Genomic DNA, 56,592 nt, shown 5'->3' with positions numbered 1-56,592 from the left:
GATCACCTGCAGTGACTCTTCGAACAGCGCCGCACGCTCCTCGAAATCCACTCCCAGAGCCGTGAATTCACGCTTCAGATAGCCGACTCCGACAGCCAGGGTGAAGCGGCCCCAGGACATCAGGTCCAGCGTCGCGCCCGCTTTGGCGACGACGAACGGGTTGCGGTACGGCAGCACGATGATGTTCGGGATCAGGCGCAACCGGGACGTGTGGGCCGCGGCGAAGCCCATCGCGACGAACGGGTCCAGGGCGTCGTGCCCACCTGCCTGCAGCCAGCGCTGCGTCGGCGCCGGGTGGTCGGTGAAGCCGAAGCCGTCGAAGCCGGCCCGTTCGGCTGCGGTGGCCACTGCGGCAATGCCGGGGCCGGTGACCAGTTCGGGGTTGTACGGGTGGCTGTGCATCGGATGGGTGATGGTGAACCTCATTGTGCAACGCTCCTATCCGCATGCCAGAACTGCCTTCTTCTCCGTAGAGAATGTCGTTACCATGCGGTGAGCGGAAAGTACAGCGCATCGGAAAGCACGGGGTCAGAAGTTGCAGCGACCGGAGATCGGGGTCTACGTCCCCCAGATGGGTTTCTCGTTCGAGGAGGTCGCGCACCGCGCGCACCGCTGCGAAGAACTCGGCATCGATTCGCTGTGGTTGTACGACCATCTCTACGGGCCGGGGATGCCCGAGATCGACTCGCTGGAGGCGTGGACGCTGGCGACCGCGCTGCTGTGTCGGACTCAGCGGCTGCGTGTCGGGCACATGGTGTTGTGCAACCAGTTCCGGCATCCGGTCACGCTGGCGAAGATGGCCACCACGCTCGACCAGATCTGCGCCGGCCGACTGTCCCTGGGGCTGGGCAGCGGGTCGATCGAAGACGAGCACCGCCGCGCCGGGCTGCCGTGGGGCACCTTCGCCGAACGCTCCGAACAGCTTGCCGAAACCCTCGAGATCCTGCGTCAGGCGTTCGACGACGAACGAATCGACTACGCCGGCAACCACTTCCGCGTGGCCGACATGCCGGTCAAGCCAGGGCCGGTGCAACGTCCCCGGCCGCCCATCGTGGTCGGCGGGGTCGGTGAGAAGTACACCCTGCCCCTGGTGGCCCGCTACGCGGACGTGTGGAACGTGCCGACCTACGCGCTCGACGTCATCGACGACAAGATCGCTGCGCTTCATGCCGCGTGTGAGCGCGCCGATCGCGACCCGGCGTCGATCGTGATGTCCATCGAGGCGGTGCTGGCTCTGGCTCCTGACGATGCCGCCCTGCCGCAGGTGCGGGGCCTGGCCGAAAAGCGCTTCGGCGGACCTGGATTCGGGCTACACGACACCGACCTGATCGGCACCCCGGGGCAGATCGTCGAGCGACTGGGCGCGCTGGTCGACAAAGGGTTCGGCCAGATCGTGCTGTTCACGCATGACCGCGCGTCGGACCAGACGCTGGAACTGCTGGCGCGCGAGGTGATACCGCACCTCTAGGGTCGTGGCGCTGCGTACGCCGGGCGGCCCAGCCCGAGCACCTGTTGGGCGATCATGTTGCGGAACACCTCCAGGGTGCCGCCGTAGATGCCGGTGGGTCCGGCCAGTCGGAACAGGTACTCGGCGCCCAGACCGTCCGGTACCGCCGAGGCCGGCCCGCAGATGTCCATGAGGTCGGGGGTGAGGTCACGCAACGTCTGGGCGATGGCCACCCGGCCGAACATCGCCGGGCTGCTCAAGGCCGCCTCCAGACGCGCGACGCCGCGCCCCAACCGGTAACCGACCGCGTCGTCGGCGAGTCGCCCGTCGGTCGCCACCTCCCCCGCGATCCGGTCCACCGCTTCGGCCAGCAGCAGCGCGTGTTCGGTCATCGTCGCGAGCTTCTGCAGGCCGCTGTCGTCACGGTCGACGGTGCCGTGCTCGACGGCAAGCGCGTCCCGCAGGACCGCCCACCCGCCGTTGACGGGGCCGACCCGGTAGCGGTCGTCGACGTGGACATCGCTGTAGTAGGTGATGTTGGTGCGGTCACCGTCGACGGTGCGCAACGGCTGGATCTCCACACCGTCCGCGTCGAGCGGCACCAGGAACATGGTCAGACTCTGGTGCTTGGGGGCGTGCGGATCGGTGTTGGTGATCAGGAAGACGAACTGCGCGTTGTGGGCGTTGGACGTGAACATCTTGGAACCGTTGACGATCCAGCCTGATCCATCGCGCACCGCCCGCGTCTTGCAGGTGGCCACGTCCGATCCGCCCTCGGGTTCGGTGTAGCCCAGGCACAGCCGGTAGTGCCCGGAGAGCACGTGCGGGATGATCTCGGCCTGCAGCTCTTCGGTGCCGAACCGCGTCACCGCGTGGGCCACCATCGCGGTGGTGCCCCAGTGGAACCACGGCGTGTGCGCTCGACCGACTTCCAACTCGAAGATGCGCCGTTGCACCGCGGTGAACCCGCCGTCGGCTTCGGACCGGAAATCCCGCTCGAGGTAACCCGCCGCCGCCAGTGCCAGGTGGACACCCTCGTCGAAGTTCTCGCCGGTCCGCCGGTCCCGCTCGAGGACCTCGTCGGTCACCACGTCGGCAAGGAATGCTCGCAGTTCGGCGGCGAAGGCGCGGTCGGTGTCCGACAGCTCGACGGCGGCGAAATCCATGTGCTGACCTTCCTGGCGCATTACACGGCGACACCCCGCAGCGTGACATCGGGACGCGTCTTTGTAAAGTGGGGCCCACGGCCGCGCAGTGGGCCTCCCGGACGAACGGAGCATCGTGGGAATCGTGACGACGACGTCGGAGACCGCGTTTCGGCAGTCACCCGAGGAGATCTACGATTTTGTGACCAACCCGGCGAACTGGCCGAAAACCTATCCGGGCAGTGCGCATGTCGGCACCGTCCCCGACAAGCTGCCGCTGCAGGTGGGTGACACCTGGACCGAGACGGGCCCCGACGGCAACCGGATCTTCACGTGGCACCTGGCGATCGCCATGCGGCCCCGGCTGTGGGTGTTCAACTCGGTCGGCAACCTCGGTCACGACGCCGACGGCACCGGCGGCATGCCGGGACGAATCACGGTGCGCTACAAGTTCACCCGGCCCGGACAGGACATCACGTTGTTCAGCCGCACGATGACGGTCGAGGCATACAAGGAATCGCCGCTTCCGGACAAGTTCTTCCGGATCGTCAACCCCGCCAACATCGATGCCTACCATCAGGCGATCGCGCGGGAACTCCAAGGTCAGGACAGCAGCGCCTGACGCAGCACCGCGGCCTGGAGATCGAACAGTCTGACGCTGGTGTCCCAATCGGGCAGCAGCGAGTCGAATCCGTGGCAGGTACCGGCGAAGACGTGCAGCGCCGTGGTGACTTCGGCCGCCAGCAGCCGCTGAGCGTAGAAGATCGCCTCGTCGCGCAGCGGGTCGAGCTCTGAGCAGGTGATCGTCGTGGGCGCCAGTCCACTGACGTCCTCGTGGCGCGCCGGTACCGATGCGCTTCCCGGTACCTGCCCGGCGAGGTAGTGCTTCCACATCCACTGTGCCGCTTCGGCGTCGAACCCCGGCGTGCTGGTGAACTCGCGCTTCGACGGGGTCTCGCGGTCGTCGAGAACCGGTTGATGCAGCAGCGTGCACACCACCGGCGGCGCCTGCCCGGCTGCGGCCCGCTGCGCCAGCCCGGCCGCCAGCGCGCCGCCCGCGCTGCTGCCGGCCACCGCGATCGCCGCGGGATCCAGACCCAGTTCGACGGCACAGCGGACCGCCCAGTCCAGCACGGTCGCCGCATCGTCGAGCGCGGCCGGGAACGGATGTTCCGGAGCGAGCCGGTAGTTCACCGACACGACGGTGCACCGCGCGCGTCGAGCCAGTTCGACGCATTGGCGGTGGTCGGTGTCCAGGTTGCCGATAACGAACGCCCCGGAGTGGCAATAGATCACCGCCGGCGAGGGCGCGGGTCCGCCGCGGTAGATGCGCACGGTGATCTCGTGTCCGTCGGGGGCGGCGACCTCGCGCTGTTCGACCTCGATGCCGATGGTGTCGATGTGGATCGCGGCCTCGGCGCGCCGCTGGTTGAGCCCGTCGCGCACCACACCGAGCACCGGCGGCGACAGGTCCGTGCGGGCGGCGACCAGGTGTCGCAGGGCCGGATCGAGACGGTCGACGAGGCTGCGGGTCATGTGCGTCTCACCGCCGTCCTGCCCCGTGTGCGCTCACCTCGACGTCGCGGCGCACGGCGGGCGGCGCGAAGGTGTAGTCGCCGGCCCGGAACCAGCGCGTCATGGCCCAGAACGCGCGGGCGCTGCGCGGCCACTGGGTCACCACGCGGCCGTTCGCGGCGCGGAAGTAGTTGCTGCACCGGGTCAGCCACACGGTGCCCTCCATCCATCGGTCGATCTTGGCGAGGTAGCGCGCCGTCACCTCTGAGCGCACCTCGATGAAGTCCTTGTCGGTGCGGCGCAGGTGTTTCAGCGCCCGCACGATGTAGCGAGCCTGCGCTTCCAGGATGAAGATGACGCTGTTGGAGCCGACGTTGGTGTTGGGGCCGTAGAGCATGAAGAAGTTCGGATAGCCGGGCACGGTCATCCCGAGGTAGGCGAACGCGCCGTCGCGCCAGGTGCGCCGCAGCGGCGTGCCTCCCGCGCCGAGGACCTCGATCTGACCGAGGTAGTCGGCCGCCGCGTAACCGGTCGCGCACAGCACCACGTCGACGTCGAGTTCGGTGCCGTCCTCGGTGATCAACGACCGCGACCGCAGTGCGCGCGCCGCGCTGGACACCACCTCGACGTGGGGTGCGGCCAGCGCCTGCAGGTAGTCGGTGGCGAAAACCAGGCGCTTGCACCCGAGCGGGTGCTCGGGGATCAGCCGCTCGCGCAACGAGTCCTCAGGGATGGTCTTCTCGAGGGTGTTCAGCGCGATGGCGCGGAATTCCTGGGTCTTGTCGCTGCCGTTCTCGATCACCGAGATGTTGGACTCGCTGCGCAGCCACAGCCGTGTGCGGTAGAACTTCTTGGCCAGCGGCACGTGGGCGAACACCCACTTCTCCCGATCGGTGTAGGGCCGGTCCGGTTTGGGCAGCACCCACGTCGGGGACCGTTGCACCGAATAGACCGTGTCGGCGACCTTTGCGACCTCGGGGACCAGTTGCGCTGCGGTGGAACCGGTGCCGAGCACCGCGACACGCTTGCCGCGCAGATCGACCGAGTGGTCCCAGCGCGCGGTGTGCATGACGGTGCCGGTGAACGGCTCCTCCTCGGTCAGAGTGGGCATCACCGGCTGGGTGAACATCCCGACGGCCGAGACGACGATGTCGAAGGTGTAGTGCTCGCCCGCGGAGGTGTCGAGCCGCCACGTCCGGGCCGTTTCGTCCCAGTGGGCCGACACCACCTCGGTGTTGAGTTTCAGGTGCGGGCCCAGTCGGTAACGCTGCGCGCAGCTTTCGAAGTAGTCGAGGATCTCGCGCTGGCCCGACCACAGCCGCGACCACGACGGGTTCAGCGCGAACGAGTACGAGTACAGATGGGATTTGACGTCACACGCCAGTCCCGGATAAGTGTTGATGCGCCAGGTCCCGCCGACGCCGTCCTCGCGGTCGAAGATCGTGAAATCGTCGAATCCGGCTCTGCGCAGGAAGATTCCGAGTGCCAGCCCGCCCGGTCCGGCGCCGATGATTCCGACCGACAGCCTCTTCGCCATGCGCTTTCTCATCCAATCTGCAGGGATTGTCCACCGTCGACGATCAGCTCGGACCCGGTGATGAAGGATGCCTGCTCGGACACCAGGAAGGCCACTGCGTCGGCGATTTCCGGGGGCGTGCCGATCCGGCCCAGTAGCGCCGTCTCGGCCAGGCGGTTCTGGGTGGCGTCATCGAGCATCGGCGTCTGCACCGGTCCGGGCAGCACCGCGTTGACGCGGATGCCGTCGGGGGCCAGTTCGACGGCGGCGACCTGGGTGAGTCCGCGCAGCGCCCACTTCGACGAGCCGTAGGCACTGTGTTTCGGGAACGGGCGAACTGCGCCGGTGCTGCAGGTGTTGACGATCGATGCCCCTGCCGCCTGCCGGAGCGCGGGCAGCGCGGCCTGGATGCCCAGGAACGGGCCGAGACAGTTGACGCGCCAACTGCCTTCGAATCCGGTCTCGGTCTCCTCGCTCAGCGACGCCCGGTGCAGCACACCGGCGTTGTTGACCAGCGTGGTCAGCGCGCCGAACCGCTCGAGCACTGCTGCCACCGCTGCCTGCCACTGCGTTGCCGACGTGACATCGAGGTCGAGGGCCACCACGTCGTCGGAACCCAGATCCCGCACCGCCGCATCGAGCTCGTCACCGAGGCGATCGCACGCGGCGACGTGAAATCCGTCGGCCAGCAGTCTTTTCGTGATGGCCGCGCCCTGCCCGCGGGCGGCGCCGGTGACCAGTGCGACGCGCGTGCTCATCGGTAGCCTCCCGGCGCGTCCACGGCTGCCGGCGGTGCGTCGCCGCGCGCTTCGTGGAGATGGGCGGTGGCGCCGCGGCGCAGCGCCTGCGACTCCGAGGCCAGGGTGATCATCTGAAACCCCTCCTGCCGCAAACTGCTTCCGTGAGCACCGGTGCCCGCGTGGATGCCGCTGATCAGACCTGCGGCCGCGGTGCGGCGGGCGATGTCGCGGATCGCATCGCGGACCTGCGGTTCGGTCAGCGCCCGCAGGGGTGGATGTCCCATCGAGATCGCCAGATCCGCGGGTCCGACGTAGGTGCCGGTCAATCCGGGCACCGCGCAGATCTCGTCGATCGCCGCCCACCCGGTGGTGGTCTCGATCATCGCGAACACCGCGGCCCGCGCCTGCAGTTCGGCGGGATCGAAACCCATGGTGGTGCGCAGCGGTCCGAAGCTGCGCACACCGCTCGGCGGGTAGCGCGTCGCGGCCACCGCTGCGGCAGCCTGCTCGGCGGTCTCCACCATGGCGACGATGACGCCGTCGGCTCCGGCGTCGAGCACCCGGCCGATCGGTGCCGCGTCGACGGCGGGCAGCCGGACCACGGTCGCGATGGGCACATGCTCGAGCCGGCGCAACATCTGGGCGACGTCGGCGTCGCTGAGGTAGCCGTGCTGGACGTCGAATCCCACGTAGTCGTAGCCGGCGGCGGCGAATTCCTCCGGACCCATCGCCGTGGGGCCCACCACCCATCCGCCCCACACGGGCTCTCCGGTGCTCAGCGCGTCGGGCAGCCTCCCGGTCGCCATCACGCCACGATCGCTATCTTGATGCGGTCGGTGACGGGGCGGCACGCGAGCTCGAAGGCGTTCTGCACCTGTGCAACCGGGAAGGTGTGGGACAGGTAGCGGTCGAGCAGGCCGGGGTGTGCGCGCGCGAACGCGTCGGCGTCGGCGAGGACTCTGCGGCGCTCCAGTGTGACCCCGGCCTTGAGGGTGAGGTTGTTGCGGAGCAGGGTGCGCATGCTGATCGGGTACGTATCGTCGTCCGGGACACCGAAATAGAAGACGGTGCCGCCGAACGCTGCGGCTTCTATCGCGTGGGCGAGCGTGGCGACCTGATGGCCGACGGCTTCGATGACGATCTCGGGGCGTTCGTCGCGGAGGTGGCTCACCCAGCGGTCACTGGTCGCGCGCACCACGGTGTCCACGCCGAAGGCCGGCCCGATCGACGTCCGCTCGATCGGGTCCACGCCGGTGACGTGCGCCGCGCCGCACGCCTTGGCGACGTAGGAGAACAACAGCCCGATCGATCCCTGTCCGATCACCGCGACACGCCGACCGGTGAGGTCGGGCAGTTGCTCGACGGCATAGAGCACACAGGCCAGCGGTTGCAGCGCGACGGCGTGCGCGGGATCCAGACCCGGATCGTAGGCGGCGAGCCCGTCGCCGTCAGAGACCACGTACTCCATCAGCCCGTCGAAGCCGGACGCCCAGCCGACGACGCGGTCACCGGCCCGGTGTGCGGGATGGCGGCTGGCGATGACCTCGCCGACGACTTCGTGGATCGGGAACCCGTCCTTGTCCGCGGCGCACGCACCGGTGTCGAACGCCAGCTTGCCTTTGGTACCGCGGAAGCCGGGCAGGTCGCTGCCGCAGATGCCAGCGGCCAGGAAGCGCAGCAATACTTGACCATCTTCCAGCGATTCCGGAAGTGGTTGCTCGGCAACGGTTTCGACGAAGGTGTACGGGGCAACGAGGCGGTGGGACCACACGTCAGGCGACCTCCACGGGGATACTGTTCCATCCCCACTGGAAACTCGACGGCGGCCGCTGCGCTGCGGCGGTGTCGACGGTGAACTCATCGACGCGTTTGAGCCATTCGGTGACCATGATGGTGATCTCCATGCGCGCCAAGTGGGCCCCCAGACAGAAGTGCTGGCCGCGACCGAAGGCCAGCAGCCGTTCGATCGGCCGGTTCCAGACGAACTGCTCCGGGTCGGGGTACTCCCGCTCGTCGCGGTTGGCCGAGGCCAGCAGCGTGATGACGCGTTGGCCCGGTTGCATCGTCGTCCCGTGAATGGTGAAGGGTCGACGCAGCGTTCGCGCGAACCACTGCGCCGGTGCGCAGTAGCGGATCATCTCTTCCCGCACGATCGCGACGTTGGTGTCGAGGTCGGCGCGCACGGCGGCGAGTTGCTCGGGGCGGGAGAACAATTCCCACAATCCGTGCGCCACGATCTTGGGCACCGTTTCGGTACCGCCGATGAACACACCCAGCATCTGTACGGCGGCTTCGGTGTCCGAGAACGCCGATCCGTCGGGCAGCCGGTGGTTGAGCAGGTTGTCGACGATCGGCACGGGCGGGTCCTCACCGGCGCGTCGACGCGCCACCACCGGGGTGAGGTACTCGAGGTAGCCGGGGCGCGCGTTGGCCACTTCCACCCCGCTGCCGGGCTGGGCGAGGCTGCCCGCGTTGACGGTGGCCAGCACGTCGGACGCCAGATCTGCGGGCAACCCGACGAGTTCGCACACCACCGACGCCGCGACGATGCCGCCGTAATCCTGGGTCAGGTCGAACCGGCCTCGGTCCAGCAGGTCGTCGAGACGGTCGTTGGCCAACACGCGGATGCGCTCGGCCAGCTTGTTGATGTTCTTCGGCCGGAACGGGGTTGCGGTACACCGCCGCACGTCTTCGTACAGCGGGGAACCGAAGTTGGCGTGGAACGGCATCGGGTGCAGCGGAGGGTCCGGCACCGGCCCGTCGTTGTGCTCGGCCAGCACGGCCGCCGACGGCAGGGTGCCCTCGGAGGCGACGAATGTTCCGTCGTTGTTCTCCAGCACCGTCCAGATGTCGTCGAAACGCGACAGGGCGTAGGTGTCCCACCTGGGCACGTAGTAGACCGGATGGCGGTCGCGCAGCACGCGGTAGAACGGGAACGGATCGGCCATCACGGCCGGGTCGAACGGATCATAGGTGAACGTGTCGTCGACCGAATGTGTGTGCGTCATCGTCTGTTCCGGGTCACTGCAGCGGTGACGGCGGCAGCGCCGCCAGGATCGAGTCTTCCCAGCCGTCACGCAGAGCCGGGGCCACGCTCATCCACGTCACGATCTCCGCCGGCGGGTGGTCCTTCCACGAGGGGTAGTGGTTCTCGAAGCAGTCCCACTCCCCCTCCAGCGCCCAGTAGTGGATCACTTCGTTGAACCGGAAGGTGGTGATGAACGATCCGAGCCAGCGCTTGCCGGTGGATTCCGACCACGGCACGTAGAGACGCTCGAGTTCGCGGATGTAGTCGTCCTGACGGCCGGGTTTGGTCTGCATGATCTCCTGGATCACCAGTCCCGCCTTGAATTCCGCTTCCCGCAGCTGGGCCAGTGTCTTGTTGCTGCGGCCGGCGTACATGATGCGGCCTTCACCGCGGGCGCCCGTCTCGCGCAGGAACCGCGTCCACTGTCCGGCCGCGGCTTCATGACTGCCGCCGCGCGCCTGGGCTCGGCCGATCCGCGCATAGTCGGCGAACGCGTCGATCTCCCAGATCAGCGTGACCTGCGGCCAGTGACCGTTGTAGGGCGTGGTCTCCCAGATCGCGAACAGACGGGCACCCAGCTCCGTCATCATCGGGTGGTAGGTGGTGTCGAACTCGGTGAGGAACTGCGCACTGCCCGTCGCCCCGAGATCGATCGTCTCGTGCAGGTAGAGCAGCGTGTGGCTGTGATACTTCTTCATGTTCACGTCGGGACCCCGATCCGGCACGGGCCGCAGGTGGTTGACAGCTGCACCCAGCGAGCGTGACACTTGTCGCGTGTTTTGTAAAGTCTGGTCGAGTTCGGGTTCACCGCGCCGGGTTGCCCGCCAATGACGTTGACGCCGTTGGCCGGTGGCTTCTGCTTCGGTGAGGGCCCGCGGTGGTTCGAGGAGCTGCTGTGGTTCTCCGACATGCTGGGCGAGGCCGTGCACACGGTGACCCTCGACGGCCAGATGAGCACCCTCGAGCTGCCCGGCCATGCCCCGTCAGGACTGGGGTTCTGCCCGGACGGTGCCCTGCTGATCGTGTCCACCGAGCGGCGGCAGGTGCTGCGCTATGACGGCGAATCCGTCGACGTCTACGCCGACCTGTCCGACGTGATCCCCGCCGCTCTGGGCGACATGGTGATCGACTCGGCCGGTACCGCTTACGTCGGCTCGCAGGCGCGCGAAGGCGGCGTGATCGTGCGCCTGGAACCGGGCGGGGCCCGCGCTTCCGACGTCAGCGTGGTCGCCCGCGATCTGGACTTCCCGAACGGCATGGCGCTCACCCCCGACGGCGCCGGGCTGATCGTCGCCGAATCGGTTGCCCGCCGGCTGACCTCGTTCGCCATCGATGCTGACGGAAAGCTCTCGCGGCGAACGGTTCTCGCCGACGGTCTGGATGGTCCGCCCGACGGCATCTGTCTCGACGCCGAAGGCGGGGTCTGGGTGGCGATGACGCTGGCCCACCAGTTCGAGCGCATCGTGTCCGTCGACGACGGCGCCGCCGTCACCGACCGCATCCCCATCGGGGACCGCGCCGCGATCGCCTGCGCCCTGGGCGGTCCGGAGGGCCGGACCCTGTTCCTGGTGTCGGCGGCCGACGCGTACCCCGAACGTCTGCGCGGCACGGCGCTCAGCCGCGTGGACGCCACGACCGTCGACGTTCCCGCCGCTGCCCTGCCCTGAAATCCCGGAGAGGCTCTGATGTCCGACTCGTATTACGTCCTGCTCGACTCCGACGACGAGCGCGGCGAGCGGTTCCGCGCGACCGACTATGTGCGCAGTACGTGGTCGGCGGCCATCCAGCACGCCGCGCCCGTGTCGGCACTGTTGGTGCGGGCGCTGCAGCGCTGCGAGGCCCGCGACGACACCCGGCTGAGCCGGGTGTTGATCGACCTCCTCGGCCCGGTTCCCGCCGAAGGCGATCTGTGGGTGCAGGCCCGGCGGGAACGCTCGGGCAAGCAGATCGAGTTGATCAGCGCCGAGATGTCGGCACCGGGACCGGACGGGAGACTGCGAGCCGTCGCCCGGGCCAGCGGCTGGCGGCTCCAGACGCTCGACACCTCCCCGATCGCCCATGCGGCGGCAGCACCGCTGCCTCCCGTGGATGCGGCCCGGCCCAGCGACATGAAGAAGGACTGGGATCCCAACTACGTGCACAGCCTGGACTGGCGGTGGCTCACCAAGCCGCTGGCCGCCGGCGGCGGCGAATCCTGGCTGCGCACCGAGGTCGACCTGGTCAAGGGCGAGACGATGACCTCGATGGAACGGTTGTTCGCCGTCGCCGATTGCGCCAACGGCATCGGCACCAAGCTCAATCCGCGCGAATACACGTTCCTCAACACCGATCTGGTGGTGCACACCCACCGCGCCCCCGAGGGCGAGTGGATCGGCATTCGCGCCGAGACCAACTACGGGCCCGACGGTATCGGCACGACGATCGGGACGCTGTTCGACACCCACGGCGCCGTCGGCGCGATCCAGCAGTCGGTCCTCGTCCGCCCCCGGCCTCCGAAACCCTCTCCCGCGGAATAGGATTCCGCGGGTCAGTCGGTCAGGTCGGTCAGTCGGTCAGACGCAACGCAGCGACGGGGCACTGGGTGACGGCCTGCTGCATCCGTTCGCGATCGTCCTCGGGTCGGTCGGGTTCGTGGATCAGCACGGTGCCTTCGTCGAGCACCTCGAACACGTCCTCGGCGATGGTCTCGCAGACTCCGTGGCCGGTGCACCGGCTCAGGTCGACGGACACTTTCATGGGGCTGCTCCGATCTGCCGGTTACCGGACGTGGGCGGGTAGCCGTTTCACGCCGTGCACGAAGGTGCTGTAAAGCCAGTCCGGCTCGCCGAGCTCGACGGTTTTCAGACGGGTCAGCAGTTCCCGGAACAGGTGCCGCAACTCGGTGCGCGCGAGCTGGTTGCCCAGACAGAAGTGCGGCCCTCCGCCACCGAAGCCCAGATGCGGATTGGGCGAGCGGGACAGATCGAAAGCGCCGGGGGCGTCGAACACCGACTCGTCGCGGTTGGCCGAACAGTAGAACAATCCGACCTTGTCCCCCGCGGCGACGGGGTGACCGTTGATCTCGGTGTCGCACACCGCAAACCGCGCGAACTGCAGCACCGGCGTCGCCCAGCGGATGAACTCCTCGACCGCGGTGCCGATGCGGTCGTCGAAATCGGCGGTCAGCCAGTCCCGTTGCTCGGGGTGCTCGACGAGCGCCATCATGGCGTGCGTCGTGGTCTGCTTGGTGGTGTCGTTGCCGGCAGAGGCCAGCAGGATCAGCAATGCCCCGATCTCCTCGTCGGTGAGACGGTGACCGTCCACCTCGGCGTTGACGATGCTGGTCATCAGGTCGTCACCGGGATTGTTGCGCCGGAACTTCGCCAGCTCGGCTCCGGTGGTCGACAACAGCATGATCTCGTTGATCGTGTTGGCGGCGCGCTCCTCCAACGAGCTGTATTCGTCGTCGCTCATCGAGAACAGCTTCTCGGCGGCCTGGGCCACGGCCGGTTGGTCGGCCGCTGGCACGCCGAGCATCTCCATGATCGTCAACATCGGCAGTCGCGCTGCGCAGTCGGCGACGAGATCGATGTCGCCCGCGCCGACGAGGTCATCGACGATCGCCACCGCGGCGTCATGGATCTGCTCCTCAATGCGGCGCACGTTGCGCGGCGTGAACGCCGAACTGATCAGCCGACGGTAGGTGGTGTGCTGCGGCGGATCCATGGTCAGGAAGAACGACGCGAAGCGCTGCACCTCGGCGGGCATGGGGTCCAGCGACACTCCCCGCTCCGAGGTGAACAGCTCGGGATGCTGGCTGACGTGGGCGATGTCGGCGCGGCGGGTCAGCGCCCAGAAGCCTGGCTCCTCGACATCGAAGAGCGACGGCAGCGGCCGGTGCCAGCTGAGTCCGTCGGCCGCCCGCAGGCGGGCGAAGGACTCGTCACGCACCGCGAACGGTTGCTCCCAGAAGCGGTGGGAGGTGAGATCGACGGCGCTGTACCCGCGCTCGTGCACCGAGGAGACTGTCACAAACCGTAGCGTGACATTCACTGGAGTTTTTGTAAAGCTATGTGCATGCCGCAGTCGTTGCCGGGCGCGCGTCACGGGACACCGGACGCAGACAGCACGGACAACCCGACCCCTGCCCGGATCCTTGCGGCGACAGCGGAAGTGCTGGGCCGCAACGGGACCGCAAAACTCTCGCTGTCAGAGGTGGCCGCACAGGCCGGGGTGTCCAGACCGACGCTGTATCGCTACTTTGCCGACAAGCGCGAACTTCTCGACGCGTTCGTCGTGTGGGAACGCCAATTCTATGAACGCGCCGTCGCCGAAGCCACCGCCGGGCTTCCGGCCGACGAACGACTCGATGCGGCGCTGCGGGTCATCGTGGAGTATCAGCTGTCCTACCCGGGTCTGCGCATGGTCGACGTCGAGCCCGAGCAGGTGATCAGGCGGTTGTCCCGGGTGCTGCCGCTGATGCGGGACCGCTTGCAGCGCCTGTGCACCGGCCCGGATGCGGAGCTCTCGGCGGCCACCGCGGTCCGCGTCGCAGTGTCGCAGTATCTGGTGCGCAGTGATGACAGCGCCGACTTCCTGGCCCAACTGCGCCACGCCGCGCGCGTCAAACCCCAGACGCCCTAGCTTGCCTACAGCGAGCGTTGTGTGCGTCCAGCGAGTTCGGCCAGCACCTCGTCGGTGTGTTGCCCCAGGGTCGGGGCCACCCACCGCATCCGGGTCGGCGTGCCGTGGAAGTCGGCCGGGGTGGCGACCATCGGCACGCTGCCTCCGTCGGGCTCGGGCACGTAGACCACACCCCCGGCCGCGTGGAACTGGTCGTCACCGACGACGTCTTCGAGGGTGTTGATCGGCGACCAGAACAGATCCGGTTGTGAGGCAAAGACTTCGGCCCACTCGTCGAGGGACCTACCGGCGAAGATCGCGTCGAGCTCGGCGATGAGGACCGCGGCGTTGGCCGCGCGGGCGCGACCGGTGGCGAAGCGTTCGTCGGTCAGCCAGCTCAGCCGCTGGACGGCGGCACACAGCGCCGGCCAGTGCCGCTCGCCCTGCAGGCCGACAAGCCAGAACCGCCGACCGTCACCGGCGGTGTAGTTGTTCATGCACGGGTTGGCCATGGTCTCGCGCTGCCCGATCGCGACCGAATGTCCGGTCAGCAGAAAGGTGTTCAGGTCGAAGCTGACGGTGTAGGCGCCCTGACGGTACAGCGACGTCGTCACCAGCTGCCCTTTCCCGGTGAGTCCCCGCGCCACCAGCGCCGCGCACACCGCTCCGGCCAGCGTCATGCCCGCCATGTGGTCGCCCATGCCGCCTCGTTGAAAAGGCGGGACGTCGTCGGGGCGGGTCAGCAGGTGCGCCAAACCCGAGCGCGCCCAGAACGCGGCGACGTCGTAGGCGGGCCGGTCGGCGTCCGGGCCGGCCTCGCCGTAGCCGGTGATCAGCCCGTAGACCAGCCCCGGGTTGGTGGCGGCGACGACGTCGAAGTCCAGTCCGATGCGCCGCAGCGCGCCGGTGCGGACGTTGGTCAGAAAGACGTCGGCGTCGGCGATCAGTTCGCGCGCGTGTGCGCGGCCCTCCTCGCCGGTCAGGTCCAGCACGATGCCGCGCTTGCCGCGGTTGTCCATCTCGAACGGCGGGCACGCGCTCGGCCCGTCGGTGTCGGAGAGGCCGAGCATTCGACCGAACGTGCGGGCGGGGTCGCCGGTGGGCGGCTCGATCTTGACGACGTCGGCGCCCCAGTCGGCGAGGATCCCGCCGGCGGCCGGACCGGCCACCCATACGCCGAGCTCAACGACACGAATACCGTCCAGCGGACCGGCCATCGGCGATCACCCTCCTCGCGCTTTACAAAACGACGGCAATTTGTAAGCCTGTTGTGGCTACCGGTCAAGCCTAGGAGGCACGGGTGTCAGTGTTCGCCGAACGGACTGCGCGCGCCGCGGGCCTGGCTACGCATCTCGGCCGTGCCGGTCGGCGGATCGGCACCGACGCTCTCGTCGGCCGGTGGCGTTCGCTGCCGCGCACCGTCTCCGACCTGGACCCCGCGTCCCTGTCCGCGCTGATCGGTCGTCGCGTGACGTCGGTGTCGGTGCTCGACGCCGACGCCGGCACGTCCACGCGCGCCCGGCTCGCGCTGACGGGCGACAACCTGCCCCCCACGGTTTTCGTCAAGACCGCGGCCTCCTCGGTGGCGTTGCGCCTGATGGGCGAGCTGGGCAACCTCGGCTCCACCGAGACGCGCTTCTACCGGCAATTGGCTCCGGAACTGACCGGGGTGCCGCTGCTGCACGGCGCGGGGTTCGACTCGTCGACCGGCCGGTACGTCATCGTCCTGGAGGATCTGGCGGCCGCCGGCGCCACATTCCCCGACACGCTGCACCCGATCAGCGCGGACGAGGCAGCCCTGGTGGTCGAGCGGCTGGCCGCGTTGCACGCGACGTTCTGGGACCGCCTGCCCGCGCGCCGCGGAAGCGGCCCGTACGGCTGGCTCTACACGGCGTCCGAGGACAGCGCGTCGGTGCTGACGGCGTCACTGCTGCGCTCCTCGACGCGGCGCCTGGCCGAACGCAGCGATCTGCCGTTGGACCGCGGCCGGTTCATCAACGAGCACTACCGCGCGGTGGCGATGTTGATCGACACGCCTCCGCACACCGTCATGCACGGCGACGCCCACCCGGGCAACCTGTACTTCCAGGACGGCCGGGCCGGGCTGCTGGACTGGCAGGCGGTCCGTCGCGGGCATCCCAGCCGCGAACTGGCCTACACACTGGTGACCAGCATGGCCGCACCGGAGCGCATCACCCATCAGCGTGACCTCCTCGACGTGTATCGGCGCGCTCTGGCGGCCTCCGGCGGGCCGGAACTCGACCGCGAAGACCTGTGGGACCGGTACCGCCAAGGCGCGCTGTACCCGTACGTCGCGGCGCTGATCACAGCCGGGATGGGCGGGATGCAAGCCGAGGACATCGCGCTGCGGGGACTGGACAGCGCGCTGACCGCGCTGGAGGATCTCGACACCGTCGCGCTGCTGGAGAAAGCGGTGTGACGGACCTCGCCCGGCGACTCGGCGGTCCGCGGCGCCCGCGCGATTACGATCGACACCGACCCGACAGCAAAGGCCCGCGCTGTGAACCATCCCGCACCTGAGTCCCCCGAAGGCTCCGAGGACACCTCGACCCGCCATCGGATCCTGCAGGCGACCGCCGAGGTGCTGGCACGCAGCGGACAGACCAAGCTCAGCCTCTCCGAGGTGGCGCTGCAGGCCGGAGTCTCGCGACCCACGCTGTACCGCTGGTTCGCCGACAAGCAGGCCCTGCTCGAGGCGTTCGGCGTGTACGAGCGCGACATGTTCCAGACCGGGATCGCCCGCGCCACGGCCGGGTTGCGCGGGTCCGAGCGCGTCGACGCGGCGATGCGGTTCATCGTCGCCTACCAGCAGTCCTACTCCGGCGTGCGGCTGGTCGACATCGAACCCGAGGTCGTCATCGCCCAGTTGGGCCGGATCCTGCCCGTCATGCGCGCCCAGCTGGAGAAGCTGCTGCCCGGAGCCAATGGCGCGGTCAAGGCGGCCACCGCGGTCCGGGTGGCGGTGTCGCACTACATCGTTCGCAGCGACGATGACGACCAATTCCTGGACCAGTTGCGCCACGCGGTCGGAATCAAGCCGGGCTAAACGAAACACGTGACAGTCGACTGAAAGTTTGTAAAGCTGGTCGTCATGACGACTGCGCAGACAGAAACAGGCGTGCTGGCCGGCGACGAGCGGATGCTCATCGATGGTGAATTGCAGACCACCGGCAGCGGTGCGACGTTCGACGTGATCCATCCGGCCAGCGAGCAGGTCGCCGGCGTGGCCACCGACGGCACGGTCGAGGACATGGGTCGCGCGGTCGCTGCGGCGCGGCGGGCATTCGACGAGACCGACTGGTCCCGGGATCTCGAGTTCCGTTACCACTGCCTGACGCAGTTGCACGAGGCCCTGGAGCGCAACAAGGAACGGTTGCGCCGCATTCTGATCACCGAGGTCGGCTGCCCCATCTCGGTCACCGGCAGCCAGATCGAAAGCCCCATCGAGGAAGTCAAGCACTGGGCCGAGCACGGCAAGAACTTCGACTACCTGGTGGACAACGGTGTACACGACACACCGCTGGGGCCGGCCCGCCGCAAGATCCACTACGAGGCCGTCGGCGTGGTCGGCGCGATCACCCCGTGGAACGTGCCGTTCTACCTCAACATCGCCGAAACGGTGCCGGCGTTGATGGCGGGCAACACCGTGGTGCTCAAGCCCGCCCAGCTGACCCCGTGGTCGGGTAGTGAGTACGGCCGCATCGTGGCCGAGGAGACCGACATTCCCGCCGGCGTGTTCAACGTGGTGGTGTCCAATGCCAACGAGGTCGGGGCGGCGCTGTCAGCGGATCCCCGCGTCGACATGATCACCTTCACCGGGTCGACGGCCACCGGTCGCGCGATCCTGGCCGCCGGTGCTCCGACGGTGAAGAAGACGCTGCTGGAACTTGGCGGCAAGTCGGCACACATCGTGCTCGACGACGCCGATTTCAACGCGGCGTTGCCGATGGCGGCGATGATGGCGTGCGTGATGAGTGGCCAGTCCTGCATCCTACCCAGCCGGATCCTGTTGCCGCGCAGCCGTTATGACGAGGGCATCGAGACGCTCAAGAACATGATGGAGAACTTCCCGGTCGGCGATCCCTGGACACAGGGCAACATGCAGGGCCCGCAGATCAGCGAGACCCAGCGGCAGAAGGTGCTCGGGCTGATCAAGTCCGGCATCGATTCCGGAGCGCGGCTGGTCACCGGCGGCGGCATCCCGGAGAACCTGCCGGTCGGCTACTACACCCAGCCCACGCTGCTGGCCGACGTCGACCCGAATTCACAGGTGGCGCAGGAGGAGATCTTCGGTCCGGTGCTGACCGTCACCGGTTACGACACCGACGACGAGGCCATCGCGATCGCCAACAACACCATCTACGGGCTGTCCGGCGAGGTGTCCAGCGGCGACGTCGACCGCGCATTCGCCGTGGCCACCCGGATGCGTACCGGCAACGTGACCATCAACGGCAAGAGCCACTTCGGCATCGGCAGCCCGTTCGGCGGCACCAAGCAGTCCGGGCTGGGCTACCGCAACGGCGAGGAAGGCTACAAGGAATACCTCGAAGCCAAGACGATCGGCATGCCCGACCAGTGATCTCGCCGCTCGACGGGGACACCCTCGAGATCGAGAACCTGCTGACGCGGTACTGCCGGGCGGTGGACTCCAAAGACTGGCCGCTGTACCGGTCGCTGTTCACCGACGATGCGCGGGTGGACTATTCGGCCGCCGGCCTGTTCACCGGCACCTGCGACGACGCCGTCGCCTACCTCGAGCGACACCAGGCGGCGATCAGCGTCGGCATGCACTACGTCACCAACGTCGAGAGCCGCGTCGACGGCGGCACCGCACACGTCGTGGCGATGTGGTTCAACGCCGTTGCGCTGCCGCACAAGCCGGACATCACGTTCTTCGGCGGACGGTGGCACAACGAGATGACGCGGACGCCGCAGGGGTGGCGGATCCGCACACTGCGACTGGAGGTGGTCTGATGGACGCGTCGCGAATTGCCGACGAGCTGGAGATCCGTGCGCTGCTGAGCCGCTACGCCCGCGCCGTCGACACCAAGGACTGGGAGCTGTACCGCTCGGTGTTCACCGACGACGCACATGTCGACTACTCGTCGGCGGGCATCCCGCCGGGATCGCGCGACGAGATCGCCGACCTGTTCAGCGCGGCGTTCGAGGCGATTCCGTGGACGATGCACTACATCACGAACATCGAGGCCGACATCGACGGTGACACCGCCTCGGTGCGGGCGATGTTCTACAACCCGATGCAGCTGCCGGGCATGGCCGAGCAGAGCTCCTGCGGCGGGTACTACTTCCACGATCTGGTCCGCACGGCCGACGGCTGGCGCAGCCGTCACCTGCGCGAGGACAACGTGTGGTTCGTCAACAAACCCGGGCAGACGCCATAGCCCGGGCTCAGTGGCTCAGCCCTGCGCGGCCAACTGTCCGCAGGCGGCCGCGATCTCGCGGCCGCGGGTGTCGCGCACGGTGCACGAGACGCCTTTGGCGCGCACGCGCCGGACGAACTCGCGTTCCACGGGTTTGGGACTGGCGTCCCATTCGCTGCCCGGGGTCGGATTGAGCGGGATCAGGTTGACGTGCACCAGCGGCCCGAGCTTGGCGTGCAGCCGCTTGCCGAGCAGGTCGGCCCGCCACGGCTGGTCGTTGACGTCGCGGATCAATGCGTACTCGATCGACACCCGGCGCCCGGTCACGTCGGCGTAGTACCGCGCGGCATCGAGGACTTCGTCGACGTTCCAGCGGTTGTTCACCGGCACCAGGGTGTCGCGCAGCTCGTCGTCGGGCGTGTGCAGCGACAGCGCCAGCGTCACGTTGAGCTTCTCGTCGGCGAGCTTGCGGATGGCCGGTGCCAGGCCGACCGTGGACACCGTCACCGAGCGCGCCGAGATGCCGAAGCCGTTCGGCGACGGCGCCGTGATCCGTCGGACCGCCGCCACCACCCGGTTGTAGTTGGCCAGCGGTTCGCCCATGCCCATGAAGACGATGTTCGAGAGCCGGGCCCCGCGGGCGGAGCCCGCAATCCGGCCACCGCGGGCGGAGCCCGCAATCGGATCGGAGTCGCGGTTGCGCAGCTCGGCGGCGGCGAAGCGCACCTGCTCGAGAATCTCCGCGGTGGACAGGTTGCGCTTCAGGCCGCCCTGGCCGGTCGCGCAGAACGGGCACGCCATCCCACAGCCGGCCTGTGACGAGATACACACGGTGTTGCGGTCGGGATAGCGCATCAGCACGGACTCGAACGTCGTCTTGTCGATCGCGCGCCACAGCACTTTGCGGGTCTCGCCGGCGTCGCACTCGATCTCGCGGGCCGCGTCCAGCAGCGTCGGGAACAGCGTCGCGGCGACCTGGTCGCGCACCGCGGCGGGCAGGTCGGTCATCTGCTGCGGGTCGGCGATCAGCCGGCCGAAGTACTGGTTGGCCAGCTGCTTTCCGCGGAAGGCCGGCAAGCCGAGATCCGCCAGTGCCGCGGCGCGGTCGGCGTCACCGAGGTCGGCGAAGTGCCGCGGCGGCAGCGCGCGGCGCGGAGCATCGAAGACCAGGGGAAGGGGATTCGGCATGACTGCCGTCCAGTATCCCCTGCCCGCGGCCGATCAAGCCAACAGCGTCAGCACGATCCAGGTCGCCACGGCCGAGGGCAGCATCGCGTCGATGCGGTCCATCATGCCGCCGTGGCCGGGCAGCAGATTGCTCATGTCCTTGATGCCGAGGTCCCGCTTGAACTGCGATTCGACAAGATCACCGAGCGTGCCGGTGATGACCAGCATCAGGCCCAGCGCGACGCCGGCCCACCAGGGCTTGTCGAGCAGGAACACCACGGCCAGCACCGACGCGGTCACCCCGAACAGCAGCGACCCGCCCAACCCCTCCCACGACTTCTTCGGGCTGATCGCCGGGGCCATGGTGTGCTTGCCGAACAGGACGCCGGCGACATAGCCGCCGATGTCGGAGAACACGACGCCGAGCATCAGGGCGAACACCCGGTTGGCGCCGTCGTCGGGGTAGATCAGCAGTGCGCCGAAGCTCGCGGACAGCGGGATCCACGTCGCGAGGAACACCGTCGCACCGATGTCGCGCGAGTAGTTCTGCGGGGTGTGGTTCAGGCCCTGCCCGACCAGGCGCCAGATCATGCACACCACCACTGTGGCGGCGAACCCGCCAAGCGCGCCGGCAGGTCCGAACGGCCAGGTCAGCCACAGCGTGGCCTGTCCTCCGACGAGCAGCGGCAGCATCGGGACCCGGTAGCCGGCTTCGCGCAGCCGGCTGCTCACCTCGTAGGTACTGATGGCCACGGCGGCGGCGACCAGCACCAGCCACAGGTAGGGCGCGAACAGCAGGATGGCGATCAGTCCCCCGCCGAGTGCGACACCGACGGCGATGGCGGCGGGCAGGTTGCGTCCCGCGCGCCCGGGCTTCGTGGCGGGCTTGCTGGTCGGCGGTTCGTTGACCGGCTGATTCATTACGAAGTCGATTGCTGTGGGCCTCAGACCTCCAGCAGCTCGCCTTCCTTGACCTTGACCAGCTCGTCGATCTGGGCGGTGTACTGGTGGGTGGTCTTGTCGAGGTCCTTCTCGGCGCGGGTCACCTCGTCCTCGCCGGCGTCGCCGTCCTTCTTGATGCGGGCCAGCTCCTCCATCGCCTTGCGACGGATGTTGCGCACCGACACCTTGGCGTCCTCGCCTTTGCCCTTGGCCTGCTTGACCAGGTCGCGGCGCCGCTCCTCGGTCAGCTGCGGGATGGCGACCCGGATGACGTTGCCGTCGTTGCTCGGGTTGACGCCCAGATCGGAGTTGCGGATCGCGTCCTCGATGGCGCGCAGCTGGTTGGCTTCGTAGGGCTTGATCACCACCAGCCGCGCCTCGGGCACGTTGATGCTCGACAGCTGGGTGATCGGGGTGGCTGCGCCGTAGTAGTCGACGTGGATCCGGTTGAACATGCCGGGGTTGGCCCGTCCGGTGCGGATCGACGCGAGGTCGTCCCGTGCCACCGCCACGGCCTTTTCCATCTTCTCCTCGGCGTCGAAGAGGGTTTCTTCGATCACAGTCGCATTCTCCCGTCGCTGTCGCGCGCCTTGCGCGTCGTCACGTGGTGACCAGTGTTCCGATCTTCTCACCCGCGACGGCACGGGCGATATTGCCGTCGACGAGCAGGTTGAACACCAGGATCGGCATGCCATTGTCCATGCACAGACTGAACGCGGTGGCATCGGCGACCTTGAGGCCGCGGTCGATGACCTCGCGGTGGCTGATCGCGGTGAGCAGTTGGGCGTCCGGGTCGACCCGCGGATCCGCGGTGAACACGCCGTCGACCGCCTTGGCCATCAGCACCACGTCGGCCCCGATCTCCAGTGCGCGCTGGGCGGCAGTGGTGTCGGTGGAGAAGTACGGCAGGCCCATGCCGGCGCCGAAGATCACCACGCGGCCTTTCTCGAGGTGACGCACCGCGCGCAGCGGGATGTAAGGCTCGGCCACCTGGCCCATGGTGATGGCCGTCTGCACCCGGGTGTCGATGCCTTCCTTCTGCAGGAAATCCTGCAGCGCAAGGCTGTTCATCACGGTGCCGAGCATGCCCATGTAGTCGCTGCGAGTGCGCTCCATGCCACGCTGCTGCAACTGGGCGCCGCGGAAGAAGTTGCCACCGCCGATGACGACGGCGACCTGCGCGCCGCTGCGGACGACGTCGGCGATCTGGCGGGCGACCAGCGCGACGACGTCGGGGTCGAGGCCGACCGCGCCGCCCCCGAACATCTCACCGCCGAGCTTGAGCAGCACTCGCGAATAGGCGGGCCTGAGGGGCGACGACATCCGACTCCTTTGCGGTCCTGGCATGCGGCGCCGTCCCCGCGGCCGCGGACGGCACCCTCATCCTGCCTCATTTCGGACCCGACACGGAGACGGGGTGCGACGGCGCGCCACCCCTTCCGAACGCAACGGTCCCGCCGGCGCGGGTCAGGACTCCATCGCGCGTTCGGCGACCGGGGCGCCTCCGTTGCTCTGGTGGCATGCCTTCGGCGCGGACGGCGGCAGGTCGAGCGCCGGGTTGCCGTCGAAGAAGCCGATCGGTTTGAGCTTGAAGCCGGTGTAGTGGCACGGCATCACCGGCCAGTCCTCCGGACACACCACGTGGTGGGCGCCGACCGTGTACCAGAGCACGATGTCGGTGTCCTCCAGCGGCGCGTCGTCGGCGATGTACTGCGGCAGCCCCTGCGCCTCGGCGCACTGGTACATGTAGTCGCCCGCGGCGTAGAGCTCCCTGGCGTCGTACTTGGTGACCCACAGATTGTGCTGGACGAAGCGGGCGCGGTCGTAGATGACCGACCCCTCCTGCACCATCACGGGCACGACGTCCTTGGGCATCAGCTTGTAGCCCACGGGCGCGCCGAACTCGTTGAGCTTGGCGGGGTTGACCACCTTCCAGTACCGGCCCGTCGAGTACTCCCAGTCCCGTGCCCCGTCTGCTTCGGAGGCCACCAGCGTGTCGCGGGTGATCCAGGCGTTGTGGTGCGGGTTGAGCGCGGGATCGGGCTCGGGGATCGAGTCGACCTCGTAGACGCTGTTGTGGGGTCCGTCGACGCTCATGTCCATGCGGAAGTTGAAGAAGTGCTGGTGGTTGGGCCCGTACATGCCGGGGGCGACCATCTTTCCCCAGCGCGGCGTGTCGCCGTCGGCGATGGCTCCGGTGGTGAGCACACCGGTGAGCTTGACCTCCATCTCGATGGACGCGTCGTTGTAGAGGTACCAGAAGAAGCCGTATTCGTAGTTGCCGACGGTGCAGATCATCGAGATCACCAGGCGCCGCGAGCGACGTACCTCCACTTCTCCGGTGCGGAAGTCGGTGTGCTTCCAGGAGATGCCGTAGTCCTCCTCGTGCATGCAGATCGCGTTGGGGATGGTGACCGCGTTGCCGTCGGAGTCGTTGACCGTGCCGTCGAAGTAGTGGATCTCGCCGAGGCAGTCGCAGCCCAGGGTCAGCGGGTTGGCCGAGAAGCCCATCCCGACCTCACCCATGTCGAAGACGTTCTTGTTCCAGTGTGTCGGCGAGGAGTCGCCGTAGGGCACCACCATCTCCGACAGCGCCGCGCGGTACATGACGGGGCGCACGGTGCCGCGGTCGTTGTAGGTGACCTCGTGCAGGGTGAGGCCCTCGCGGGGATTGAATCCGATGCGCAGCGACCATTTCTGCCACTGCACGTTCCAGCCGTCGACGGTGAAACTCGGTCCGTCGGGTTGGGTGATCTCGATGGGTTTGACGTCGTCGCGGAACTGCGTGAAGGCCGGCCGGTTGTCGGTGCCGAACATGAACTTCTCGCTGTAGTTGCCGGCCTTGGGTGGCAGCGGCACCACGCCGTGGTCCTCGATGTCGAGGACGGTCATGGTGTCGAGGTTGAAGGTGACGATCAGTCCCTCGACCGGGCGGGCGTAACCGTTCTCTGACGGCGCGGCGCGCACGAACGTCAACGGGCGGCAGATCAACGGCGAATTGTCGTAGTGGTCCTGGGTGCCGTAATAGCCGGCGGGCCACGGATCGATCATCGCCAGACCCAGGTCGGTGACCCCGCGTCTGCGCATCGCGTCCTGCCACCGCGGGTCTTCGCGCACCTTCTCCTCGACCCCGGTCATGTGCTCGACGAGGTAGGACGGGAACCGGCCCGGTATCGGTGTCCAGGAGTCGATCGTGCGGGCACCGAGGTCCACGACCGCCTCGAAGATCAGCTTCGCCGCGGCGTCGTACATCGTCACGAACGCCTGGCGCGGGACGTCCGAGGCGCCGGCGAAGGTGAGTGCGTCGTTCTTGACCGGTTCGGCAAGCTGGATCATGACGAACTTCAATGTCGCTGTCGCATGGTCGGATTCGCGGATCACGGCTGCGGCGGCCTCGATCTCGGCACCGCTGAGCGGGTCCAAGGGATATCGGTGTGCCTCGCCGAGCGGCTCGGCACCGACGACTGTGTGCTCCAATGTCATTTGGCGGTTTCCTCTGCTTCCTTGTGGAGGTCGAAGACTGCGAGGTGGGCCAGCGCGTCCTCCTGAGAGACCTTGTGAGCCGAACGCCGGCCGAAGACGTAGACCAGCAGACCCAGGGCGAACATGCCGAGGCTGATGCCCCCGACCCAGGTCATCCAGGTGCCGCCGGGCACGTCGAGCCACGGTGTGACGAACGAGTAGTACACGCCGCCGATGGTGGCCAGGGTGCCGACCACCACGGTGATCCAAACTCCCACCATGCCGCCGGGGATCCGCCAGAATTGTTCTGTCGCATACCGATCCGCGTACTTCTTGCGCGCGATGACGACCGGGATCAGGAAGAAGAACCCGGACAGCAGCCAGACGGTGGACAGCCCGCCCTGCAGGTACACCGTGACGTTGGCCATGCTGCTCTGCGAATACAGCCCGACCAGGATCAGCGACGAGATGACGCCCTGGATCAGGATGGCTGTCACCGGGTTACGGGTGCGCGGGTTGAGGTGGGTGAAGATCCGCGGTAGATGCCGCTCGAGTCCGGAGACGAAGATCAGGCGCGAATACGCCACCTGGTAGGTCATCAGCGCGACGATCACGATGCCGGCCAGGACGACCGCGCAGATCTCCATCAGGCCGGGAAACCCTGCGACGTCGAGCATTCCGATGATCCCGGTGACCGGGTCGATTTCGTCGCCCGGGAGAACCATGATGGTGCCGAGCGTCGTCATCAGGTAGATCGCGACCAGCGCGACCGAACCCCACAGGATCATGCGGGGGCCGCTGCGGCGCACCGACAGGAACTCCGCGCCCATGTTGTACGGCGTTTCCACGCCGAGCAGATACAACAGCACCGTGCCGTACAGGAAGCCCGCGACGGCGAAGTTCGGGATCGTCGCCTCCTGCCAGCTGAACGGGGTGGCTGAACCGTTTTTCGCGGCGTAGAGCAGCCCGCACAGGAAGATCGTCAGCGTCAGTACGCCGTAGACCACGAAGACGACGTTCATGATGCGTTGATTGGCAGCCAATTTGGCCAGCGCAAGACCGATCACCGTCCACAGGATGAGCAGCTGCACGACGATGCTCGTGGTCAGACCGAGCTCGGCATGGAAGGCCAGCAGCAGCAACTGCAGCACGATGGCCGGGGACGATGCGGCGTTGAGGATCACCGGCACCCAGGACAGGTAGCCGCCGATGAATCCCCAGGTCTCCCCCATGGTTCGGTACGCCCAGATGTACACACCGCCTTGGCCGGGCCACAGGTTGCCGAGCTCGACGACGGCCATGCCCGCGGGGATCAGAAAGGTCAGGATGCCCAGGATCCACATCGGGATGGCGGTCCAGCCGCCACCGGCCATCACCGAGGACCCGGTGACCCAGCAGATGATGAACACGTAGGCGGCCGTCAGTCCGAACGTGCTCATCACCTTCGGCAGGATCTGCTCAGGGACGAGCTCGGTGGTCATCAGAGCGTCGCGGCCGCTCGGCGGGCGCGCTTCGGTGTGTGTCATGTGATTGTCTCCAGGAGTTCCTCAGTTGACGATCTGTCCGTCTTTCATCCGGACGACACGGCTCGCTTCGTCGGCCACCGTGGGGTCGTGGGTGCTGGCGACCACGGTGACCCCGAGGGTCGAACACAGGTCGCGCAACATGCGCACCACCGTCTCCCCCGTGCGGTGGTCGAGGTTGGCTGTGGGTTCGTCGGCCAGCACCAGCGTCGGATTGCTGATCAGTGACCTCGCGATCGCGGTGCGTTGCTGCTCACCGCCCGACATCTTGGTGGGATGGTGGTTGATCCGGTGGCCGAGGCCGACGAGCTCGAGCAGTTCGGTCGCGCGTCGGCGCAGCGCCTTGCGGTCGTAGGGCTCGAAAATCAGTGGCAGCTCGACGTTCTCGACCGCGGACAGGAACGGGATCAGGTTGTAGCTCTGGAAGATGAAGCCGATGCTGTCGTGGCGCAGGGCGGCGTACTGGCTTTCGGTCAGCGTCGCGGTGTCGGCGCCCGCGATCTTGACCGATCCCTTGGTGGGGCGGTCCAGCCCTCCGATGATGTTGAGCAGCGTGGACTTCCCGCTGCCGCTGGGTCCCATGAGGCAGACGAATTCCCCAGCCATCACGGTCAGTTCGACGGCCTTGAGCGCCTTGACGACTTCGTCGCCGAGCTTGTGGAGTTTCCACACGTCGGCGATCTCGATCACCGGGGTGGCTCTGTCGATCGGTTCTGCGGTGCCGGTGGTCTCGTCGAGGGCGGTCATGGTCAGCCTCCTGCGGTCAGCGAGCGGATCGGGGGCCGCGATGCGGCCTTGTAGGTCGGGACGATGCTGGTGGCGAGGGAGGCCACGATGCTCACAGCGACCGCGACCCCGGCCCCGACGGCCAGACCGGACCAGGACAGTCCGGTGGCGACGAGACCCATGGCGGCCAGGGCGGCTCCGGTCGGCGCCGCCACCAGCACGCCCGCCAGGGCACCCAGCACAGCGGAGACGACGGGCTCGACCAGCAGTGCGGCCACCACCGGGCCGCGAGGCACCCCGTTGGCGGCCAGGACGCCCAGTTCGCGGGTGCGTTGAGCGACGGTGCGGGTGGTGGCGACCGCGACCTCGGCCACGCCCACCAGCAGCACTGTCACGGCGATGAGAACCACCGCGCGCCCGATCTCGTCGGCGTGCCCGAGTGGGGCCGACTGGGTGCGGATGCCGTCGGACATCCCGAAAACGAGCACCACCAGGAACGCGCCGGTCGCGGTGGTCAGTGCCGGCAGCACCATGTCGCGGGCGCGCCGCCGCGCAGCCAGCCACCCGTAGGCCAGTCCCCACCGCATGCTCAGTGCCCTCCGAGGAGGGTGACCGGGCGCTGCTGCAACAGTCGGTGGACCGGGACGAGCGCACCCACGATGGCCATCGCCGGCAGGAACATCGCGGTCAACGCGGCGGCCTGCAGCCATGCCGTCACGCTCGCCATACCCGGGACGACAAGTGCGACAACGATTCCCGCGGTACCGATGCCCAGGACGCAGGCGACCAGGAACACGATCGCCGATTCGACGAGGAAGAAGTACAGCACTTCGTCGGCCAGCCCGATGCTGGACATGATGCCGAACTCGCGGCGTCGTTCGGTGACCGCGGCCAAAAACGACGACACCGCGATCACGAACCCCAGCGCCAGCCCGATCGTGGAGATCAGCCCCAGCGCGGAGCCGGTCACCTTCCCGGAGAACAACGCCGAGTACTTCTGTTCGAAGTTCAGCGGGCCCGAACCGCCGACGGTGTCGTAGATCAGTCCCGCACCATCGGGTTCCGGCCGCACCGCCGGGTCCGCGGTGGCCGGGAGACCCACTGCCGCGCTGAAGTTCTGCGCCAGCGCACGGCTGTTCTCCTGGTTCGGCGGGGCCGTGACCACCCACCAACCGTGGTCTCCCACCGCGGCCTCGGCCACGGCTGTCGGCACCGTCACGGACTCGCCGGAGCCGTCGATCCGGGCCTGCATCCGGTGACCGGCCAGGACGATGTCGTCACCCTCGTGCACGTCGAGCCGGGCGGCCAGGTCTGAGCCGACAACCGCGGTGTCACTGGCTGTTTCGGTGATGCCGCGCAGCGAGACCGGCTGGCCGTTGACCTCGGCGATCCCGGACAGCACACGGCGGGCAGTCCACCCGGCGGGGACGGTGAGCGCCGGGGCCGGGCCGTCGGCGATCAGTGCCCGGGTGTCGGCGTCGTAGTGCACACCCGCGGCCGGGACCACCCACAGCTGCGCACCGTCCAGCACGTCGACGATCGAGTCGGCCCCGGTCGTGGCGAACCCCGCCGAGATGGTCCGCACGATCGTCACGCACGCGATCGCCAAAGCGATTCCCACCACGGACAGTACGAATCGTTCCGGGCGACGGCCGATGTTGGCCAGCGCGAACCGCACCAGGTACACGAACGTGTTGCCGGAACCTGTTGGGATCTGCGGCGATCGACCGACGGTTGCGCTGTCGACCTGACTGGTCTCCACGAGAAGGGATCGTGGAAGCGAAAGATTTCGGTCAGCGCCGCCTGTGGTGTCGGCGCTGTTAACAGCGCCGGTGCCCCGTTACGTCGGCGTGTCCGCGATCTGCGGCCACGGCCGCGCCTGTTCGAGTTCGTAGGCCAGTTCCAGCAGCCGGGCGTCGGCGCCCAGCGGTGCGGAGAACATCATGCCGACCGGCAGTCCCGACGCTGATCGCGCCAACGGCAGCGAGATCGCGGGTTCGCCGGTCGCGTTCTGCAGCGGGGTGAACGCGACCCAGTCGGTGAGCCGCTCGATGACCTGTTCGTAGGGCGCGGTCGGGTCGAGGTGGCCGATGCGCGGGGTGACGTCGGCCAGCGTGGGCATCAGCACGACGTCGAAGTCCTCGTGCAGCCGTGAGGTGATGCGCCGGATCCGCGCCAATCGCGCGATCGCCCCGGGTAGCCGGTGCAGGCGGCGCGCGGCGTGGGACTCCAGGCCGCGGGTCAGGTTGTCCAGCCGGTCCCGGTCGAAGCTGGGCCCGAAGCTGCGACGCCCGCCGCGCACGAGCGCGAACGCGAGAAACGCCCAGTAGAGCAGGAAATCGTCGACGAAGTGCTGCGGCACCGGGTTGTCGATGATCTCGATCGGATGACCGAGGCTCTCGAGGAGTTTCGCCGTGTCCAGGGTCAGGGCGCTGATCTCCGGACTGGCTTGGCGCTCAATGGATTCGGTGCACACCGCGATGCGTAGGCGCTGTGCGCCGGGACCGGTGACGTCGCCGACCGACGGCAGCTTGGGGTTGGCCATGACGCGTTCTGCCTCGCGGTAGAACGCCGCGGTGTCGCGCACCGTGCGGGTCACCACGCCGTTGTGCACGATGCGTAGCGGCATCTGCCGCATGTCCTGGTCCAACGGAAGTCGACCGCGCGACGGTTTGAGCCCGACCAGACCGTTGCAGGCGGCGGGGATTCGGATGGAACCGCCGCCGTCGTTGGCGTGGGCGATCGGGACCGCACCGGCCGCGACGAACGCCCCCGACCCGGACGAGGAGGCGCCCGCGGTGAATTCGGGGTTCCACGGATTGCGCACCGGCCCCAGGCGGGGGTGTTCGGCCGAGGCGCTGAAACCGAATTCCGACAGGGCCGTCTTTCCCAGCGGGACCAGTCCGGTCGCCAGGTAGGTGCGCGCGAAGTCACCGTTGTCGGCGGCCGGACGCGGTTCCCAGGCATCAGTGCCGCTCATCGTCGGCATGCCCGCGACGGCGACGTTGTCTTTGACGAAGCTGGGCACGCCGTCGAAGAAGCCGCCGAACGGGTGTCGCTGGGCCGCCCGGGCGCGGGCGCGGTCGAACGCCTGGAAAGCCAGTCCGTTGAGGGTCGGGTTCACCGCCTCGACGCGGGCGATGGCCGCGTCGATGACCTCCGGGGCCGACACGTCTCCGCGCCGCAGCGCCTCGACGACACCGACGGCGTCGTGGTCCCCGAGCGCGTCGTCGGCGAACGCCGAAACTCGATCCATGCGCCTGACGGTACCAAAGCGTACCGGCGCTGCGGGGTGCGTCGGCGCAGGTAAGGTCCGACGGTCACTCCGCGCGGCGCAGGACCGCGCCGACCGTCATGGCCAGGATCTTCATGTCCAGCCACAGCGACCAGTTCTCGATGTAGAAGTTGTCCCACTCGGCCCTGTCGGCGATCGATGTCTGACCCCGCAGGCCGTGCACCTGCGCCCAACCGGTGATGCCGGCCTTCACGCGGTGCCGGTCGCCGTAGCGTGCGATCTGCGCGTTGAACAGGTCGACGTATTCGGGTCGTTCCGGCCGCGGTCCGACCAGGCTCATCTCACCCCGGATGACGTTGATCAGTTGCGGCAGTTCGTCCAGTGAGGTGGCCCGCAGGATCTTGCCGATCCTGGTACGACGATCCTCGCCTTCCACCCCACCCGGCGCTGAGTCGGCGTCCAGCGTGAAGGTCGCGTCGGATGCTGCGGGCGGACGCATCGATCGGAACTTGAGGCAGCGGAACACCCGCCCGTCGCGCCCGATCCGCGGCTGGCCGAAGAAGATCGGACCGGGCGAACTCAACCGCACGAGCAGCATCAGGGTCAGGAAAATGGGTGCGATCGCCAGCAGGCCCACGCAGGCGACTATGCGGTCGGAGATGTGCTTGGCCGTGAACTGCCATCCGCGCGGATCGGTCCGGGTGGCGGCAATCAACGGCAGACCGCCGATGTGGTCGATGCGGGCGTGCACGCCGATGGTGTCGAAGATGCGAGGCACGATCCACACCGCCACCCCGCGGTTCTGCGCAGTCCTGACCGCCGCGGACATCGCATCGTCGCGGGTGCGGGAGAACGCGACGATCATGCACTCGGCGCCCGTGAGGGTGATCAAGTCGTCGAGCTGATCCAGTGTGCCCAAATGCTGGATGGTCGAGAACGAGTCGTCACCGGCACCCCGCCACGGCAACTCGTCGTCGACCAACCCGACGGGGCGTAGTCCGTACTCCGGCTTGATCGCCAGGCGATCGACGACCTTGGCGGCGATACGACCGTTGCCGACGATCAACGTCGGCGCTGTCAGGACATCTCGTCGAAGCAGGCGCCGCTTGACCCAGAACCACAGCAGGCGGCCGAGCGGGACGAGGACCGCCGCACACATCCACATGCGGGCCACGGCGTCGTCAGCCGATTCAGACACGACGGGGTTCGACACGAGGCCGGACAGCAACAGAACGGCCGCCAACGCCGTGACCGCCTGAATGGTCGGGAATTCGTCGAGAAACGTGCGTTGAAGCGACCGCCGGTAGAGGCCCCGAAGCGCCATCATCGTCACGATGGTCGGCGCGAAGAACCACAGCATCCACATCGGCGGCAGGTCGTAACCGAGTCGCGTCGCCCAGCTCAAACCCAGCGCCACCGCCACCGAGGCGGTCGTCAGATCCACGAGCGGACCGACAACCCGTTCCCAAGCCCTGGATTTCCGTAGCTGGCCGAGATCAGCTGCAACCTCAGTTCCGGACTCTCCGCCAACAGCCGCGTTTGCCGGCGGGCGAATATCAACTGTGTCTGTCACCAGAACCACGGTGATTTCTAGCCAGGGGCATACGGCCAGATTAACTGGGTACCTACCGAATTCCGTAACGTTCAGGCGGTTTCAGCTTCACGAGTTGGTAATCGAGTTAGCCATGAAATTTGCTGGATACTGCCGTGCCGCTTTCCTGCAAAGGATGCGGTGAGACGTCGGTCACCCGAGTGGTCGCTCACCAGCATCGGCACGCGAATCCAGCAACCACGACCGAACCAGGTGAGAGGTTCCTGTCTCCACGCGCCGACCTGCGGAATCCGTCGCCCGTCGCCGATCGGAGAAAGAACAGGGCCCCCGAGACGATGTCTCGGGGGCCCTGCAGGGGTTCAGCGACTCAGGCTTGACCGACCTCGAAGCGGACGAACCGCGTCACGGTCACGCCGGCCTCGTCGAGCAGCGCCTTCACGGTCTTCTTGTTGTCGGACACCGACGGCTGGTCCAGCAGCACGACGTCCTTGTAGAAACCGGTCACGCGGCCCTCGACGATCTTGGGCAGGGCCTGCTCGGGCTTGCCCTCGTTGCGGGCGGTCTCCTCGGCGATACGCCGCTCGTTGGCGACGATGTCCTCGGGGACGTCCTCACGGCTGAGGTACTTGGCCTTCAGCGCGGCGATCTGCAGCGCGACCGCGTGCGCGGCCGCGGTGCCCTTGTCGGCGTCGCCGGCCTGGTACTCGACCAACACACCCACCGCGGGCGGCAGGTCCGCAGCGCGCTTGTGCAGGTAGGTCTCGACCGTGCCGTCGAAGTAGATGGCGCGACGCAGCTCGAGCTTCTCGCCGATCTTCGCCGACAGGTCGGCGATGGCCTGCTCGACCGTGGAGTCGCCGAGCTTGACGGCCTTGAGCGAGTCGACATCGCCGGCCTTGGCCTCGGCGGCCGCGGCGACGATCTGATCGGCCAGCGCCTGGAACTCGCCGTTCTTGGCGACGAAGTCGGTCTCGGAGTTCAGCTCGATCAGAGCGCCGCCCTTGGCGGCGACCAGACCCTCGGCGGTGGCGCGCTCAGCGCGCTTGCCGACGTCCTTGGCGCCCTTGATGCGCAGCAGTTCGATCGCCTTGTCGAAGTCACCCTCGGCCTCCACCAGAGCGTTCTTCGAGTCCAGCATTCCGGCACCGGTCAGCTCACGAAGACGCTTGACGTCAGCAGCGGTGTAGTTAGCCATATGAGCCTTCCCTACGGGTTCGGGGTGGTCGTGGGTTCGGTGTGGATCTCGGCCTCGGGCGTGCCGGGCGCGGCCGCGGTGGCGCCGGCCAGCAGTTCCTGCTCCCACTCGGGCAGCGGCTCGGCACCGGCGTCCTCGGCCTGGGCCTTGCCGGCACCGGCGCGGGCCTGCAGACCCTCGGCGACCGCGGAGGCGATCACCTTCGTCAGCAGCGCGGCGGAGCGGATGGCATCGTCGTTGCCCGGGATCGGGTAGTCGACCAGGTCGGGATCGCAGTTGGTGTCGAGGATCGCGATGATCGGGATGTTGAGCTTCCGCGCTTCGGCGACCGCGAGGTGCTCCTTGTTGGTGTCGACGACCCAGATCGCCGAAGGCACCTTCTGCATGTCGCGGATACCGCCGAGCGAACGCTCCAGCTTGTTCTTCTCGCGGGTCAGCATCAGGATTTCCTTCTTGGTGCGACCCTCGAACCCACCGGTCTGCTCCATGGCCTCGAGTTCCTTGAGGCGCTGGAGGCGCTTGTGCACGGTGGAGAAGTTGGTGAGCATGCCGCCCAGCCAGCGCTGGTTCACGTACGGCATGCCGACGCGGGTCGCCTCTTCGGCGATGGATTCCTGCGCCTGCTTCTTGGTGCCGACGAACATGATCGAACCGCCGTGCGCGACCGTCTCCTTGACGAACTCGTACGCCTTGTCGATGTAGGTCAGCGTCTGCTGCAGGTCGATGATGTAGATGCCGTTGCGGTCGGTGAAGATGAACCGCTTCATCTTCGGGTTCCAGCGTCGAGTCTGGTGCCCGAAGTGGGCGCCGCTGTCAAGCAGCTGCTTCATGGTTACGACAGCCATGGTGGACATACCTCTTGTGTTGTCGGTTGTCGTCCGGCATCGGGTGAGCCGGACCCTGGCGACTGCTTCGGTGCCGGACCCCCGAAGGGGACCACCCGACACACAGGTATTGCAGACGCGCGAAGTCAACCCGCAAAGCGAGTTGCGGTAAGCAGTTTACACGCTGAACAGGGTGGTTCTGACCATCGTCGACGCCGTCCACAGGTGCCGCGATCGCGGCTGGTGTCAGCGTATCGGGATCCGCTGAACTGCGATGATGCGGACTTTCGGGGTGGTGTTGGCGTGCGCGTTGCTGTGGGCTGCGCCGGCGGGGGCCGACGACACCCGGTTCGGTTGGCCGCTGCGGCCGCGCCCGACGGTGGTGCGTGTCTTCGACGCCCCCGACCCCAACTGGCAGCGCGGGCACCGTGGCGTCGACCTGGCCGCCCACGCCGGCCAGCCGGTGTACTCGGCCGCAGCGGGCGTGGTCGTCTACGCCGGCGAGCTGGCCGGCCGGCCGTTGGTGTCGATCGCGCATCCGGGTGGGTTGCGCAGCAGCTACGAGCCGGTGCGCCCGTCGGTGCGGGCCGGGCAGACGGTCGCGGCGGGCACTGCGATCGGAGAGCTCGTGGCCGGCCATGCCGGCTGTGCTGCTGCGGCGGCGTGCCTGCACTGGGGTGCGATGTGGGGTCCCGCCGCGCGGGCGGACTACGTCGATCCTCTGGGCCTGTTGGCGAGCACACCCATTCGACTCAAACCCCTGGGTGGCAGCGGCGATTAACGTCAAATCATGACCACCGAAGCTCACCGCAGCCGCCGTCCGCGTTTCGGCATGACCACGGCGCTGCCCCGGCAGGGTGCCGCCTGGCGTGCCTTCGCGCAGTCGGTGGAGGCGGCCGGGGTCGACGTCCTGACCTTCGCCGACCATCTGGCCCCGGCGCTGGCGCCGTTCACCGGTGCCGCGGCGGCGGCTCTGACGACCGAACGTCTGCGGGTCGGCACGTTGGTGCTCAACAACGACTTCCATCATCCGGTGCTGATCGCGCGGGAGGCCGCGACGTTGTCGGAGGTCAGCGGCGGTCGGTTCGAGCTGGGCCTGGGTGCCGGACACATGAAGAGCGAGTACGACGCCGCCGGTCTGCGCTTCGACAGCGGTGCCGGCCGGGTGGACCGGCTGATCGAGTCGGTCGCGGTGGTGCGGGCGCTGCTGGCCGGCGCGGAGGTGCACGTCGACGGTGAGCACTACCGGGTGCACGCGGAAGCGGCGACGTTGACTCCGGCGCCGGGCGCGCCGGTGCCGCTGCTGATCGGCGGGAACGGCACCCGGGTGCTACAGCTGGCCGGGCGCGTCGCCGACATCGTCGGTCTGGCCGGGATCAGTCACAACCGTGACGCCACCGAGGTGCGGTTCTCCCACTTCTCCAGCGCCGGGCTGGCCGACCGCATCGCGGTGGTGCGCGCCGCGGCCGGCGACCGGTTCGAGCAGATCGAGTTGAACGCGCTCATCCAGGTGGTGGTGTGTACCAAGGATCGGGCGGCCACGGCCGACGCGCTGGCGGCCCAGCTCGGTGTTCCGGCGGAGTTGCTGCTGGACTCGCCGTTCGTGCTGTTGGGCACCCACGAGCAGATGGCCGAGACGCTGTCCGAGCGGCAACGCCGCTTGGGGATCAGTTACTGGACGGTGTTCGACGAGTGGGCGGGTCGGCCGTCGGCTCTCCCCGATCTCGCCGAGGTCATCGCCTTGCTGCGGTGATTCAGGCCCGCGGGTGGGCCTGGTCGTGCACGGCGCGCAGCCGCGCGACGCTGACGTGGGTGTAGAGCTGCGTGGTCGCCAGCGACGAGTGCCCCAGCAACTCCTGAACCACCCGAAGATCGGCGCCCCCCTCGAGCAGATGCGTGGCGGCGCTGTGCCGCAGCCCGTGCGGGCCGATGTCCGGCGCGCCGTCGACGGCCGACACCGTCTGGTGCACGACGGTGCGGGCCTGCCTCGGGTCCAGCCGTCCGCCGCGCGCGCCGAGCAGCAGCGCGGGACCGGACCGGCTGGTCACCAGGTGGGGCCGTCCGTCGGTCAGCCACGCCGTCAGCGCGGCGTCGGCGGGTTCGCCGTAGGGCACGGTGCGCTGCTTGTTGCCCTTGCCGAGTACCCGCAGCAGCCGTCGCGGGGTGTCGACGTCGTCGATGTCCAGTCCGCACAGCTCGCTGACCCGGATACCGGTGGCGTAGAGCATCTCGACGATCAGACGATCTCGCAGTGCGAGCGGATCATTCTGTTGGGCACCGGATTTCGCGGCGTCGAGGGCATCGAGCGCCTGGTCCTGGCGCAGCACCGCGGGCAGGGTCCGGCGCGCCTTGGGCATCTGCAGCCGGGTGGCGGGATCCTCGCTGAGCAGGCCCCGTCGCACCGCCCAGGTGGTGAAGGTCTTCACCGCGGAGGTGCGTCGGGCCAGTGTCGAGCGTGCGGCGCCGGCGGCGGCCTGGGTGGCCAGCCAGGACCGCAGCAGCGGGAGGGTGAGACCGTGCAGCCCGGCGCCGGGGTTGCGTTCGTCGACGAAGTCGAGCAGTGCGCGCAGATCGCCGCGGTAGGCGCGGCGGGTGTGCTCCGAGCGACCTCGCTGCAGCGCCAGGTACTGGTCGAATTCGTCGAGCACGGCGTCCACCGCCCTACCGTGGCAGACGCTCCGGCGGTGGGTCAGCCGACGCGCCGCAGCACGTCGGGGGTGAGTTCGGCGAGGCTGCGGTAGCCGTCGACGGCCATGATCAGATCGGCCTCGGCCAGCAGCGACCGCAGCACGTGCACCACGCCGTCCTCACCACCGATGGCCAGGCCGTAGGTGTAGGGGCGACCCACCCCGACCGCCGTGGCGCCCAGCGCCAGCGCCTTGACGATGTCGGCGCCGCTGCGGATGCCCGAGTCGAACAGCACGGGCAGCCCGTCGGCGGCTTCGACCACGCCCGGTAGGCAGTCCAGCGCGGGCAGCCCGCCGTTGGCCTGGCGCCCGCCGTGCGTGGAGCAGTAGATGCCGTCGACACCGCCGTCTTTGGCGCGGCGGACGTCGTCGGGGTGGCAGATGCCCTTCAGGATCAGGGGCAGGTCGGTCAGCGACCGCAGCCAAGGCAGGTCGTCCCAGGTCAGCGGGTCGCCGAACTGCTGGACCCACTGCAACACGGTGCCCTGGGGGTTCTCTTCGGGCGGCTGGGCCAGCGCGGCGCGGAAGACGGGGTCGCTGGTGTAGTTGGCCAGGCACCGTCCGCGCAGCTGTGGGAAGTTCGAGGTGGCCAGGTCGCGGGGCCGCCAGCCCGGGATCCAGGTGTCGAGGGTGACGACGATCGCCTTGTAGCCGGCGGCTTCGGCGCGGTGGACGAAGCTGGCCGCGAGATCACGGTCGGCCGGGGTGTAGAGCTGGAAGAACCCGGGGGTGTCGCCGAATTCGGCGGCGACGTCTTCGAGCGGATCCTCGGTCAGGGTGGACACCATCATCGGTACGCCGGTGCGGGCCGCCGCGCGCGCGGTGACCAGGTCGCCGTGCCCGTTCTGGGCGCAGATGCCGATGACCCCGACGGGCGCCATGAACAGCGGCGAGGGCAACGTCAGGCCGAACAGCTCGACGGTCAGGTCGCGTTCGGTGGCGCCGACGAGCATGCGCGGCATCAGCCCCCAGCGGTCGAACGCGGTGCGGTTGACGCGCTGGGTGTGCTCGTCACCGGCGCCGCCGGCGACGTAGGACCAGATCGACGGCGGCATCGCGACCTCGGCCTTGGCTTCCCAACCGGCGTAGTCCATCGGCAGCGTCGGCATGATGCCGGACAGGCCCTGCAGGTAGATCTCGAGCTGGTAGTTACCGAAGGTCATGGCGTCAGCCTGCCATCGACACCCGCGCGGGCACGGCTAATTGGCTTCGGCCTGGGCCAGTTCGCGCTTCCACTGCCGGAAGGTCTCTTCGGTGCGCCCGCGGCGCCAGTATCCCGAGATCGAGGATGCCCACTTGGCGTCGATGCCGCGTTCCTTGCGCACATAGGGCCGCAGGTTGTGCATCACGGCCTGCGCTTCACCGTGGATGAACACCTGCGCCTGCCCGGGCAGCCACGGCGTCTCCTTGACCGCGGCGATCAACGGGGCGTGATCACCGGCGATTTCCTCACCGACCAGGTCGGCACGGCCGCCGCGGTAGATCCACCGCACCTCGACCCCTTCGGGTGCGGTCAGCTCGATTTCGTCTTCCGGTCCGGCGACCTCGATGAACACGCGACCAATCGCATTGTCGGGCAACGCTTCCAGAGCTGCGCCGATCGCCGGTAGGGCGGCCTCGTCACCGGCGAACAGATACCAGTCGGCGGCCGGGTCGGGCGCGAACGCGCCGCTGGGTCCCATGACGAAGAGCCGCCGGCCGGGAGTCGCGTTGGCCGCCCACGGCCCGGCGACCCCGTGTTCGCCGTGGACGACGAAGTCGATGGTCAGTTCGCGGCGCTCGGTGTCGGCGCGGCGCACGGTGTACGTCCGCACCACCGGCCGTTTCGGCTCGGGAAGGGCGTTGAAGCTGTCGAGGGTCAGCGGTTGTTCGAGGCCGCTGACATCCAGGTCGTCGTCGACGAAGACCAGCTTGACGTAGGCGTCGGTGTATTCGTTCGGAGTGAAGGTGTCAAACCCTGTGCCGCCGAGCACCACTCGCATCATGTGCGGTGCGATCTGTTCGGTGCGCACCACTTGGAAAGTGTGCACGGGACGGCCTGCCACTTGAATCAACCTCCACTGCTGACGGCTTTGCCTGCGACTATACGAGCGCCGCGGCCGCGGCAGGGTCGGCCCTGCCGGCTCAGCCTCGCGTCGTCAGCTTCCAGTTGCCCTCCTCCTGCCGGATCAAACCGCGCACGTCGAGCATGGCCAGCGCGCCCAGGACCTCGGCCATCGGCAGGCCGGCCAGGATCGCGATCTCACCGACGGTGCGCGCGCCGCGGCGCGGCAGCGCCTCGTACACAGTCAATTCGGTGTCATCGAGCCCGTCCAGATCGGTGGTCGGCCGCTCGGGATCGGGCGCCAGCTCCCCCATGCGGCCGACGGCTTCGACCACCTCGGCAGCGCGGGTCACCAGCGTGGCCGCACCGCCGGCGATCAGGTTGTGGCATCCGGCCGACGTGGCCGAAGTCACCGGCCCCGGTACCGCGCACACCTGCCGGCCGAGCGCGCGCGCCCATGCCGCGGTGTTGGCCGCTCCGCTGCGCACGCCGGCCTCGACGACGACGGTTGCTCCGCTCAGTGCGGCGACCAGGCGGTTGCGGGCCAGGAACTGCCGCCGCGTGGGTCGCAGGCCCGGCGGATACTCGGTGAGCACCAGACCGCTGCGCCCGATGCGATGCAGTAGGGCCGAGTGTCCCGACGGGTAGGGCACGTCGATGCCGGCGGCCAGCACCGCGACGGTCTCTCCTTCGCAGGCCAGCGCGGTGCGGTGGGCCACTCCGTCGATGCCGTAGGCGCCGCCGGAGATCACCGCGACGTCCTTCTCGACCAGGCCGGAGGTGAACTCGGCGGTCACGTGCTCGCCGTACGCGCTGGCCGCGCGCGTGCCGACCAGCGCCGCCGAGCGTGCCGCGACGTCGGCCAGATGCGACGGCCCCACCGCCCACAGCACCAGCGGAGGATGACCCCACTGCCTGTCCGCGAGCGCCGGGAGCGCGAATGAGGCGAACGCCAGATGCGGCCATTCGTCGTCCTGCGCGGTGATCAAACGCCCACCCAGCCGGTCGAGCACCTCCAAATCGGTGTCTTCCGAGCTGATTTCGTGGCGTGCCTCGGTGGCTCGCAAGAGCTCGTCGGACACGTCGCGCGCACGGATGTGCCCCGCTGCCTCGACCGGCCCCGCGGCGCGTACGAGTTCGGCGAGCAACGGCTGGGGCGGCTCGCACACCCGCGAGAGGTAGGCCCACGCGCGTCGTTCAGCGGTGTCCATCAGTGCGTCCCCTGCCGGAAGCTCAGCGCCGCGGCCACGTCCTGCCGCGTCGGTGACGTCCGCCCGCCCAGATCGGCCAGCGTCCACGCGACCCGAAGCGTGCGGTCCATGCCGCGGATACTCAACGCGCCGCGGTCGACGGCGGTCCGTACCGGCGCCATGGCGTCGGTACTCAACCGGAACTTGCGACGCAGCAGTGTGCCGCCTGCTTCGGCGTTGGTCACGATGCCATAGGGTCGCCACCGCTCCGCCGCGGCCTGGCGGGCATTCCAGACCCGTTCCCGCACAGCTGAAGTGGTCTCCCCCGCTTCGTCGACGAACGGGCCGGCCTTCAAGGTGTGCATCTCGGTGCGCAGATCGACGCGGTCGAGCAGCGGTCCCGACAGCCTGCTGCGGTAGCGCCGGCGTTCTGCCGCACCGCATTGGCAGTCGCGTGGATCCGGCGGTGCGCACGGACACAGATTGGCCGCGAGCACCAATTGGAAACGGCAGGGGTAGACGGCCACACCGTCGCGGCGCGCCAACCGGATCTGTCCGTCCTCCAAGGGGGTTCGCAGCGCCTCGAGTGCACTGGTGTTGATCTCGGCGAATTCGTCGAGGAACAGCACGCCGCGGTGGGCCCGGCTGACCGCGCCGGGGCGCGCCATCCCGGCGCCGCCGCCGACGAGGGCGGCGACGCTGGAGGTGTGGTGGGGTGCGACGAACGGCGGACGGGTGATCAGCGGGGCATCTTCACTGAGCAGCCCGGCGACCGAGTGGATGGCGGTGACCTCGAGCGCCTCGGTGTGCGACAGCGGCGGCAGAAGCCCCGGGAGACGTTGGGCCAGCATGGTTTTCCCGATGCCCGGCGGTCCGGTCATCATCAGGTTGTGCGCGCCGGCGGCGGCCACCTCGACGGCGAAGCGGGCCTCCGGTTGGCCCACCACGTCGGCCAGATCCGCCGCGGCGTCCGTGCTCTGCGCCGGTCTGTCGATGCGTGCATCGAGGTCGCCCTTGCCGAGCAGCCAGGTGTGCACCTGCGGGAGGCTGCGCGCACCCCATACCTCGATACCGTCGACCAGGCTCGCCTCGGCCAAATTGTCGATGGGCACCACCACCGCCGGCCAACCGTGCTTGCGGGCAGCCAGCACCGCCGGTAGGACCCCGTGGATCGCGCGCACCCGCCCGTCGAGGGCGAGCTCACCCAGCAGCACCGTCTTCTCCAGGCGCGGCCACGATTTCTTGCCCTGGGCGGCCAGCACGACGGTGGCCAGCGCCAGGTCATAGCCCGAACCGACCTTGGGCAGCGTCGCCGGGGACAACGCCAGCGTCAACCGGGTCTGCGGCCACTCGAACTTGCAATAAGAAATGGCCGCCCGCACCCGATCTCGCGACTCCCGCAGCGCGGTGTCGCCCAAACCCACCAGATAAACGCCCGGAAGGCCGCCGGCAATGTGGGCCTCGATCTCGACGATCACCCCGTCCACACCGCGCACCCCGACCGAGAACGCCCGTCCCAGCGCCATCACGCCACCGCCTGCAGATGGGTGATCTCCGGTTCGCGACGCCGACCCACCCGGATACCGATCACATCGATACGCACCTGCGCCCAGCTGCGCTCCTGAGCGGCCAGCCACAAACCCGCCAGCCGACGCAACCGCCGCACCTTCGCCGGGGTGACCGCGGTGACCGCCTCCCCGAACTGATTCCCCGTGCGCGTCTTGACCTCGACGAAAACCACCGTGCCCGCGTCGACGGCGACGATGTCGAGCTCTCCGTACCGACACCGCCAATTACGTTCCAGCACACGCAAACCCCGACGCTGCAAATAGTGCACCGCCACCTGCTCGCCCCACGCCCCGAGCTCGCCGCGACTCTGTGTTCCGGTCATGAACGCAACTGTGCTCGATGTTCCCGACAAAGCCGGAAATCGTTCCCCAGAGCCGAGTTCATCCCCAGATCGCGCCACTTGTAGAGATCCACAATTTCTGTGAGAGGACGTTTCTGCCGTATCGGGTCCGCCGACGCCGCATGGGTGTCACGCTGAGGTCATCTGAAGCTCTCGAGAAGACACGGTGTCACCATGCGCGAGCCCACAATTGTTCATCGTCTTGCGGCTGAGTCCATCGGCACCTTCTGGTTGGTGTTCGGCGGGTGCGGGAGCGCGGTCTTCGCCGCGACCTTCGAGAACGATGCGGGATTGCTGCTGGGGATCGGCTTCGCCGGGGTCGCACTCGCGTTCGGGCTGACCGTACTCTCCGGCGTCTACGCGTTCGGCACCGTATCGGGCGGACATTTCAACCCCGCGGTCACCCTCGGCGCTGCGCTGGCGCGACGCGTGGAATGGAAGATGCTGGCGCCCTATTGGATCGCGCAAGTCCTCGGCGGACTGCTGGCCGGCCTGGTGATCTACATCGTGGCCCGCGGCAAGACCGGGTGGACAGCGACGGGAAACATGGCGGCCAACGGATTCGGGGCAAACTCCCCCGGCGGATACTCGCTGTGGGCGGTGATCGTCGCCGAAGTCGTGCTGACGTTCATCTTCCTGCTCGTCATCCTCGGCGCCACCGACGACCGCGCCCCGAAGGGATTCGCCGGCCTGGCAATCGGGTTGACGTTGACACTGATTCACCTCATCTCCATCCCGATCTCGAACACCTCGGTCAATCCCGCGCGTTCGACAGGCGTCGCCTTCTTCAACGGGGACGGCGCTCCGGCCCAGCTGTGGGTGTTCTGGCTCGCGCCGTTGATCGGCGCGGCTATCGCCGGGGTGGCGTATCCCTATCTGTTCGGGCGCCGCGAGGAACTCGCCGATCGGCCGGTGCGCGACGACTCGCTCGACGTCGGCGAAGCCCGCTGACGTACTGGTGCGGCAGCGGTTTCACCGCCGGGAAAACCGGGGTATACGGGCGCATCAGTCGACCAGGAGGACCCATGACCACCCGACCTTCAGCCGCGTCGCTGCACCGCTCGGCGCATGGAGCGGCCGATCGCGCCACCGACAGCAAGGCCTTCGAGTACACCGCGCGCGCCGGTTTCGCGGCCAGCGGTGTGCTGCACCTGCTGGTCGGTTACATCATCGGGCGGCTCGCGTTCGTCGGCGGTGGCGGCAACGCCGACCAGTCCGGCGCCCTGGCCACCCTGGGCAGTCAGACCGGCGGCGCGATCATGCTGTGGGTGGTCGCGATCGGGCTGGCCGCGCTGGGACTGTGGCGGTTGGCCGAGGCCGTCATCGGCTCCAAGCCCAGCGAAGCAGGCCGCGACGACAACCCGGCCTGGAAGCGCGGCAAGTCCGTCGCGTTGGCCGTGGTCAACTTCGCGATCGCATTCTCGGCCGCGCGTTTCGCGATGGGCAGCGGGCAGTCCAGCACCCAACAGAACACGGGCATGTCGGCACAGCTGATGCAGTCCGGGTGGGGCAAAGCGCTGCTGCTGGCCGTCGGCGCGGGTGTGCTCGCGGTCGGCGCGTACCACGTCTACAAGGGTGTGTCGGAGAAGTTCCTCGACGAGCTGCAGGTCTCCCGCAGCACCGCGATCACCGTCGCCGGTGTGGTCGGCTACGTCGCCAAAGGCGTCGTGCTCGGCGGCGCCGGGGTCCTCGTGGTCGTCGCCACACTCCAGGCCGACCCGACCAAGGCCAGCGGTCTCGACGCCGCGGTCAAGACCCTCGGTGAAGCGCCGTTCGGCAAGTTCCTCCTGATCGCCGCCGCCCTGGGCATCGCCGCCTTCGGCGTGTTCAACTTCATCCGGAGCCGCTACAACCGCATGTGAACAGAGCCGCTTCGGCGGCAGCGGTATCGTCGCGGCATGTCACCGCAGCGTTCGCCGAGCGGCCCATGGGCCCGCTGATCGAGCACCTGCGCAGACACGGCGACCGACCGGCAGTCCTGACCGAGACGCAGCGGCTCACCTATCGCGACCTCGCCGACCGGGTCGCCGCAGTCGCCGCTGACCTGGGTTCGCGCCGTCAGCTGGTGTTGATCGAGACATCCAACACCGTCGCGACCCTGGTGCACTACCTCGGGGCACTGGCCGGCGGCCACGTCGTCCTGCCGGTGGCCGCCGGACGGGATCACCGCGCCCTCGTCGACGTGTACCGACCTGACGTCGTCATCGACGCCGGAGGCGTGCAGGTCCGCTCGCACGGCACGCACGTCCTGCACAAGGACCTCGCCCTGCTGCTGTCCACCTCCGGCAGCACCGGCTCCCCCAAGCTCGTACGGCTGTCGCGCACGAACCTGCGGTCCAATGCGGCCGCGATCGCCGACTACCTCGGCATCCGTGAGACCGACCGCGCGGCGACCACCTTGCCGATGTCGTACTGCTACGGCCTGTCGGTGGTGCACAGTCACCTGCTGGTCGGGGCGGCTCTGATCCTCACCGATCGCTCCGTGGCCGACGACCAGTTCTGGGCGTTGTTCCGCCGGCACCGAGGCAGCTCGTTCGCCGGGGTGCCCTACACGTTCGAGCTGCTCGAACGCATCGGCTTCGAGGCCATGGACCTGCCGCACCTGCGCTATCTGACCCAGGCCGGGGGCCGGATGCCCGCCGATCGCGTCCGCCGGTTCGCCGAGGTCGGGCAGCGGCGGGGCTGGGACCTGTTCGTCATGTACGGCGCCACCGAGGCGACCGCACGCATGGCCTACCTGCCGCCGGATCTCGCGCAGTCCCGGCCGGAAGCGATCGGGGTGCCCATCCCAGGCGGCGCGTTCACCCTCGAACAGTGCGACGAGTGGGCCGACGGCGAGGTCGGCGAGCTCGTCTACCACGGCCCCAACGTGATGATGGGATACGCCGAAAGCTCCGCTGACCTCGCTGACGGTCCCACCGTCGATGCCCTGCACACCGGCGACCTGGCCCGGCAGGCCCCCGACGGCCTCTACGAAATCGTGGGCCGCAAGAGCCGGTTCGTGAAGATGTACGGCCTGCGAATCGATCTGCAGCAGGTGGAGGCCGCGCTGCGCGTCGACGGTGTCGCCGCGCTGTGTACCGATCACGACGACCACCTGGCCGTCGTGGCCGCCGGCGAACACGACGCGGCGACGGTGCGCCGCTCGGCGGCGTCCGCCGCGGGCGTCCCGCCGGACGCAATCCTGGTTGTCACGGTCGACGAGCTCCCGATGTTGCCCTCGGGCAAGCCCGACTATCCGACGGCGCGCGCGCTGGCCGGGGATGCCGCAACCCGAGGCGAGCAGAGCCGGTCGACCGACCTGCGCGAGTTGTTCGCCGAGGTGCTCCATCTCGATCCCGCCGACATCGACAGCGACGCCAGCTTCGTCGACCTGGGCGGCAACTCGCTGTCCTATGTGACGATGTCGGTCCGCCTGGAACGCACGCTCGGCCGACTTCCGGCGCAGTGGCCGCAGATGCCCCTACGCGAGTTGCAAGCCCTGCAAGACCTGTCCCCGCGGCGGCGCCACCGACTCTGGGGCCGCACTGTGGAGACCAGCGTCGCGCTGCGCGCCGCGGCCATCGTGCTGATCGTCGTCTCCCACGCGGAGTTGTTCGAGCTGTGGGGCGGCGCGCACATCTTGCTCGGCGTCGCCGGCTACAACTTCGGCCGGTTCTGTCTGACGCCGCTTCCCCGCACCGCTCGCATGCGGCACCTGCGCAACACGATCGCCTGGATCGCCGTCCCGTCGCTGGTGTGGGTGTCGGTGGCGCTGCTGATCACCGACGACTATCACCTGTCAAACCTGTTGCTGGCCAACAAGTTCCTTGGCCCGTCCGACAGCATGACCGCCGGGCGGCTGTGGTTCGTCGAAGTGCTGGTGTGGACTCTGGTGGCACTGGCCGTACTGTTCTGGCTGCCCGCGCTCGATCGAGCCGAGCGAAGGTATCCGTTCGCGGTGGCCGCGGTGTTCCTCGCCGTCGGGATGCTCCTGCGCTACGGGCCGGGCGCCGACCATGACGCGAAGTTCACGATGCTGACGTTCTGGTTCTTCGCGCTGGGATGGGCCGCGGCGAAGGCTCGCACCGTGCTGCAGCGCATCGCGGTGACCGCGGTGCTCGTCGTCGGTCTGATCGGCTACTTCGACGATCTCGACCGCGGGGCGCTGGTGCTGGTCGGGCTGATGCTGTTGATCTGGCTGCCCGCGCTGCGTTGTCCCGCGCCGGTGGCCGCGCTCGCCGGTGTGGTGGCCGAGGCGTCGCTGTACACGTACCTGACGCACTTCCAGGTCTACCCACTGTTCGGTTCCCACCGGCTGGCGGGGGTGATCGCCTCGATTCTGGTGGGTGTCGCGTTGACGGCCGCGGTCACGGCGCTACGCGCCCGGCTGCGCCGGCGCGATGTCAGGGTGCCGGATCGGGTGCCGGATCGCGCTCTGCGATGAGGCCTTCCTGAACCAGGGTGGCGGCGACCACGCCGTCGGCGCCGAACAGGTCGGCGGTCACCACGCCGCGCCCGCGCGCCCCGGCCGGTGACCGGCACTCGAGCACATTCCATCGGTCGGCCACGATCGGACGGTGCAGCCACATCGACGAGTCGGTGGTGCCGCTGCGGTGGGTGCGCGCACGCATCGAATGGCCGTGTACCTGCAGCGCGGGATCGATCAGATACAGGTCGGTGACGTACGCGGCGACCAGCGTGTGCACCCGCGCGTCGTCCGGCAGGGTCACGGTGGTTCGCCACCACATGCGTCGCACGAAGTCGGCGGTACCGACGCCCTCGTCGACGATGCGAATGTCGAGTTCGTCCAGTGGCAGTGACGGCGCCGGGCCGGGCGGGCCGGTCTCCGGCAGCATCTCCGGATCCGCACTCGGGGCGCGCCGACCGTGTTCTGGTCCGGGCAGCGCCGCGGAGAACGACACCGTCGCGGTGGTCAGGAGTCGCCCGGCCTGGGTGGCCGCGACGCGCCGCGCCGCGGCGGTGCGTCCGTCGTAGACCCGTTCGACGCGGTAGTCGACCGGTTCCCCCGCGTCGCCGCCGCGCAGGAACTGCAGATGCAGCACGGTGGGTTGTTTCGAGGCGTCGACGGTGTGCCACGCCGCCGCGAGGGTCTGGGCCACCAGCAGTCCGCCGTAGGCGCGCTTGCCGGCAGGCCCACTGGCAGGGCCGCGCCACGTGTCGTCGTCGACTGCGCTGACCTCGAGCAGACCGGGCAGCACGCTCACGCGACGGTGCCCGAGGCGAACAGATCGTCGATCCGGGTGCGGTCCAGGGCCAGCCAGTCCCCCAGCACCGCGACCGTGTCATCGCCGAGGGCGGGCGCCGGCACGGCCGGCGGGTAGCTGCCGTCGATCGACACCGGCAGCCCCGCCGCCAGGTGCCGGCCGACCCGCGGCTGGTCGAGCTCGGTGAACAGCGGGTTGTCGGTCACCCGCGGATCGGCGGCGGTCTCGGCGAAGGTCTGGTAGCGCTCCCACAGCACCGAGGTCTCAGACAGTGCCGCGGCGATCTCGGCACCGGTGCGCGCGGTGAACCATTCGGCGAACAACGCGCTCAACGCATCTCGATGCCGGTACCGCTCCCCTTCGTCGGAGAAGTCCGCGCCGAGCGATTCTGCAAGGCCCGCAACGGCTTCGGTGGTTCCGGTCAGCGTTGTCAGGTCGCGGAAGTGACGTCCGGTCAGCGCGACGACCATATAGGACACCCCGTCGCTGCTGGTGAAGTTCTGTCCGTAGGTGCCGTACACGGAGTTGCCGATGCGTTGCCGGGAGGTGCCGTTGACCATCGCTTCGGTCAGCAGGCTGAGATTGCCTGCGGTGGCCAGGGCGACGTTCTCCAGCGGGATGCTGATCCGCTGCCCGCTTCCGGTGGCGTCGCGGTGCCGCAGCGCGGTGACCACCGACAGCGCCGCGTACAGACCACAACTGACGTCCCAGGCAGGCAGCACGTGGTTGACCGGCGTGGTCAATTCGGCGGGGCCGGTCACCAGGGGGAACCCGATGGCGGCGTTGACGGTGTAATCGACGCCGGTGCCACCGTCGTGGCGTCCGGACACCTCGACGTGGATCAGGTCGGGCCGGGCCTTGCTCAATTCGTCATAGGAATGCCATTGGCGGCCAGCGACATTGGTGATGAACACGCCCGCATCGGCCACCAGTCGGGTAACCAGCTCCTGGCCCTCGGTCGAACGCATGTCGACCGCCAGCGACCGCTTGCCCTTGTTCAGGCCGGCCCAGTAGATGCTGTCGCCCGATTCAGTGAGCGGCCACCGCCGGTAGTCGGCGGCCCCACCCACCGGATCGACGCGCAGCACCTCGGCGCCGAGTTGCGCCAGCGTCATCCCCGCCAACGGCACCGCAACGAAACTGGAGATCTCGACTACCCGCACTCCGGCCAACGGCCGCGCCGGGTCAGGCGCTGATTCGGTCACCCGATCAAGCTAGCAAGGCCGGGCTCAGATCAGTTCGATCGCTTCGGCGATCGACGACAGCACCCGGCTCGGCCGGAACGGGTAGCGCTCGACGTCGTCGACCGACGTCGAGCCGGTGAGCACCAGGATGGTCTCCAGCCCGGCCTCGATGCCGGCGACGACGTCGGTGTCCATCCGGTCGCCGACCATCACGGTGGTCTCCGAGTGCGCTTCGATGCGGTTCAGCGCACTCCGGAACATCATCGGGTTGGGCTTGCCGACGAAGTACGGCTCGCGGCCGGTGGCTTTGGTGATCATCGCGGCGACCGAACCGGTGGCCGGTAACGGACCTTCCCCCGACGGTCCGGTGACGTCGGGGTTGGTGGCGATGAACCGGGCACCGCCGAGGATCAGACGCACCGCTTTGGTGATCGCCTCGAACGAATACGTGCGGGTCTCGCCGAGCACCACGAAGTCGGGGTCGACGTCGGTCATCGTGTAGCCGGCCTCGTGCAGTGCGGTGGTCAGCCCGGCCTCGCCGATGACGTAGGCCGAGCCGCCCGGCAGCTGATCAGCCAGAAACGTCGCGGTGGCCAGCGCCGAAGTCCATATCGCGTGCTCGGGCACGAGGAGCCCGGACCGGGCCAGCCGGGCAGCCAGATCGCGCGGCGTGAAGATCGAGTTGTTGGTCAGCACCAGAAACGGCCGCCCGCGTTCGGACAGCCGTTGCAGGAACTCGGCCGCGCCGGGAAGCGCGTGTTCCTCCCGCACCAGGACACCATCCATGTCGGTCAGCCAGCACTGCGGGGTGGCGCGCATTGACCCAGTGTGGCAGCCGCCGCACCGGTCGTGCCACCGGCAACGGCATATCCGTCAGCCGCCTCGCTGGGCGCGGCACACCATCACCGGAATCCTGCTGTGCTGCAGAAGGTTCAGGCTGGTCGACCCGAGCACGGTGCTGGCCAGCGCGTTCCGGCCGCGGGTGCCGACGACGACAAGCTGCGCATCACCGGACTGGTCGAGCACCGCTTGGGCTGCTCCACCTTCGGCGACGACGCAGTCCACGGCCACTCCCGGATGACGCTGAAGCAGCCGGTCGGTCTCGTCGACCAGCAGCGCCCGCTGCGCAGACGACAGCGACTCACGCAGCCCCTCGTCGACGCGGGCGGTGGGGATGCGCGTCGACCACGCCCGCACGGCCCGCACGCCGACGCCGAGCCGGTCGGCGATGTCGAACGCGGCCGTCAATGCCGCCGCACCCGACGGGCTGCCATCGGCGCCGACCACCACGGGCCGATCCGAGAGGGTGGGCCGGTCACCGCGCCACGACACCACCGGGCAGTGGGCGTGGGCACTGACTGTCAGCGTCGTCGAACCCAGCAACAGCACGGTTGCAGAGTCGATATCCTTGCCGCCCAACACGATCAGCCGGGCGTCACGGCTTGCCGCGGCCAGCACCTGATCGGCGGATTCACGGTGCGATGCGGTCGTCACCGACAGGTCCGGGAAGTCCGCGTGGACCGCGTCAGCGGCGTCTTTCAAGAAGATCGGCGCCATGTCGTCCTGGTAGGACATGATCGCTGCCCGCACCGCGGCCGTCACCTCGCTCAGCCCGCCGCCGAGCCCGACCATGGCGTGCACCATGTGCAGTGGGGCATCCATGCGGTCGGCCAGGGCGGCAGCCCATCGGGCCGCGCAGATCGCACGGTCGCTGCCGTCGACTCCGACGATCACCGCGCCGGTGTGCTGTGCCATCAGTCTCTCCTCGGGTGTGGCATCACACTGCCACGCAACAGATCTGGTGTGCCTCGGCAACCGAGTCGCCGAGGGGTCGTCCGGTGTCCAGTCGGTGCGCGCCTTCCCAGACGGCGTCGCGGTCGCCGGCCAGCGCGGCTGCGATGGCCGGGGTCGCGTCCGAGGTGGTGTCACGCCGGCTCGCGATGCGGGCTTCGGCTTCGGCCAGCGGAAGGGTGCACGCGAATTCCACGGTGGGACAGTGCATCTGCTCGGCAGCCTGACGGGCACGGCGTCGATGTTCTTCATCGCGCCAGGTGCCGTCGAGGATTACCGTCCGTCCGCGGCCCAGCAGTTCGGTGGCGCGGGCCAGGACCGCGTCGTAGACCTTCTCGATCTGCTCGGGACTGTACAGACCGGAGCGCAGTGTCCCGGCTTCTCCGCCGATGACACCGTCGCGTTGCAGGTCCCGCCGGACATCGTCGGTGGAGATCACCTCCGCCTGCAGATGCTCGGCCAGTCCGCGGGCCAGCGTGGTCTTGCCGGTGCCCGGACCGCCGCCGACCAGGATCAGCCGAACCGCGCCGGCCCGCAGATGCTCGGAGGCCAGCTCGAGGTGGCGGCGCGCGTCCTCGGCGGCCTCGTCGCGGCCCTGTCCGGCACGGATGCAGTCGGTCTTGGCGCGCACCACGGCCCGATAGGCGATGTAGAAGTCGATGAGCGCCGGCGGCGCCGGATCGTCGGCAGCGCTGCGGTAATGCTCCAGGAACGTCCGGGCGAGATCGGGACGGCCCAGGAACTCCAGATCCATCGCGAGGAACGCGGCATCGTCAATACCGTCGACATGGCGCAGGCCCGCGTCGAACTCGAGACAGTCGAGCAGCACAGGACCTTCGGGCCGGCAGAAGATGTCGTCGGCGAGCAGGTCGGCGTGACCATCGACGATGCGGCCCTGGGCGATCCGTTCGGCGAACAGCGCTTCCCGGCCGGCGATGAACTCCCCGGCGAGCCGTTCGACCTGGTCGACAACGTCGGCCGCGACCAGCGCCGGCGCGTAGCCGTGCAGTTCGACCAGGTTGTCGCGCCAGCGTTTGTCGACCGCGGCCACGGTAGCGGCGGCGTCGATGTCGGCGCGACGATCCGCGTCGGCGTGGAATCGCGCCAGGATCTCGGCGACGGCTCGCAGGTCGTCGTCGACGGGCACACCCTGACGGACGCGGGTGCTGAGTCGGTCGCGCTCGGCGTAACGGCGCATCACGATCACCGGTTCGTCCGCGTCACCGTCGACACCGGTCAGATGTGCCACCCCGAGGTAGGCCTGCGGCGAGAGCCTGCGGTTGAGCGCCACTTCCTGCGCACACGCTTGCTCCCGCAGTTCCACGCTGGAGAAGTCGAGAAAATCCGTGCGCACGGGCTTTTTGACCTTGTACGCCCGGTCCCCGACAAGGGTGACGATGCCGGTGTGCGTCTCGTGAATCAGCGGGACTGCCGGCGTGCAATCACCGGCCGAGTCGTCGGCGTTCATACCCCCATGCTGCCCGATGCGCTCAGGCCTCGCTGCGGCCCCTGGACCGCCCGACCCGGGACCAACGGCCCTACCGGGTGATCAGCCCAGCCGGACCGGCATCCGCGCCCACCCCCGCACGCTGGACGTGCGCGCTCGGCTCGCGTTGTCGTAATCGACCTCCCAGTCGGTCCAGCGTTTGAGAACCTCCTCGAAGGCCACGCGCGCTTCCAGTCGCGCCAGCGCCGAACCCAGGCAGAAATGAATCCCCTGACCGAAACTCAGGTGCCCCCCGGTGCGGTGGATGTCGAAGCGGTCCGGATCGGTGTACCGCGTGTCGTCGCGGTTGGCCGAGCCGTTGAGCAACAGCATGAAGGAGCCCTCGGTGACCGTCTGTCCGTAGAGCTCCACGTCGCGGGCCACATAGCGCGCCTGCACCGGCGACGGCGGCTCGAAGCGCAGTGTTTCCTCGACCGCCGACGGAATCAGGGACGTGTTGGCGGCGAGTTCGTGACGCTGGGTGGGATGGGTTCCGAGCAACTCCCCCATGAAGCCGATCAGGCGGGCTGTCGTTTCACCGCCGGCCCCCGCGATCATCGCCGTGTAGGCCAGCACCTCGGTGCGTTCGAGTTGCCTGCGCGTGCCGTCGGGTTCTTCGATCTCGGCGTTGAGCAGTTCGGTCATCAGGTCGTCGGACGGGTGCGTGGCCCGCCATTCGATGTACTCGGCGAACAACGCCAGCGACTCGGCGAACACCGTCGCACTGACGTCGCCGACATCGTCGCCCACCGTGATGTTCTGATCGGTACGCGCCCGGATCTGCTCCTGGCCCTCTTCGGGGATGCCCAACAGGTAGCCGATGGTGCGCATCGGCATGATCGCGCCGAGGTCGGTGACGAAGTCGAACCTGTCGCTGTCGACGAGCGGATCCAGTGCGCGGGAACAGAATCCGCGTACCAGTCCCTCCACCGCGAGCATTCGGCGGGGCGTGAACACCCGGGACAGCAGCCGCCGGTGCAGATCGTGCAACGGCGGATCCTCGAACAGCAGGATGCCCGGCGGCACCTCGATGCCGTTGAACAGGATGTCGGCGGTGGTGCCCTTGCCGGAGCGGTAGGTCTCCCAGTCCGGCAGCGCCTTGGCCACATCGTGGTACCGGCTCAGCGCATAGAAGCCGTACTTGTCGTTGTAGTACAGCGGAGCCTCTTCGCGCATGCGGCGCCATACCGGGTACGGATTGTCGTCGATCGCGAAATCATAGGGATCGTAATACAACTCGGCTTGATCTGTCGGCATGGTATGCACCCCTACCTCGGCTGGTTCTCGATGTGCGGGAAGAGTTGCTCCGACGGTCCCTCGGTGACGTACCCGCCGAGCTTGGTCGCCAGGTGCGGCGCGAACACCGCTCCGTACATCAGGTGCCCGACCACCACCATGGCCGCGATCGAGAGCAACGACGAGCCCAGCTTGCTCGACGACCGCTTGTCCGACCACACCTCGATGACGTTGCGGCCCTGCTCGTCGACTCGCCCGAGCAGATAGGTCAGCACCATCATCTGCAGCCCCATCGCGACCGCGTCATAGACGGGGTACTGGTACCTGCTGCCCTGGAACAGCGCCAGTCCGTCGATCACGTAGCCGTAGTAGAAGACGCCGAGACGGGGACCGAAGAATCCGTTGAACAGCAACGCCCAGACGAAGCCGACCAGGAAGCCGACGACCAGCAGTGTCTGCGGCCGGCGCCAACCGAATTTGGCGATCACCTTCCGGCCGAGGGCGGCACCGATCACCGCCGGAAGCACGAAGTAGGCGATGTAACCGATGGGCACCGCCGAGGGCAATCCACCGCCCCACGTCATGTTCAGCGGCCACCACGACGGCATCCGCGGAAGCTCGGGCGGAAACTGCGCGTAAACCGCCCAGTCATAGGGTGCCTCGATCCACGAGAACGAGATCGCCGAGATCGAGACCAGCAGCAGCGGATGCAGTCGACCACGCCGCAGGCTCAAGTAGACCCCGAATGCCAGGAACGCGATCCCGCCGATATAAGCGAAGGCCTGTCCGACGACCAGCGCCGTGGGCATCCCAGAATCCATCAGCCGGCCCGCCTGCCGCGCGACACAGGGTCGGTAGTCATTGCCTGCTCTCTGCTCTTCGCGCGAGCGCTCATCGCCGGGCCTCCGGGTCGAAATACAGCACCAGCCCGACGATCAGCACGGCCAGACCGAGCAGCGAGCCGATCATGATCAGCGCACCCACACCCTGCCCCTTTCCCTCTCGGACAACTTTTAATAGTGGACACTATTACAGCCTGGCCGGTCAAGACCCCGGCTATGGTGAAGTGCAGTGCCCCAGCGAAATTCGTCCCCCCGGCAGAACCACGTGCGTCGTCCCCGCGGCGAGGCGCGCCGCCTGCTGCTCGATGCCGCCCGGGACCTGTTCGCCCGCAAGGACTATCGCGCCACCACCACACGTGAGATCGCCGAGGCCGCCGGGGTCAGCGAGTACCTGCTGTTCCGCCATTTCGGCTCCAAGGCCGGCCTGTTCCGGGAAGCCCTGGTCACCCCGTTCACGACGTTTCTCGACGACTTCCGGGACACCTGGCGATCCGTGGTCCCCGAAGAGACCGACGAAGAGGACTTGTCCCGCCAGTTCGTCGGCCGGCTCTACGACGTGCTGGTCGACCACCGGGGCCTGGTGCTCACCCTGGTGACCGCGGACGGGCTCAGCGACGACGACCTCGAAGCCACCGGCATCGCAGATATCCGTCGAGCGCTGAGCGTGCTCGGCGAGATCAGCACCGAGGGAATGTTGCTGCGCGGCAAGCGGTCCCGTCAGCCCGACATGCCCGCGCAGTCGACGGTGGCGATGATCGTCGGCATGGTGGCGCTGCGCTCGACCTTCTTCGGCAGCACACCGCCGCCGCGGGAGGCGATCGTCGACGAACTCGTGCAGGCCATCCTGCACGGCTTCCTGCACCGTCCCGACTGAGGCGCCTATCCTCCCGGCCCGTTCGGCCACTTCAACAGGGATCCCGCATCCACCCGGATCTGCTGACCGGTGATGTATCGGCTGTCGTCGCTGGCCAGGAACACCCCGAGGTGGGCCATGTCCTCGGGCTCGATGTACGGGATCGGCATGGCCTGGAAGATGCTGAACAGCGGTTCGGCATCCTCCCGCGTCGGGGTCTTGCCCTCCATCTTCAGGTCGGGCCGGAACACCCCGTACATGCCCTCGTTCTGCAACAGATGGGTGTTGCAGTTGGTCGGATGGATCGCGTTGACCCGGATCATGCGCGGCGCCAGGTGCAAGCTCATCTCCTCGACGTACTCGATGACCACGCGCTTGCTCCAGCCGTAGCCGGCACCGCCCGGTCCCATGTCGGGGCTGGTGGTGGTGCCGCGGATCATTCCCGCGGTCGAACCGGTGACGATGATCGACGCCCCGTCGGGCAGATGCGGGATGGCCACCGCGACGGTGTTCATCACTCCCAGCAGGTCGACGTCGGTCGCGTCGACGAAACCCATGGGGTCGGGATCGCCCATCGCCATCGGCAGGATGCCCGCATTGGCGACGACGATGTCGATCTTGCCCAGATCGGCCACGCCCGCCTCGACCGCATCGCGCAGTTCGTGGCGCTCGCGCACGTCGGCGACCCGGGCCACCACCCGCCGCCCCAACTCCTTGACGCCGCGCTCGGTTTCGGCGAGGTCCTCCGGGGTGGCCAACGGGTACGGGTTGCTCGGGATGTCGCGGCAGATGTCGACGGCGATGATGTCGGCGCCTTCCCGCGCCATCGCGATCGCATGTGCACGCCCCTGTCCGCGGGCCGCGCCGGTGATGAAGGCAACCTTGCCTTCGAGCTTTCCTGTCATGTGGGCTCCTCGGATGACGACGGCTCAGGCGGCCGGTTTGAATTCGATGTGGAGTTCGGCGAGCCCGCGCATGATGAATGTCGGCTCGTAGCTGTAGCGGCGGTCTTCCGCGGGCCCGTGGTGCTCTTCGGAGATCGTGATGTCCGACATCCGGTCCAGGATCCGGTTCAGCGAGATCCGCCCCTCCGCGCGGGCCAGCGGGGCGCCCGGGCAGGAATGCACGCCCCGGATGAACGCGATCTGCTCGCGGACGTTCTGGCGGTCGGGTCGGAACTCGCTGGGCTCGGGGAACTTCCGGCTGTCGCGGTTGCATGCGCCCGGCAGCACCATGACGGTGGTTCCGGCCGGTATCTCGACGTCCCCGATCGACGTCGTGGTCCGCGCCATCCGGAAATGGGACTTGACCGGGCTTTCCATCCGCAGCGTCTCCTCGAGGAACGACGGGATCTTGCTCCGGTCGGCGCGCAGCATCGTCTCGAATCCGGGATTGTCAGCGATGAACCGCACCGCCGAGCTGACCAGCTTGGTCGTCGTCTCCGTCCCGGCCGCGAACAGGAACGTCGACAGGTTCATCACGTCTTCGATGTCGGGCGTCGAACCGTCCTCGTATTTCGCCTGTGCCAATTCGGTCAGCACATCCTCGCGCGGTGCCCGGCGGCGGTCCTCGATGTAGGCGTAGAACTTGTCGTTGAGCCACTGCAGCGGGTTGTGCGTCGTCGGCGCCTCCTTGCCCAGCTCGCCCACGGTTTCCAGCGCGAACGCCGCCTTGAACTCATCGTGGTCCTCGGCGGGCACACCCAGCAGGTCGGCGATCACCAACAGCGAGAAAGGCTTTGCGTAGTCGGCGAGGAACTCGGCATGCCCGCGGTCGACGAACGTGTCGAGCTGCTGATCGGCCAGCCGCCACATGAAGTCCTCGTTCTCCTTGAGACGCTTCGGTGTGATCAGCTTGTTCATCAGACCGCGCGTTCGGGTGTGCAGCGGCGGATCCTGCGAGGTGATGTGTTCGGCCATCGGCACCGCACCCCGGTGCTCTTCGATCAGGTTGGACACGTCGTCGGACTCGCCCGGTCCGAACGGCATGCCCGAGAACGGGCCCGCCACCGAGTTGCACGACGAGAACTCCGGGTTCTTGTAGACCGACAGCGCCTCCTCATAGCCGGTGACGACCATGATGTTGAACGGGGTCGCCTGGGCCACGGGGCATTTCGAACGCAGGTAGTCGAAGTACGGGTAC

The 56,592-nt window shown here is 68.3% G+C and carries 56 protein-coding genes (2 of these 56 cut by a window edge); 16 read left to right on the top strand and 40 right to left on the bottom strand.

Translation table 11 applies throughout. The features are described from left to right. A protein-coding gene (locus ACQI46_RS17510) for an LLM class F420-dependent oxidoreductase (RefSeq protein WP_427095287.1) crosses the window boundary here: on the bottom strand, positions 1-426 show its 5' end (the start). Its footprint begins 495 nt before the window's first position; 426 of the gene's 921 nt are visible here — the first part of the coding sequence; it begins with the start codon at positions 424-426; its stop codon lies off the left edge, out of view. Positions 427-535: 109 nt separating this feature from the next. Here ACQI46_RS17510 and ACQI46_RS17505 point away from each other — a divergent pair, with 109 nt between their 5' ends. Further along, complete coding sequence (locus ACQI46_RS17505; protein ID WP_427095286.1) at positions 536-1,468, top strand: LLM class flavin-dependent oxidoreductase; 933 nt, start codon at positions 536-538, stop codon at positions 1,466-1,468. On the opposite strand, the gene ACQI46_RS17500 is transcribed toward ACQI46_RS17505, so the two are convergent. Beyond that, positions 1,465-2,613 carry an acyl-CoA dehydrogenase family protein gene (locus tag ACQI46_RS17500; RefSeq protein ID WP_427095285.1) on the bottom strand — a complete coding sequence of 383 codons (1,149 nt, stop codon included), beginning with the start codon at positions 2,611-2,613 and terminating at the stop codon, positions 1,465-1,467. The two genes, ACQI46_RS17505 and ACQI46_RS17500, sit on opposite strands and share 4 nt — an antisense overlap. A gap of 115 nt (positions 2,614-2,728) precedes the next feature. Here ACQI46_RS17500 and ACQI46_RS17495 point away from each other — a divergent pair, with 115 nt between their 5' ends. Next, positions 2,729-3,214 carry an SRPBCC family protein gene (locus ACQI46_RS17495; protein WP_427095284.1) on the top strand — a complete coding sequence of 162 codons (486 nt, stop codon included), beginning with the start codon at positions 2,729-2,731 and terminating at the stop codon, positions 3,212-3,214. Here the strand turns inward: ACQI46_RS17495 and ACQI46_RS17490 are convergent. From ACQI46_RS17490 to ACQI46_RS17460, 7 genes are read right to left on the bottom strand one after another with little or no spacing between them, the layout of a single operon-like run. Continuing rightward, the gene (locus tag ACQI46_RS17490; protein WP_427095283.1) at positions 3,196-4,128 is read right to left on the bottom strand and encodes an alpha/beta hydrolase; all 933 of its coding nucleotides are present in this window, start codon (positions 4,126-4,128) and stop codon (positions 3,196-3,198) included. The genes ACQI46_RS17495 and ACQI46_RS17490 overlap by 19 nt on opposite strands. Before the next feature lie 7 nt (positions 4,129-4,135). Then, positions 4,136-5,644 (bottom strand): flavin-containing monooxygenase, encoded by a 1,509-nt coding sequence (locus ACQI46_RS17485; RefSeq protein WP_427095282.1) that lies wholly within the window; start codon positions 5,642-5,644, stop codon positions 4,136-4,138. A gap of 8 nt (positions 5,645-5,652) precedes the next feature. Continuing rightward, a complete protein-coding gene (locus ACQI46_RS17480) occupies positions 5,653-6,381 on the bottom strand; it encodes an SDR family NAD(P)-dependent oxidoreductase (RefSeq protein WP_427095281.1) in 729 nt (242 codons plus the stop codon). Continuing rightward, a complete protein-coding gene (locus tag ACQI46_RS17475; RefSeq protein WP_427095280.1) occupies positions 6,378-7,169 on the bottom strand; it encodes an HpcH/HpaI aldolase family protein in 792 nt (263 codons plus the stop codon). Before ACQI46_RS17475 ends, ACQI46_RS17480 begins: the two co-directional genes overlap by 4 nt. Continuing rightward, positions 7,169-8,134: a zinc-binding dehydrogenase gene (locus ACQI46_RS17470; RefSeq protein ID WP_427095279.1), complete on the bottom strand. Its 966-nt coding sequence runs from the start codon at positions 8,132-8,134 to the stop codon at positions 7,169-7,171. Before ACQI46_RS17470 ends, ACQI46_RS17475 begins: the two co-directional genes overlap by 1 nt. A 1-nt stretch (position 8,135) precedes the next feature. Then, positions 8,136-9,371, bottom strand: a complete 1,236-nt coding sequence (locus ACQI46_RS17465; RefSeq protein ID WP_427095278.1) for a cytochrome P450 — start codon at positions 9,369-9,371, stop codon at positions 8,136-8,138. Between the two features lie 13 nt (positions 9,372-9,384). Beyond that, positions 9,385-10,089, bottom strand: a complete 705-nt coding sequence (locus ACQI46_RS17460) for an NIPSNAP family protein (protein ID WP_427095339.1) — start codon at positions 10,087-10,089, stop codon at positions 9,385-9,387. 129 nt (positions 10,090-10,218) lie between these two features. On the opposite strand from ACQI46_RS17460, the gene ACQI46_RS17455 reads away from it, so the two are divergent. Together ACQI46_RS17455 and ACQI46_RS17450 are read left to right on the top strand one after the other, a co-directional pair. Next, positions 10,219-11,058, top strand: coding sequence for an SMP-30/gluconolactonase/LRE family protein (locus ACQI46_RS17455; protein ID WP_427095277.1), 840 nt, complete (start codon positions 10,219-10,221; stop codon positions 11,056-11,058). An 18-nt stretch (positions 11,059-11,076) separates the two neighbouring features. Next, positions 11,077-11,907: a thioesterase family protein gene (locus ACQI46_RS17450; protein WP_427095276.1), complete on the top strand. Its 831-nt coding sequence runs from the start codon at positions 11,077-11,079 to the stop codon at positions 11,905-11,907. A gap of 28 nt (positions 11,908-11,935) precedes the next feature. Here the strand turns inward: ACQI46_RS17450 and ACQI46_RS17445 are convergent, their stop codons facing one another. Then, positions 11,936-12,127, bottom strand: coding sequence for a ferredoxin (locus ACQI46_RS17445; RefSeq protein WP_427095275.1), 192 nt, complete (start codon positions 12,125-12,127; stop codon positions 11,936-11,938). Positions 12,128-12,148: 21 nt separating this feature from the next. Then, a complete protein-coding gene (locus ACQI46_RS17440; RefSeq protein ID WP_427095274.1) occupies positions 12,149-13,402 on the bottom strand; it encodes a cytochrome P450 in 1,254 nt (417 codons plus the stop codon). Positions 13,403-13,441: 39 nt separating this feature from the next. On the opposite strand from ACQI46_RS17440, the gene ACQI46_RS17435 reads away from it, so the two are divergent. Further along, positions 13,442-14,014, top strand: coding sequence for a TetR/AcrR family transcriptional regulator (locus ACQI46_RS17435; protein ID WP_427095273.1), 573 nt, complete (start codon positions 13,442-13,444; stop codon positions 14,012-14,014). A gap of 5 nt (positions 14,015-14,019) precedes the next feature. Here the strand turns inward: ACQI46_RS17435 and ACQI46_RS17430 are convergent, their stop codons facing one another. Further along, on the bottom strand, positions 14,020-15,210 hold the full coding sequence (locus tag ACQI46_RS17430) for a CaiB/BaiF CoA transferase family protein (RefSeq protein WP_427095272.1): 1,191 nt from the start codon (positions 15,208-15,210) through the stop codon (positions 14,020-14,022). Between the two features lie 83 nt (positions 15,211-15,293). On the opposite strand from ACQI46_RS17430, the gene ACQI46_RS17425 reads away from it, so the two are divergent. From ACQI46_RS17425 to ACQI46_RS17405, 5 genes are all read left to right on the top strand, one after another. Continuing rightward, on the top strand, positions 15,294-16,433 hold the full coding sequence (locus tag ACQI46_RS17425) for a phosphotransferase (RefSeq protein WP_427095271.1): 1,140 nt from the start codon (positions 15,294-15,296) through the stop codon (positions 16,431-16,433). A gap of 81 nt (positions 16,434-16,514) precedes the next feature. Beyond that, positions 16,515-17,060: a TetR/AcrR family transcriptional regulator gene (locus ACQI46_RS17420; RefSeq protein ID WP_427095270.1), complete on the top strand. Its 546-nt coding sequence runs from the start codon at positions 16,515-16,517 to the stop codon at positions 17,058-17,060. A gap of 45 nt (positions 17,061-17,105) precedes the next feature. Then, positions 17,106-18,593, top strand: a complete 1,488-nt coding sequence (locus ACQI46_RS17415; protein ID WP_427095269.1) for an aldehyde dehydrogenase family protein — start codon at positions 17,106-17,108, stop codon at positions 18,591-18,593. Next, a complete protein-coding gene (locus ACQI46_RS17410; RefSeq protein ID WP_427095268.1) occupies positions 18,590-18,988 on the top strand; it encodes a nuclear transport factor 2 family protein in 399 nt (132 codons plus the stop codon). The genes ACQI46_RS17415 and ACQI46_RS17410 overlap by 4 nt, the downstream gene beginning before the upstream one ends. Next, on the top strand, positions 18,988-19,416 hold the full coding sequence (locus ACQI46_RS17405) for a nuclear transport factor 2 family protein (protein WP_427095267.1): 429 nt from the start codon (positions 18,988-18,990) through the stop codon (positions 19,414-19,416). The genes ACQI46_RS17410 and ACQI46_RS17405 overlap by 1 nt, the downstream gene beginning before the upstream one ends. A gap of 15 nt (positions 19,417-19,431) precedes the next feature. Here the strand turns inward: ACQI46_RS17405 and rlmN are convergent, their stop codons facing one another. The 13 genes from rlmN to rpsB form a co-directional block, all read right to left on the bottom strand. Beyond that, a complete protein-coding gene (rlmN, locus tag ACQI46_RS17400) occupies positions 19,432-20,583 on the bottom strand; it encodes a 23S rRNA (adenine(2503)-C(2))-methyltransferase RlmN (protein WP_427095266.1) in 1,152 nt (383 codons plus the stop codon). A 33-nt stretch (positions 20,584-20,616) separates the two neighbouring features. Beyond that, positions 20,617-21,483 carry a phosphatidate cytidylyltransferase gene (locus tag ACQI46_RS17395; protein WP_427095265.1) on the bottom strand — a complete coding sequence of 289 codons (867 nt, stop codon included), beginning with the start codon at positions 21,481-21,483 and terminating at the stop codon, positions 20,617-20,619. A gap of 23 nt (positions 21,484-21,506) precedes the next feature. Then, positions 21,507-22,064 (bottom strand): ribosome recycling factor, encoded by a 558-nt coding sequence (gene frr / locus ACQI46_RS17390; protein WP_427095264.1) that lies wholly within the window; start codon positions 22,062-22,064, stop codon positions 21,507-21,509. 40 nt (positions 22,065-22,104) lie between these two features. Continuing rightward, on the bottom strand, positions 22,105-22,851 hold the full coding sequence (gene pyrH, locus ACQI46_RS17385) for a UMP kinase (RefSeq protein WP_427095263.1): 747 nt from the start codon (positions 22,849-22,851) through the stop codon (positions 22,105-22,107). A 120-nt stretch (positions 22,852-22,971) separates the two neighbouring features. Continuing rightward, a complete protein-coding gene (locus ACQI46_RS17380; RefSeq protein WP_427095262.1) occupies positions 22,972-24,987 on the bottom strand; it encodes a primary-amine oxidase in 2,016 nt (671 codons plus the stop codon). After that, entirely contained in the window at positions 24,984-26,492 is a 1,509-nt protein-coding gene (locus tag ACQI46_RS17375; protein ID WP_427095261.1) for an APC family permease, read from the bottom strand. The genes ACQI46_RS17380 and ACQI46_RS17375 overlap by 4 nt, the downstream gene beginning before the upstream one ends. Before the next feature lie 21 nt (positions 26,493-26,513). Next, positions 26,514-27,236: an ABC transporter ATP-binding protein gene (locus ACQI46_RS17370; protein ID WP_427095260.1), complete on the bottom strand. Its 723-nt coding sequence runs from the start codon at positions 27,234-27,236 to the stop codon at positions 26,514-26,516. A gap of 2 nt (positions 27,237-27,238) precedes the next feature. After that, positions 27,239-27,802 (bottom strand): ABC transporter permease, encoded by a 564-nt coding sequence (locus tag ACQI46_RS17365; protein ID WP_427095259.1) that lies wholly within the window; start codon positions 27,800-27,802, stop codon positions 27,239-27,241. Between the two features lie 2 nt (positions 27,803-27,804). Then, positions 27,805-28,977 (bottom strand): ABC transporter permease, encoded by a 1,173-nt coding sequence (locus ACQI46_RS17360; RefSeq protein WP_427095258.1) that lies wholly within the window; start codon positions 28,975-28,977, stop codon positions 27,805-27,807. Positions 28,978-29,055: 78 nt separating this feature from the next. Further along, on the bottom strand, positions 29,056-30,471 hold the full coding sequence (locus tag ACQI46_RS17355; RefSeq protein ID WP_427095257.1) for an amidase: 1,416 nt from the start codon (positions 30,469-30,471) through the stop codon (positions 29,056-29,058). Positions 30,472-30,535: 64 nt separating this feature from the next. Beyond that, on the bottom strand, positions 30,536-32,023 hold the full coding sequence (locus ACQI46_RS17350) for a sugar transferase (RefSeq protein ID WP_427095256.1): 1,488 nt from the start codon (positions 32,021-32,023) through the stop codon (positions 30,536-30,538). Between the two features lie 346 nt (positions 32,024-32,369). After that, on the bottom strand, positions 32,370-33,197 hold the full coding sequence (tsf, locus tag ACQI46_RS17345) for a translation elongation factor Ts (RefSeq protein WP_427095255.1): 828 nt from the start codon (positions 33,195-33,197) through the stop codon (positions 32,370-32,372). An 11-nt stretch (positions 33,198-33,208) separates the two neighbouring features. Beyond that, positions 33,209-34,042, bottom strand: coding sequence for a 30S ribosomal protein S2 (gene rpsB / locus ACQI46_RS17340; RefSeq protein WP_427095254.1), 834 nt, complete (start codon positions 34,040-34,042; stop codon positions 33,209-33,211). 256 nt (positions 34,043-34,298) lie between these two features. Between rpsB and ACQI46_RS17335 the strand changes: the two genes are divergently transcribed. Together ACQI46_RS17335 and ACQI46_RS17330 are read left to right on the top strand one after the other, a co-directional pair. Next, entirely contained in the window at positions 34,299-34,802 is a 504-nt protein-coding gene (locus tag ACQI46_RS17335) for a murein hydrolase activator EnvC family protein (RefSeq protein ID WP_427095338.1), read from the top strand. 9 nt (positions 34,803-34,811) lie between these two features. After that, positions 34,812-35,774 carry a TIGR03621 family F420-dependent LLM class oxidoreductase gene (locus ACQI46_RS17330; protein ID WP_427095253.1) on the top strand — a complete coding sequence of 321 codons (963 nt, stop codon included), beginning with the start codon at positions 34,812-34,814 and terminating at the stop codon, positions 35,772-35,774. Position 35,775: 1 nt separating this feature from the next. On the opposite strand, the gene ACQI46_RS17325 is transcribed toward ACQI46_RS17330, so the two are convergent. From ACQI46_RS17325 to ACQI46_RS17300, 6 genes are all read right to left on the bottom strand, one after another. Continuing rightward, positions 35,776-36,678 carry a tyrosine recombinase XerC gene (locus tag ACQI46_RS17325; RefSeq protein ID WP_427095252.1) on the bottom strand — a complete coding sequence of 301 codons (903 nt, stop codon included), beginning with the start codon at positions 36,676-36,678 and terminating at the stop codon, positions 35,776-35,778. Between the two features lie 32 nt (positions 36,679-36,710). Further along, positions 36,711-37,871 (bottom strand): lactate 2-monooxygenase, encoded by a 1,161-nt coding sequence (locus tag ACQI46_RS17320; RefSeq protein ID WP_427095251.1) that lies wholly within the window; start codon positions 37,869-37,871, stop codon positions 36,711-36,713. Positions 37,872-37,907: 36 nt separating this feature from the next. Further along, on the bottom strand, positions 37,908-38,753 hold the full coding sequence (locus tag ACQI46_RS17315) for a siderophore-interacting protein (RefSeq protein WP_427095250.1): 846 nt from the start codon (positions 38,751-38,753) through the stop codon (positions 37,908-37,910). A gap of 79 nt (positions 38,754-38,832) precedes the next feature. Then, complete coding sequence (dprA, locus tag ACQI46_RS17310; RefSeq protein WP_427095249.1) at positions 38,833-39,963, bottom strand: DNA-processing protein DprA; 1,131 nt, start codon at positions 39,961-39,963, stop codon at positions 38,833-38,835. After that, positions 39,963-41,468 (bottom strand): YifB family Mg chelatase-like AAA ATPase, encoded by a 1,506-nt coding sequence (locus tag ACQI46_RS17305; RefSeq protein ID WP_427095248.1) that lies wholly within the window; start codon positions 41,466-41,468, stop codon positions 39,963-39,965. Before ACQI46_RS17305 ends, dprA begins: the two co-directional genes overlap by 1 nt. Beyond that, positions 41,468-41,833: a YraN family protein gene (locus tag ACQI46_RS17300; protein WP_427095247.1), complete on the bottom strand. Its 366-nt coding sequence runs from the start codon at positions 41,831-41,833 to the stop codon at positions 41,468-41,470. Before ACQI46_RS17300 ends, ACQI46_RS17305 begins: the two co-directional genes overlap by 1 nt. A 192-nt stretch (positions 41,834-42,025) precedes the next feature. Here ACQI46_RS17300 and aqpZ point away from each other — a divergent pair, with 192 nt between their 5' ends. From aqpZ to ACQI46_RS17285, 3 genes are all read left to right on the top strand, one after another. Continuing rightward, positions 42,026-42,802, top strand: coding sequence for an aquaporin Z (gene aqpZ, locus ACQI46_RS17295; RefSeq protein WP_427095246.1), 777 nt, complete (start codon positions 42,026-42,028; stop codon positions 42,800-42,802). A gap of 74 nt (positions 42,803-42,876) precedes the next feature. Further along, a complete protein-coding gene (locus ACQI46_RS17290) occupies positions 42,877-43,713 on the top strand; it encodes a DUF1206 domain-containing protein (RefSeq protein WP_427095245.1) in 837 nt (278 codons plus the stop codon). After that, positions 43,710-46,277: an AMP-binding protein gene (locus ACQI46_RS17285; protein WP_427095244.1), complete on the top strand. Its 2,568-nt coding sequence runs from the start codon at positions 43,710-43,712 to the stop codon at positions 46,275-46,277. Before ACQI46_RS17290 ends, ACQI46_RS17285 begins: the two co-directional genes overlap by 4 nt. Here ACQI46_RS17285 and ACQI46_RS17280 read toward each other — a convergent pair. The 7 genes from ACQI46_RS17280 to ACQI46_RS17250 form a co-directional block, all read right to left on the bottom strand. Further along, a complete protein-coding gene (locus ACQI46_RS17280) occupies positions 46,237-47,058 on the bottom strand; it encodes an acyl-CoA thioesterase (protein ID WP_427095243.1) in 822 nt (273 codons plus the stop codon). The genes ACQI46_RS17285 and ACQI46_RS17280 overlap by 41 nt on opposite strands. Beyond that, positions 47,055-48,263, bottom strand: coding sequence for a CoA transferase (locus ACQI46_RS17275; RefSeq protein ID WP_427095242.1), 1,209 nt, complete (start codon positions 48,261-48,263; stop codon positions 47,055-47,057). Before ACQI46_RS17275 ends, ACQI46_RS17280 begins: the two co-directional genes overlap by 4 nt. 24 nt (positions 48,264-48,287) lie before the next feature. Then, positions 48,288-49,061 (bottom strand): HAD-IIA family hydrolase, encoded by a 774-nt coding sequence (locus ACQI46_RS17270; RefSeq protein WP_427095241.1) that lies wholly within the window; start codon positions 49,059-49,061, stop codon positions 48,288-48,290. 54 nt (positions 49,062-49,115) lie between these two features. Further along, positions 49,116-49,997: a universal stress protein gene (locus ACQI46_RS17265; protein ID WP_427095240.1), complete on the bottom strand. Its 882-nt coding sequence runs from the start codon at positions 49,995-49,997 to the stop codon at positions 49,116-49,118. Positions 49,998-50,019: 22 nt separating this feature from the next. Further along, a complete protein-coding gene (locus tag ACQI46_RS17260) occupies positions 50,020-51,501 on the bottom strand; it encodes an AAA family ATPase (protein ID WP_427095239.1) in 1,482 nt (493 codons plus the stop codon). A gap of 81 nt (positions 51,502-51,582) precedes the next feature. Continuing rightward, positions 51,583-52,776, bottom strand: coding sequence for a cytochrome P450 (locus tag ACQI46_RS17255; RefSeq protein ID WP_427095238.1), 1,194 nt, complete (start codon positions 52,774-52,776; stop codon positions 51,583-51,585). Between the two features lie 11 nt (positions 52,777-52,787). Continuing rightward, the gene (locus tag ACQI46_RS17250) at positions 52,788-53,564 is read right to left on the bottom strand and encodes a spirocyclase AveC family protein (RefSeq protein WP_427095237.1); all 777 of its coding nucleotides are present in this window, start codon (positions 53,562-53,564) and stop codon (positions 52,788-52,790) included. Positions 53,565-53,826: 262 nt separating this feature from the next. Here ACQI46_RS17250 and ACQI46_RS17245 point away from each other — a divergent pair, with 262 nt between their 5' ends. Continuing rightward, entirely contained in the window at positions 53,827-54,471 is a 645-nt protein-coding gene (locus ACQI46_RS17245) for a TetR/AcrR family transcriptional regulator (protein WP_427095236.1), read from the top strand. A 5-nt stretch (positions 54,472-54,476) separates the two neighbouring features. On the opposite strand, the gene ACQI46_RS17240 is transcribed toward ACQI46_RS17245, so the two are convergent. Both ACQI46_RS17240 and ACQI46_RS17235 read right to left on the bottom strand, forming a co-directional pair. Then, complete coding sequence (locus tag ACQI46_RS17240; RefSeq protein WP_427095235.1) at positions 54,477-55,355, bottom strand: mycofactocin-coupled SDR family oxidoreductase; 879 nt, start codon at positions 55,353-55,355, stop codon at positions 54,477-54,479. A 24-nt stretch (positions 55,356-55,379) separates the two neighbouring features. Beyond that, positions 55,380-56,592 carry the 3' portion of a cytochrome P450 gene (locus tag ACQI46_RS17235; RefSeq protein ID WP_427095234.1) on the bottom strand. 65 nt of this gene lie beyond the right edge of the window, so only the last 1,213 of its 1,278 coding nucleotides appear in the window; its start codon lies beyond the right edge, outside the window — the gene reads right to left on this strand; it ends in the stop codon at positions 55,380-55,382.

Source organism: Mycobacterium sp. SMC-4, assembly GCF_050205565.1.
In the GTDB taxonomy this organism is placed as follows: domain Bacteria; phylum Actinomycetota; class Actinomycetes; order Mycobacteriales; family Mycobacteriaceae; genus Mycobacterium.
This window is presented reverse-complemented; position numbering and strand designations above follow the sequence as displayed.

Excerpts from the sequence above, each read along its gene's own strand:
- ACQI46_RS17500 (WP_427095285.1), bottom strand. The coding sequence starts at position 2,613 with ATGGATTTCGCCGCCGTCGAGCTGTCGGACACCGACCGCGCCTTCGCC.
- ACQI46_RS17490 (WP_427095283.1), bottom strand. The coding sequence starts at position 4,128 with ATGACCCGCAGCCTCGTCGACCGTCTCGATCCGGCCCTGCGACACCTG.
- ACQI46_RS17485 (WP_427095282.1), bottom strand. The coding sequence starts at position 5,644 with ATGGCGAAGAGGCTGTCGGTCGGAATCATCGGCGCCGGACCGGGCGGG.
- ACQI46_RS17480 (WP_427095281.1), bottom strand. The coding sequence starts at position 6,381 with ATGAGCACGCGCGTCGCACTGGTCACCGGCGCCGCCCGCGGGCAGGGC.
- ACQI46_RS17475 (WP_427095280.1), bottom strand. The coding sequence starts at position 7,169 with ATGGCGACCGGGAGGCTGCCCGACGCGCTGAGCACCGGAGAGCCCGTG.
- ACQI46_RS17465 (WP_427095278.1), bottom strand. The coding sequence starts at position 9,371 with ATGACGCACACACATTCGGTCGACGACACGTTCACCTATGATCCGTTC.
- ACQI46_RS17460 (WP_427095339.1), bottom strand. The coding sequence starts at position 10,089 with ATGAAGAAGTATCACAGCCACACGCTGCTCTACCTGCACGAGACGATC.
- ACQI46_RS17455 (WP_427095277.1), top strand. The coding sequence starts at position 10,219 with ATGACGTTGACGCCGTTGGCCGGTGGCTTCTGCTTCGGTGAGGGCCCG.
- ACQI46_RS17450 (WP_427095276.1), top strand. The coding sequence starts at position 11,077 with ATGTCCGACTCGTATTACGTCCTGCTCGACTCCGACGACGAGCGCGGC.
- ACQI46_RS17445 (WP_427095275.1), bottom strand. The coding sequence starts at position 12,127 with ATGAAAGTGTCCGTCGACCTGAGCCGGTGCACCGGCCACGGAGTCTGC.
- ACQI46_RS17435 (WP_427095273.1), top strand. The coding sequence starts at position 13,442 with ATGTGCATGCCGCAGTCGTTGCCGGGCGCGCGTCACGGGACACCGGAC.
- ACQI46_RS17430 (WP_427095272.1), bottom strand. The coding sequence starts at position 15,210 with ATGGCCGGTCCGCTGGACGGTATTCGTGTCGTTGAGCTCGGCGTATGG.
- ACQI46_RS17415 (WP_427095269.1), top strand. The coding sequence starts at position 17,106 with ATGACGACTGCGCAGACAGAAACAGGCGTGCTGGCCGGCGACGAGCGG.
- ACQI46_RS17405 (WP_427095267.1), top strand. The coding sequence starts at position 18,988 with ATGGACGCGTCGCGAATTGCCGACGAGCTGGAGATCCGTGCGCTGCTG.
- rlmN (WP_427095266.1), bottom strand. The coding sequence starts at position 20,583 with ATGCCGAATCCCCTTCCCCTGGTCTTCGATGCTCCGCGCCGCGCGCTG.
- ACQI46_RS17395 (WP_427095265.1), bottom strand. The coding sequence starts at position 21,483 with ATGAATCAGCCGGTCAACGAACCGCCGACCAGCAAGCCCGCCACGAAG.
- pyrH (WP_427095263.1), bottom strand. The coding sequence starts at position 22,851 with ATGCCAGGACCGCAAAGGAGTCGGATGTCGTCGCCCCTCAGGCCCGCC.
- ACQI46_RS17380 (WP_427095262.1), bottom strand. The coding sequence starts at position 24,987 with ATGACATTGGAGCACACAGTCGTCGGTGCCGAGCCGCTCGGCGAGGCA.
- ACQI46_RS17375 (WP_427095261.1), bottom strand. The coding sequence starts at position 26,492 with ATGACACACACCGAAGCGCGCCCGCCGAGCGGCCGCGACGCTCTGATG.
- ACQI46_RS17370 (WP_427095260.1), bottom strand. The coding sequence starts at position 27,236 with ATGACCGCCCTCGACGAGACCACCGGCACCGCAGAACCGATCGACAGA.
- ACQI46_RS17365 (WP_427095259.1), bottom strand. The coding sequence starts at position 27,802 with ATGCGGTGGGGACTGGCCTACGGGTGGCTGGCTGCGCGGCGGCGCGCC.
- ACQI46_RS17355 (WP_427095257.1), bottom strand. The coding sequence starts at position 30,471 with ATGGATCGAGTTTCGGCGTTCGCCGACGACGCGCTCGGGGACCACGAC.
- tsf (WP_427095255.1), bottom strand. The coding sequence starts at position 33,197 with ATGGCTAACTACACCGCTGCTGACGTCAAGCGTCTTCGTGAGCTGACC.
- rpsB (WP_427095254.1), bottom strand. The coding sequence starts at position 34,042 with ATGGCTGTCGTAACCATGAAGCAGCTGCTTGACAGCGGCGCCCACTTC.
- ACQI46_RS17335 (WP_427095338.1), top strand. The coding sequence starts at position 34,299 with ATGCGGACTTTCGGGGTGGTGTTGGCGTGCGCGTTGCTGTGGGCTGCG.
- ACQI46_RS17330 (WP_427095253.1), top strand. The coding sequence starts at position 34,812 with ATGACCACCGAAGCTCACCGCAGCCGCCGTCCGCGTTTCGGCATGACC.
- ACQI46_RS17320 (WP_427095251.1), bottom strand. The coding sequence starts at position 37,871 with ATGACCTTCGGTAACTACCAGCTCGAGATCTACCTGCAGGGCCTGTCC.
- dprA (WP_427095249.1), bottom strand. The coding sequence starts at position 39,963 with ATGGACACCGCTGAACGACGCGCGTGGGCCTACCTCTCGCGGGTGTGC.
- ACQI46_RS17305 (WP_427095248.1), bottom strand. The coding sequence starts at position 41,468 with ATGGCGCTGGGACGGGCGTTCTCGGTCGGGGTGCGCGGTGTGGACGGG.
- ACQI46_RS17300 (WP_427095247.1), bottom strand. The coding sequence starts at position 41,833 with ATGACCGGAACACAGAGTCGCGGCGAGCTCGGGGCGTGGGGCGAGCAG.
- aqpZ (WP_427095246.1), top strand. The coding sequence starts at position 42,026 with ATGCGCGAGCCCACAATTGTTCATCGTCTTGCGGCTGAGTCCATCGGC.
- ACQI46_RS17290 (WP_427095245.1), top strand. The coding sequence starts at position 42,877 with ATGACCACCCGACCTTCAGCCGCGTCGCTGCACCGCTCGGCGCATGGA.
- ACQI46_RS17270 (WP_427095241.1), bottom strand. The coding sequence starts at position 49,061 with ATGCGCGCCACCCCGCAGTGCTGGCTGACCGACATGGATGGTGTCCTG.
- ACQI46_RS17265 (WP_427095240.1), bottom strand. The coding sequence starts at position 49,997 with ATGGCACAGCACACCGGCGCGGTGATCGTCGGAGTCGACGGCAGCGAC.
- ACQI46_RS17260 (WP_427095239.1), bottom strand. The coding sequence starts at position 51,501 with ATGAACGCCGACGACTCGGCCGGTGATTGCACGCCGGCAGTCCCGCTG.
- ACQI46_RS17255 (WP_427095238.1), bottom strand. The coding sequence starts at position 52,776 with ATGCCGACAGATCAAGCCGAGTTGTATTACGATCCCTATGATTTCGCG.
- ACQI46_RS17250 (WP_427095237.1), bottom strand. The coding sequence starts at position 53,564 with ATGCCCACGGCGCTGGTCGTCGGACAGGCCTTCGCTTATATCGGCGGG.
- ACQI46_RS17240 (WP_427095235.1), bottom strand. The coding sequence starts at position 55,355 with ATGACAGGAAAGCTCGAAGGCAAGGTTGCCTTCATCACCGGCGCGGCC.